Consider the following 40,383-nt stretch of genomic DNA (forward strand, 5'->3'; position numbering starts at 1 on the left):
ATCCACTTTCTTCTCGCAAAATCATTTCACCGATAATGTCAGGCGCTTTTAATTGTTCCAAAGAGAGGCACTGAGATGTAATTAAACGTAAAACTACTGAAAACCCAGATTGCTGGCGAAAAAAGTTTCCTCTCAATCGTTGGCCATTTTCTGTCTCCAGCACAAAATCCACCTGTCCACTAGTTAATAGCTGTTGTCGCTGATTTTCTGATAAAAACTGCCGGCTCCACTCTTCCAGCAATGCATTATTTATAGATGGCAGTTGAGTTTGTGGATAAAGCACACCATCTATACGTAATACAGGAACCTGCCCAACACAAAGATGCAGATCTGAAGCATTATGCTTTACACTAAGGGCCACTAACTTATCCATATTCATTTTTTAATCTCCTGAGTCACCATGAACAATATTGAACAAAATTTACAAGATGTCAGGACCCACATAGTCATTGCCGCACAGAAATGCGAACGCGCTCCAGAAGAAATTACTCTGCTTGCAGTCAGTAAAACTAAACCTGTGGAAGATATCGAAAAAGCAATCATTGCCGGGCAACGCCAATTCGGCGAAAATTATGTGCAAGAAGGGGTAGAAAAAATTACTCATTTTGCAAATCGTGATGATCTGATATGGCACTTTATCGGACCATTGCAATCTAATAAAAGCCGGTTGGTAGCAGAAAATTTTGACTGGTGCCATACCATTGACCGCTTAAAAATAGCACAACGACTGAGCGAACAACGCCCAGAAGGAATGAAACCGCTGAATATTCTTATTCAAATTAATATCAGTGATGAACAAAGCAAATCAGGTATTCAACTTGATGAATTGCCAATGCTAGCAACTGAAGTGAATAAACTTCCCCATGTGAAGCTACGCGGTTTAATGGCAATCCCAGCACCGGAACCTGACTATGAACGTCAATTGATGGTTTTCAGGAGAATGAAACAAGTTTTCCTTAATCTGAAAACTAAATATCCTCAAATAGATACCCTTTCAATGGGGATGACTGACGATATGGCTGCCGCTATTCATTGTGGTTCCACATTAGTACGAATTGGAACAGCAATTTTCGGTGCACGTCAGTATCACAACTAACCATTTCAACGCTACGAGGTATTTAATGGAAAAACGTAAAATTACCTTTATTGGTGCAGGAAATATGGCTCACGCCATCATTGCTGGATTGGTAAAAGGAGGTTATCCCGCTGATCTGATTAATGTTTGTACCCCAGGTAATACTCGCCGTGATGTACTGGCAAAAGAATATGGCGTCAACAGCAGCAGTGATAATATTCGCTACGCACAGGAAGCTGATGTTATTGTTCTGGCCGTAAAACCGCAAGTGATGGCAGATGTTTGCCAACCTCTAAAAAATCACGTGGATTTCAGTAACAAACTGATTCTATCTATCGCCTCAGGTATTTCCGTTGCACGCTTTGATGCTTTATTACAAGACAAACTTAATATCGTCCGCGTCATGCCAAACACGCCAGCATTAGTTGGTCAAGGTTTAAGTGGATTATTTGCATCTGCACAAGTCAGTCAGTCTGATCGTGATTTCACTCAAGCATTAATGAACAGTGTCGGTAAGACCTATTGGGTAAAAGATGAAAACGGCATCAATGATATTATCGCCGTAGCAGGCAGTGCGCCCGCTTATTTCTTCCTATTTATGGAATCAATGCAACAAGAAGCAGAACGTTTAGGTTTTGATAGCAAAGCAGCCCATGAAATTGTTTTGCAAACGGCAATAGGTTCTGCGGCACTGGCCGCATCAAATGCCGATCTCCCTTTTGCAACCCTGCGTGAACAGGTAACATCTAAAGGCGGTACTACTGCGGAAGCATTACGTATCTTTTATGAAGGCAAATTGCCGGAAACCGTATCCAACGCTATGCAAGCGGCTATTCGCCGGGCACAGGAAATGGAAAAACTATTTTAATTTTATCAAGGCTGCTAAATGCAATTTTTAACCTTTATTCTATTCACAGTTCTGGATCTATACATCGCTGTTTTATTACTTCGTGTATGGATGCAATGGGCGCGTTGTGATTTTTATAACCCATTTGCCCAATTTATTGTGAAAATAACTCAACCGATCGTTCGGCCATTACGCCGAGTTATACCAGCTATTGGCTCGCTCGATACTGCCTCCATTGTTGTCGCCTACATTCTGGTATTGTTTAAATTAGTCATGCAACTTTGGTTCAGTACCGGTACGGTTACCTTCCTCACACTTTTTATCCCTATCGGATTAATCGAATTGCTAACAGCAGCAGGTAAACTGGTATTTTGGTTAGTGCTGGCCCGTGCTTTACTAAGCTGGATAAGCCAGGGACGCAATCCAATTGACTATGTTCTGATGCAACTGACAGAACCATTGATGGCACCTATCCGCCGTATTATCCCAACAATGGGCGGCCTCGATTTCTCCGCTATGATCGTTATTTTGATTCTTTACGCATTGAACTATCTTCGTGCGGATGTTATCTCATGGCTAATACAGTAAAGTAAGAATTTAAATTAGGTTCAAAATGATGCAAAAAGTTGTTCTGGCAACCGGCAATCCCGGAAAAGTTCGTGAACTGGCGCAATTACTGGCTGATTTTGGTCTGGATATTGTCGCTCAAACTGAGCTAAACGTAGATTCAGCCGAAGAAACCGGGCTAACATTTATTGAAAATGCCATTCTTAAAGCCCGCCACGCCGCACAAGTTACTGGCCTACCGGCGATTGCAGATGACTCTGGTCTATCCGTAGACATCCTTGGCGGTGCTCCAGGTATCTATTCAGCTCGTTATGCAGGCGAAAATGCCTCTGATCAGCAGAATCTGGAAAAACTGTTAGATACGATGAAAGATGTTCCTGATGATCAACGCCAAGCTCAGTTTAACTGTGTGCTGGTTTATATCCGCCACGCACAAGATCCAACACCACTGGTATTTCATGGCCGCTGGCCGGGGATTATCGCACGTAAACCTACCGGTAATGGTGGATTCGGCTATGATCCCATCTTTTACATACCGGAATTAGGTTGTACCGCAGCTGAATTAACTGGTGAACAAAAAAATGCCGTTTCGCACCGTGGTCAGGCACTAAAGATGATGTTGGATACACTAAGTAATGCTTAAGCTCCCACCACTTAGTCTTTATATCCATATTCCGTGGTGTGTACAAAAGTGTCCTTACTGTGATTTCAACTCTCATGCATTGAAAGGTGATGTTCCACATCAAGAATATGTTGACCATTTATTGGCAGATCTGAAAACAGATCTGCCAATGGTTAAAGGACGAGAAGTTACCACTATCTTTATTGGTGGTGGAACCCCCAGCCTACTCAGTTCACAAGGGATGCAACAATTACTGGATGGTGTTCGTACTCTCCTACCGGTATCGACACAAGCTGAAATTACGATGGAGGCCAATCCGGGTACGGTGGAAGCCGACCGTTTCAGCGGTTATCAGCGAGCAGGTATTAACCGAATATCCATTGGCGTGCAGAGTTTCAGTCCGGATAAACTGGTACGCCTTGGTCGGATTCACGGGCCAGATGAAGCCAAACGAGCAGCACGTTTAGCTGCCAGTCTGGGGCTACGCAGTTTTAATCTGGATTTGATGCATGGTTTGCCAAACCAAAGCCTGAATGAAGCACTGGATGATTTACGTCAGGCTATCGCATTATCACCACCACACCTTTCATGGTATCAGTTGACTATTGAGCCCAATACCCGCTTTGGTTCCCGCCCCCCGGTTCTGCCTGATGATGATGCGTTGTGGGATATTTTTTCACAAGGTCACCAATTACTGACAGCAGCGGGTTATCAGCAATACGAAACTTCTGCTTATGCCAAACCAGGTTACCAATGCCAGCATAATCTCAACTACTGGCGCTTTGGGGATTACCTTGGTATTGGCTGCGGTGCTCATGGAAAAATCACATTTGAAGATGGTCGTATTCTGCGTACAGTAAAAACCAAGCATCCTCGTGGATATATGCAGGGGCGCTATTTGGATAAACAAAATCAGGTAGAAAATGAAGATCGGCCATTTGAATTTTTTATGAACCGATTCCGTTTACTAGAAGCAATGCCAAAACAAGATTTCAGTAATTTCACTGGATTATCTGAAGCTTCAATCCGCAACCCAATAGATCAAGCTTTAGCCGCAAACTATCTTTCTGAAACAGCAACACATTGGCAAATTACCCAGAAAGGTAAATTATTCCTGAATTCATTATTGGAGCTATTTCTTTAACACAAAATTATCCCCGAAGAATTCAGCTTCACAACTATCATCTGGTACATGAAAGGGTTTCGAGTCTACTCATCATATACCCGTCATCTTTCAAATTGCCTCTTTGTTGGCTGCACTCACTCACCCCGGTCACATAGTTCTCTATGCTCCCGGGGATTCGCTCCCTTGCCGTCGCGATGCATCTTGAAATCCATAGGGTATACACTTATCCCTACTGAGCTTCAGTGGGGATTCCCGGGCAGTAAGACTAATTGCTCAATATCAGATTATGCTTCAGCAAGGCTAATTGTCCCGCTGAAATTCCTCTCCTTCCTGATATCAGAAGAAGTACTTTTGGCGAATTGATAACTCTCCCAAGATTAAAATACATGATGTCTCAATGAATAAAGATAGTAGAGTAATGCCCTAAAAATCCCTGTTCCCAACAGTTGGGCAAACTAATAACCGAAGAATGGCTTAAATATTTAGTCAAAACAGATATATCCATATAGAAAGTCATGATATTTTATATATCATTACTGTAATCAAAAATAAAATAATATATAAGTTACAATTCAATTAAAAACAATAAAATGCCAATATATTTAAAAAATAATTATCCAACAGCAATAACATCAATATTTTTAATTCTTCCTGATAATATATTTATCCACGTGGACAATAGTTAAAAACGATCATCAACAAACGTATTAATCCCAATAAAATAAAATTAAAAAATATATTTACCGCAAGATTACAGCAATAAATTTTAATATATGTGAATTGCGACACAATAATATCATTTAAATTATCTCAGATACGACTATATTTAATTTGTGCTTGGTTACATTTCTATTTATAAGCACGAATATTTTAAAAAATAATTTTTAATTTCACTTTGCTTGGGGTAAAAAATGAATATTGAAAATAAAGAAATGTTATATACCTTGTCCAAAGAAGACCTTGCCGCAGAACTCACTCCATATTATCAAGATTTTTATGACCAACTTTCCGATCATCAAAAGGAAAATATTAGCTTTGACATGGTTGTAAATGATGCTTACAAGAGATTGCATTTTAATAATTCAGCTCCAACTGACACTGATGGAGGATTAAAATTAATAGAGTACGCAGGTGTATCTCCATGTACTCTTGCCATTGGTACAGTTGTCGCAGGTGCTTTTAAACTTGCATTTAAATTCATGGGCATACATGAATCCGAAAGAGAATCAGCCACACAGATATTATTGAAAAAATTAGGTCATGATGCTATACATGAGTTATTTAATATAGTTCATAGCCTTAAGAATTCGAATTCTATTACTGATAAATCAAAGAATACCTGGTCATTAATTTCCGCAGTTGAGGGTAATATAGGTATTTCTGGAATAACTAATTGCTTAAAAGAGTCAATGCATTGGTACAACTGGGTTATTACTGGAATAACTGCAATAGCACAATTAACCATATGGTTTGCTACAGGTGGAGCTGCATTTATTGCAGAAATAGCACTGGCTGGTCCTGCTATAGCCAGATTAGTACTTGACTCTGTAAACGCAGTTAATACTTGCTCATAAAATCTTTATCTATAATTTCATTTAATTATCAAGGAACTTATTATTTATTATAAGTTCCTTTCAATATAAATATCCTATTTTATATCACAAATGTAAATAGGTTAAATACTAAACATATATACCCAATGGATTTCAAGATGCATCGCGACGGCAAGGGAGCGAATCCCCGGGAGCATAGATAACTATGTGACCGGGGTGAGTGAGTGCAGCCAACAAAGAGGCAACTTGAAAGATAACGGGTATAAAATCAATAATGATTACTAGCCATCTATTGAATATGAAAATTATGACATTTCGCCCGGTTATTATTTTTATATTTCACCAAGTGGAATAACCCAGAATTTAACAAAGACCTTCGTATTAATTTTCATTGCTGAAAACAAGAAGATAAATAAAACTTCATAATAATATACTTTCTTTATTTGAATAACCAATTTGATTGTATATAAAAAAACATCCATAACAGATTTATTATTTAAACTAACTCAATTCTTTATTTCGCAAGTACTGAAATAAACCACAACAAAATGAAGTAGTTAAAAACACCTCATAACAACTTATATACTGATTTAAAAGAAAGAGATTCTGATAATATCTGACAGTAAATTATCTCAACCGGAATTCATCCTGACAGTTATCAGTATAATAACCGATAACTGTCAGACCAGATCTGAACAAATATATTGCAGAACTTTAATCACTACCACAAATTTAACATGATCAAAGCCACCTAATTAAAGAGCATCCTCAACAGCATTGATTTGTGCCGTCAAGCTTTCCAAACCACCACCAGACAAGTACCACAGATCAGATTTTAGATAAGTAATTTTGCCATTCTTATAAGCTGAAGTGGATTTTACTTTATCATCTTCAAACTGTACTTTGTCCAGCTTACCTGCATGAATTGCTTCACTGCGATCAATAATTAAAATCACATCCGGATTAGCCTGAGCAATCATGTCAGAAGTAACTACACGGCGTTTAGTTTTATCCTCATCAGCAGCTGCGGGTAATTCCGCTCTGTGTGCCTTAACCACGTCATATACTACGCTCTGGTCACTCAGAATTAATTTACCTGCGTTATGCAGCAATACTAAAACCTTAGCACCAGAAGCCTGAGCTTTATTCTGAGCTTTAGCAATTATTTTTTCCAGAGCAACAATCTGTCCTTTTACTTCAGTTTGTTTACCAAACAATTCACCTAATAATGTTAGGTTACTTTCAACTGAAGCCAAATAATTTTTGCTATCTGTTCCCAGATTAATTGTTGGTGCTATTTTTGACAGTCTTTCGTAGAAAGGCCCTTGACGGCCAGTGATAACTATCAGATCCGGTTTAAGCTGAACCAATTTTTCCAGATTTGGCTCTTTTATTCCACCCGCACTTTCTACCCCTTTAGGCAGACTATTACGGAGATATTCAGGTGTATTACCAGTAGGTAATGCAACAACCCGATCTGATAGACCTAATTTAGCCAATGAATCATAAGTACCGAAATCAAATAAAACGACTTTCTGAGGATTCCTCTTGACCTCGGTTTCTCCAGACAGATGTTTAACTGTAATCTTATCATCAACCTGAGCTGTTACAGCATTTGGGGTGAATACAGCAGACGTCTGACTAACTGCGGAATGGCTTGCAACAACAAATAATGAAGCCAGAAAGACAGGGATTATCTTTTTCATATATCGCGCTCCAAGAAAGAATATTAGTAAGAATTTGCATTCTAGGTGGAGAGAAAAATATGTCAATCTAAATAAGAATCAATTTGAAATTGATTCTTATTTGTAATCATTGAGAATTACTTAATAGAATTCATTAATTCAATTCTTTGTTGTTCAAGAGTACTGACTTTACCGCAAACCTTTTTACCAAAACGCTGAAAATCTTCTTCTTGTACTTTCCATTCAGCTTTCAAATTATTCTGCAATCCCCCTAAACTACCCAGCAAAGATTGTAGCGCCTGATTATTATCACCATTCAGACTAAATTGTTTATTGCCAATTTCATTAATGCTGTCCTGTAATACTCCACCAAGGCTCTGTTCAATTAAGCTACGACTCTCTTTTTCAACTTGCTTAATCGCCTGATGATGAAATGCCATACCATCCGAGCGGGTTTCAATAATCTGGTTTATCTGTTTATTCAGCCCTGATTCAAGTTCGGACAATCGGTTACGCACATTACTATCCTTACCCATAGTATCAATAACGACTTTGTCCAAGGATTTACGAGCAGTTATCAAATGCTTGCTAGTCTCTTGTTTAATCCAAGGCAAATCCTGCCGCAAAGCCTGCTGATAATGTCGTGCTTTCTGACGCTGTTCAGTATTTAAGTTCAGGTTTTTACCGTCACGGATAATCGAGCCATCAGGTGAAATCTGGAGATTGCCACTTGCCCCCACAACCTGAACTGATTTAGGTGTGATAATAATGTCATTCTGTGGGTTTACCTGACATTCATAACCTGCCTGAGCCTGAGCAACAAATAGCAAAGATACTGCAATAATAGTCTTGCGTAACATATTTTCTCCTAAGAAAACCACCTGAGAGTTAAAAAACAGATCGACCTATACGATCGGCTAATAATTCTAAGGCAGCACAACCGGCTAAAGAGTTCCCCGAACGATCCAACTCTGGTGACCAAACGGCAACAGTAAACTCTCCCGGCACGACACACACAATCCCACCACCAACGCCTGATTTTCCCGGCATACCAATTCTGAATGCAAATTCACCTGAACCATCATACATACCACAGGTCATCATCAATGCATTAATCTGCCGGGTCTGGCGGGGGCTTAAAATCTGCTGTTCAGCACCTATCGTACTCCCCTGATTCGCTAAGTAAACGAAACATCTGGCAAGTTCAATACAATTCATTTTTAAAGCACAATAATGGAAATAAGTTTGCAACACAGCGAGCACATCATTATCGAAATTACCGAAGGATTTCATCAAATAGGCAATCGCCGCATTCCGGTGAGAATGTTCCATTTCAGAACGAGCAACTTTGTTGTCGTAACAAATATCAGAACAACCGGCAAGCTTGCGTACAACTTCTAGCATACGCTGTTTAGGTGCACTCAACCGCGACTGCAACATGTCACATACAACTAATGCACCCGCATTAATAAAAGGGTTACGGGGTTTACCTTTTTCCAGTTCCAACTGAACTAATGAGTTAAATGGCTGACCGGAAGGTTCCTGCCCGACTCGCTGCCAAATTTCCTGTTCCTGATAACGTGTCATCGCTAAAGTCAGGCTAAAGATCTTAGAAATAGATTGAATCGAAAAACGCTTCTCAGCATCTCCAGCATGAAATATCTGCCCATCAATGGTGCAGATAGCTATTGCCAGGTTATCAGCGGGAACTTCCGCCAGTGCAGGAATATAATTTGCCACTTTCCCTTGGCCAATCAGGGGGCGAATTTGTCGCAAAATATCCGACAATAACGTGTTAGAGAACGTTGTACTACTCACTGATTTTACTCCAGACAAGGGCACCCGATTAAAACTAATAGGTACCCCTGTTGTTATTCAGGCTATTTTACAGCGATATGTTAATCAATCCCACCAAACGTCAAACAATTCCGAAGTCATGACGTCTTCCATACCACGATCCTTCAGCCATTTCTCAACCAATTGGCGATGCTCTTCTGTACACATACCAATTTTTTGCAGGCAGATTAAACCTTCCCAATGCAAATAACCACTGGCATCCAATGCTAAGCCATTAGATTCAATTAATTCATCAATAAATGCATCAACAGTACTGTCGATAACATCAACAGGCGTGTCAGACGGAAAGCTCCACTTAACAGAAAAGCCTAACTCTTTGAATTCATCAATGTGCATCTTTTTACGCAAACGACGACTGCGGTTTTTAGCCATTATTTAATCCTCTTATACATGATATCCCACACGCCATGCCCCAACCGCTGACCGCGCAATTCAAATTTCGTTATCGGGCGTGAAGATGGACGCGGTACATAATCACCATTTTCAGACAAATTAAGGTAATTATCCACGCTATTCATCACTTCCAACATATGTTCAGCATATGGCTGCCAGTCAGTCGCCATGTGGAATATACCCCCCACCTTTAACTTGCTTTTTATCAGCTCAGCAAATGGTGGCTGTACAATCCTGCGTTTGTTATGACGTGCTTTATGCCACGGATCTGGGAAGAAAAGCTGTACCATTTCCAGACTGTTATCCGGGATCATATTCTCCAGCACTTCAATAGCATCATGACACATCACCCGCAAATTGCTGATTGCTTCATTTTCAGCAGAAGCCAAGCAAGCACCGACACCAGGCATATGTACTTCAATCCCGAGAAAGTTTTTTTCAGGATTTTGGCTTGCCATTGTGACCAGAGAAGCTCCCATACCAAAGCCAATTTCCAACACAATAGCGGCTTCACGTCCAAAAAGTGCCCCCATATCCAGCTTTTCTGCCTGATATTCAACGCCCATTTTTGGCCAAAGATTATCAAGCGCTTGTTGCTGACGATTAGTTAACCGACCCTGACGGCGAACAAAACTCCGGACACGACGCAGTGCCCTGCCATTCTCATCAAATTCCGGCGAAATTACGTTATTTATCATAGTATTTCTGTCAGTTTTAGCGGCATTTATTCAAGAATTCATGGCTGCTTTACTGGCAAACCACCTAAAGAGAGCGCATTATCCAAAGATGGGCGATTTTAGCAAGCCCGGAAGTTACAAGTACAATTTTAATCCTAAATTGCGCAATACCACGGAAATAAAGTTCCGGTTTACAGCGAGGTTACACTATGTTGCAATCTTGTTCACGAAACACTGATTTTCCCTGAAGATAATTATCCTAATGATAGAAGCAAAGCAATTCTCCAAAGTGGTACTGGATTGGTACCACCTTTACGGTCGTAAAACCCTGCCCTGGCAACTGGAAAAGACGTCTTATCACGTCTGGCTTTCAGAAGTGATGTTACAACAAACTCAAGTTGCAACAGTCATTCCCTATTTTCAGCGCTTTATTTCACGTTTCCCTGATGTGGTTTCACTTGCCGCAGCACCACTTGATGAGGTCCTTCATTTATGGACTGGCCTTGGTTACTACGCCCGTGCCCGCAACCTACATAAAGCAGCACAACAGATCGCAGAGCGGTATCATGGAGAATTCCCGACAACATTTGATGATGTCGTTGCCTTACCTGGTGTCGGTCGTTCAACAGCAGGTGCAATCCTTTCACTTTCTCAGGGTAAACATTTCCCTATCCTTGATGGCAATGTTAAACGCGTATTGGCTCGCTGTTACGCAATGGAAGGTTGGCCGGGTAAAAAAGAGGTTGAAAACAGCCTTTGGCAAATCAGTACCAACGTAACACCGGCAAAAGAAGTGGAATACTTTAATCAGGCAATGATGGATTTAGGCGCAATGGTTTGTACCCGCAGCAAACCAAAATGCGAAATTTGCCCGTTGAATCAAGGATGTATTGCTTATGCAAACCATAGCTGGACAAAATACCCGGGCAAAAAACCTAAACAGAGCATTCCTGAGAAAACAGCTTATTTCCTACTGATGCAAAATAACGACTCTGTCTGGCTGGAACAGCGCCCGCCAACTGGGATCTGGGGTGGTTTATTCGCGTTTCCTCAATTCGAAAGTATAGATTCATTGAATGATTGGCTGGAACAATCCGGTATTTCTCATAGCAAACATGAGCAACTCACCGCATTCCGCCATACATTCAGCCATTTTCATCTGGATATTGTACCGATAAAAATAAATATTTTATCTTTTGCTGCCTGCATGGATGAAAATAAAGGACTTTGGTATAACTTACAGCAACCCGCGACTGTTGGGTTGGCAGCACCAGTTGAATATCTGTTACAACAACTGAGTTGAATCCCATACCCGCTATATTTGAGGATAGATTATGAGCAGAACTGTTTTTTGTACTTTCTTACAACGCGAAACCGAGGGACTGGATTTTCAGCTTTATCCGGGAGAGTTGGGCAAACGCATTTTCAATGAAATTTCCAAAGAAGCATGGGGGCAGTGGATGAGCAAGCAAACCATGCTAATCAATGAGAAAAAGCTTAACACCATGAACCCGGAAGATCGTAAATTGCTTGAACAGGAAATGACTAAATTTCTGTTTGAAGGTCATGATATTCAAATTGATGGATATACCCCACCGGAAAAATAATATATACCCAATAGATTTCAAGTTGCAGCGCGGCGGCAAGTGAACGCATCCCCAGGAGCATAAATAACGATGTGACTGGGGTAAGTGAAAACAGCCAACAAAGTAGCAATTTGAAGGATAAAGGGTAATATTAGCTTTCATCAGAGCCGCTGGCTCTGATGTTGTATTCAACACCAGATGGCAATGTAAGATGAAAAAATTGTTAGCTCTGTTTGTTATTGCCCCACTTCTCGTTTCCTGTACCAATACCAAAAATATCAAATACAACGAAGAATATATAAAAGATACCAATGGCTTTGATATTTTGATGGGCCAGTTCGCTCACAACATCGAGAACATTTGGGGGTTGCACGAAGTATTAATTGCAGGCCCAAAAGATTACGTTAAATATACCGATCAATATCAAACCCGCAGCCATATCAATTTTGAGGCAGGGACAATCACGATTGAAACAATTTCTCCGACTGAACCGACAGCACATTTACGCCAAGCCATCATTGCTACCTTATTAATGGGTGATGATCCAGGTTCAGTTGATCTCTATTCTGATACTAACGATATTCAGATCAGTAAAGAACCATTCCTTTACGGGCAGGTTATGGACAATAACGGCCAGCCAATCCGTTGGGAATGGCGAGCAACACATTTTGCAGATTACCTGATTACCAATAAATTACAGAAACGCCAGTCCGGTTTACATATCATCTGGTCTGTCACTATGCAATTGGTACCAAACCATCTGGATAAACGTGCACATAAATATCTGCCATTGGTTCGTCAAGCCTCCATCAAATATGGAGTGGATGAATCTCTGATTTTGGCAATTATGCAAATAGAATCTAGTTTTAACCCGTATGCTGTCAGCCGTTCTGACGCACTTGGGCTAATGCAAGTTATGCAATATACCGCTGGCCGTGATGTCTTTAAGATGAAAGGCAAATCAGGACAACCAAGCCGCAGTTATCTGTTTGATCCAGAAAATAATATTGATGCTGGTACTGCATATTTATCGATATTACAAAACAGTTATCTGGGAGGCATCACTAACACAACATCCCGCCGTTACGCAGTAATAACCGCTTATAATGGCGGTGCAGGCAGTGTATTACGAGTATTCTCCAACGATAAGAAAAAAGCGGCTCAAATCATTAATAGCATGGCACCGGGTGATGTTTATGAAACTTTGACGACCAAACATCCATCGGCAGAATCACGCCATTATCTGATGAAAGTAAATACTGCCCAGAAAAGTTATCATCATTAGAATATTAAAATGTTAAAACAATAAAGTAATAACGGAGAGCAGTTTTTCTACTCTCCGTTATTTTTACTTATATTTTTAGCCAACAGACTAATTTTAGAGCATACATTACTATTTCAGAAGAAATCTATTGACGAGTTCTACCAAATACGGTTTAATGCGCCCCGTTGCCCGGATAGCTCAGTCGGTAGAGCAGAGGATTGAAAATCCTCGTGTCGGTGGTTCGATTCCGCCTCCGGGCACCAATTCAAAGTGCGTTGGTTGAGAGATTAAAAAACTCGACGGGCGTTCAATACAGGAACCTAAATGCATCGTTTCAGTTGACTTGATCTTGCATCGCTTCGATATAAAGTATAAAGGTTCTAGATTCAGGATATCTGAGAAATCAGATGTCCTTTTTTCGTTCGAGCGCAATATTTACAAGTTCTATTGCAACTGTCAAGCCATCCAAACTAAAATCAACGAATTAATTAACACGATGTTGTATATCGGTTGTTAAGATTTCCCAATTGATCAGAAGAAGGTGAGTTATGGAAGATTGTATCGGTTCAAAAAAATTCCCCATCTTGCAACAGGGAATTATTTATGTAGAAAAAGGCAAATTCAGACAACAGCGAGAATATTCTGTTTTATCCGATTAGCATTTCGCCTCTTTCTGGCTCAACATCAATATACAGCATCAACTCACGCTCCAGCGCGCGCCCGGCAATATCCAGATTGATATCAATATATTCCATCGTTGTGGCAATACTGCGATGGCCCAGTAATCCGCGCACCATTTGCAAATTACGATCAGGCGCTTTCATCAGTTCAGTTACCAAAGTATGCCGGAAACTGTGGGGGCCCACATCAAATCCACACTCCTTTGACAAACGCCGAAAGAATGATTTTATTGTCTGTAATTGATCAGTTTCATTTCCTCTGTCTGTTTTGGCGGTAAAATAGTTCACACAGAACTAGGGGATCACTGAGTTTTGCCCCAGCGGCTTGCGCACGTTCCAGCAAAATCTCCAGCCTCGGATACAACCATTTCACCACCAGCACCTGGTGTTCATAATGGTTCTTACTCCCCTCAGAGCAAAGAATAATCCGGCGTTCTTTCAGGTCAATATCCCCGAGTCGGATATGTAATAACTGATTTTGCCGCATCCCGGTATAACGCAACGTATCCAGTACCGTCAGCCAGTACCAGGTCGGATATAATGCACAGAGACCTTGATGACTATTCCCTGCCTGCCGCTCCTGCTCTTCAAATTTCCCCATCGTGAGATACAACGCTGTCAGTTGTTTTTTGGTTAATGTTTTCTTTTTCTTCTTGTTCGCATTAACCACAACCCCATTGAATGGGTTTTCCTCCTGGGGCAGTATTTTTTCTTTTATCGCGAAATTAAACAACGCCCGCATATGCGCAATCTTACTATTCCAGGTCACACCTTTATACTGCTGACGATTTTTCCTGAGACGACAAGGCCAGTTTCCCAGCCAATGTACAGGAGTATACATGACCCGATGACGTTCATTCGTCAGTGCATCACCTATCACCACCTCCCCAGGTATCCCCAATAGAGAAAGCTGGATATAGGCCATCGAAGCCGCCACAACATCAATATCCACACAGGATACCCACATATGCTGAGCAGGATTATAACCTGACATTTTCAACACTTCCGCTGCCGCAATAACCATACAACCCGCACCACAAGCTGGCTCATATAAGGTGAAAAAGGGCTGCCTCGTTAAGCGTTGCCCGACGTCACTCAACTGCATTTTCGCCATTGCCAAGCTGATGGGCCAGGGAGTAAAGAATTGCTTCAGGTGTTTGTTGCCCAGATTCAATTGCATAAAAACACCGCCAAGAAAATCATGGGGTTCAAATTCCAATCCCATCATGACATGTTCAAGCAGTTGAGAAAACCGGCTAACATCTTCCGGCTTATAGTGTTTGATGATTTGCCGATATCCTTGCTCCAGCTTACTGTCCGGGCAGACTGCATTATGCAGACTAATTGCCGCACATTGTACAAAATCATCGAATACTCGGTTACGATAATAATAACGGGCAGTTTCATTAAACAAGGTAATAAACGCTTTTTTATGATCAATCAAGACAGACAAAACATGCTCCTGGAAAATGGGGAACATGTCCCACCAAGGGATATATTCCCCCTTGTGGGTAAATCGCCGGCGTAATACCCGCCGGCAGTCGCGTTATCAGACGCTCAGGCAAACCTGAACTTTTTTATGTCAATTCACCCCAGGGAATTTCCCTGCGAGATAACACTGTCAGCGCACTAACAGCCGTCATGTGAAATATTGCCGAGAATGTAGGCCGGCCCTATCACCTTACGGATACCGTCTTCCTCACCAAATTCCAGCTCATCAACGCTACCTTCTTCCCACTGCCCATTCCGGTATTTGTCGTAACCACAAAAGCCACAGACATCTTCAAAATAATGGGTGATATGGCAGTGATATTGTTTGGATAAAGGAACCATGATTTTTTCATACCACGGCTCCCAAGGTGCTGCGTCAAAACTCCCGGTTAAACTGCCATCATCATTGTGCTTCCAGGCTATTTCATAACCTCGCGGCCGTACCATATCGTACAATCGGAAATACAACTCATGAGTTGTCTCGTAACCCCTTAACAATCCGCCGCAAAATCCATTGATTTCACTCGCAAGATGGGTCGGTATCAGCAGAAACAAGTCACAAGGCACCGTCTCTGTCAGCCGATCATCAAGATGAGACCACAGCATTTCCGTGTCACGTTCTCCGTTCCAATCAACCAGACCGAACCAGTCACAGGACTTTTGGTTAAATAAAGCCATGATGGTTTTCTGCGCTGCCGGGAGCAACGTCTCCCATTTTCGCTCGGCCAGACCACTTTGTTGGTATAGCCTGTCAATTTGTTGGCTGGTGACTTCATCAAGCGCAACATTCTCTTTTAACAAGGCCAGCCATTGCTCAAATGCCCAATTTTCCGGTGACATTTCACCCACTCCACTCGCTACCAGCGCTGGATAAAGTGGGTAATCTATTGTTTCAGTCGGTTGCAGAAGACCAGCACAGCCCGCGACAAACAGCTTAATACTTTGATGGATCGCCTGCCCGTAATAGGGAATTTTGTCTCCCAATCCCCATTGTTGCAGGGCATCCAGTTGGTCAGGTTGGCCAATGATATTCAAACGATTGGCGTACCACTTCGACATAGTAAAACATCCTCTTTTTTTACCGGAAAAAGGGCACACCTTGTGAAGGCAATGCCCCCACAGGCAAGTGATAAGTTCAACAATGTGAAAAAAGGCTATCCGGCTTTCGGATAGACCCATTCAAGTTATTTATAACCGGACAGCCGGTCTCCACAATTTTGTGGCCTGTACATCAGAGCGCCTTCTCTTTCCAAACGCCGCGATAATCCTGCCCGTCATCACTCGGTACAAATCAGGCCGGAAACGCCTGCCGTGGCGACGGGCAGTTTTATTCTTACGAACGATTTTTAGGTAAGTTTTGGTATGAATCTTTTTCATCAATAATGCTCCGAAATAAAAACGGGCATTATCCCCTGAGGGGAAATAACGCCCGTCAGGGTGAAAACAACTGCCGGCAGCCCGGCAATCAGGGGTAAAATTGTGTGATAATTTGTGTGGCTGTCAGCGTCACCTTCAGATCACATTTGTCATTCAGTAACCGGTTGAGTGTAGATATGGAGAAACCCAGCTTTTCCGCAAAATCATCGCCGCCCGCTTCCTCCCAGGCACGTTCATACCAGCCTTCGTCCTTCTCCGGATGATAACCGCAAGCATAAGCGACAAGATATTTGCCGTTTTGCATCGAACCGATATCAGACATGATATAAATGCTCTGATCCTTGACCAGCAACACGTCACACTGATGGGCTATCGCTTCCTGCAACACAGGTTTCAGATCTTTAGCCTTAAAAAGTAACATCGTCATTCTCCTGAGGAGAAACGTTCCCATTGAGGGAACATGTCCCCCAATGGGTTAAAGTTTCGTTATGCTGCCAGCCTCTGTACTGGCGAAGACAAGCTCACCGAACGGGTTTTCAGCACAAACTGCTCATCTACCCATGTGATTGCCTCATCCACCACATCCCGATAATCCTTGAGTGCTGGGTTATTAACATTTTCAATGTCTACATCTGATCGAAAACTCTCTATCACACGACCATTTTTGTATACCACATCAACCTGGAACTGGACTGGCGTCATGAGTCCATCAGAGACCTTATCGATATAGTCTTCGAGATACCATGACTCAAATTCCTCTGCGTCAATATTGTGTAAATCCTGTGGCCCCATGAAGACATCGATGTAACCGACAGAGAAGGAAAAACGCCGTATTAAACGGGGTTCAACCTGTAAATGACGAAGAAATTGACCCAGACGTTCAAAACAATACAGACACGTTTCTGTCAACTGCTTATCCAAATAGTCCATAAAACGTGTCCAGTACTTTTGTGTTTTGCTGAACTGTTCCAGCCCAATTTGTTCATCTTCCGGTAGATTATCCTGCGCCGTCAGACGCAAAAACTGCTCTGCCGTTAGATTCAGTAACACGGCTGTATCCGGCCGGATAAGGGTATCCACACGACCACTGCTTTCCGGATGGGTATAAGGCATCAGCAACGGATCCTGATAAACATGAGATATCGCATCCATCCCCCGTATCCATAACGTCAGGATACGTTCACTATTTCTGCATCTAGCCCGGTTTGCCGGATCCTCAGACAAGCTGTCCAAAAGATGAGTCATGACAGGCAAAAGTAACGCTTTGGTAAACTTTATATGGGTATTGACGTAGTCTCCCTGGCTTTCATTAAACAGACAGAAAATAGCGTCGTCATCCAGCTCCAGCCCCATTCGTTCTACGAATTGATGCCGGATATAAAAACGTAATAAAGACATAAGGGAAATCTCGTGATTGACGGGGTTCCCCCTGTAGGGGATATCCCCTATCGGGTTAATGTGATGCCACCCAATGGTGACTTGAATTAAAAATGTGTGTCAGCTGGCCTTGCGCATCGCTATTTCATCTTCAGCTTCCTGACGCTGACGTTTAAATTGCCAGAATCCTAAATGGTACATTGGCGTCACCATTTGCTGAGACATGACATTAGTGAGTGAATTGCCCACCGTGACCACGGCCGGGACACCCAGCAACGACAGTTGGATATAAGTCATCATCGCGGCAACCGGGTCAATATCGACACAAAACGCCAACATCTGTTGCTGAGGATTAAACCCCGCTTCCAGCATGGTCTGATACATCGCAATAATCATCCCGCCGGCACCACAATCCGGATCAGACACCGTGATATATTCATGCTCTCCGGATCCCAGCCTCGCCAAGCCCTCAGCGAGCTTCATTCTGGCCATCATATGATTGACCGGAAACGGCGTAAAATACTGACCAGTCTGGTCATTACCTAATTCCAGCGCCATGAAAATAGCACCAAGAAAATCACCGACTTCATACTCCAGCCCCATAATAACTTCACTCAGCAAACGACTCAGCCGGAATGCATCTTCACGGGAATAACGTTTAACCCGCTGCATATAGTCCGCTTCAAATTCATCATTTTGCAACAGCGCGTTGTACAGTGAACAAGCTGCCATATGCACAAAATCACAGAACACCTGCCAGCGATTTTCATGCGGCGCAATCTGGTTAAACAGTCTGATAAAAGCCTGTTTATGTGGATTCGGTTCCCGGTAAGTGGCCGCCAACGGCAATTCCACAACGTTATCGTCAGACGGATCATTATCTTCATCTTCACGGCTACGGTCAGACGCCACCGGCGGTAACAGCAACCGTTCAGATTGTGATGATCTGTCCGGTTCACAGGTATCAGCCGGTTCTGTCGCCGGGATCCGAGAATAGTTCAGACACGATGGCTGGCTGGAAAATAACGCCAATGCCTCACTGGCCTGCCCCAATTCTTCCGGAAACAACCTGCCTTCTGGCTGGTCACGCCGTTCCCAGTGATATATTCGGGCTAAAGCACTGACAGCCATCAGCGGTGTGATACCCTCATCAATATGGCGCTGAACCACCTCATCATATTCCAGCATGGTGTCATTCAGCGGCAGACCATAGTGCTCACTGAGCAATACGGTAGCCATCTGCTGCCACAATTCCACCTGGCTTGGTAACTGCTGTCGCCGGTCTTGCAAATAATCCATTGCACGGCGGGCATCATTAGCAGCCTGAAATAACCACCACGGATCTGAGTCCAAAGCGTGTTCCCAGAGTATCGTATTATCAGGATATACCAGGTTACCCCGGACACCCGTCAATGCAGCCAAAAACGCGGCGCCTAGTGCTGTCACCCATTGTTCCCGACTTTCATCCCACTCACTTCGGGTTGTCAGGCCAAAACGGTTTAACCGGGACGGATGGCCAGAGGCATGAACCAGTTGATGCAATAAATCATGCCAGTATTGTCTACTTTCGGCATAGTCCTGACAGCCAGGCAGTTCAATACGGTCATGCAACGACCGGTAAACGGGCACAATGCCTGACCGATGAACCACCGGGATCCCACTGGCCGTCACCAGTTGCTGAACAGCGGCAAAACCGGGAGCCGGACGGGGTGGTAAAGGGCAACCTGGTTGGAGTTCTGCCGGCAGTCCTTCACATTGTTCCAGATTAATCACACGCATCAGCGACATTGAAGGCCGGTAACGGACGATGGTTGTCGGTTTTTCACCTTTGACCACACATCCGCCTAACGCTCTTAAATCATCACCGGTTAACCAGCGGTTAGATATCAGCTGCCGCTGCAACATAGTTTGCCAGAGCAACAGCACATTGATACCGCTAAACGGTTGTCCGGTCAGTGCATGCTGCGGCAAACCGTACTCACTGGCCGCTTACCAAGGCTGCTGCCAGAGCACCCTTCCACTTTCCAGGCTGTCTGTAAGACGTCGGGTTATTAACCGGCAGATATCGTCCGGTAGGTAAGAAATGGTCATCATCTTTCCTGTCTAAAATTAAGGAAGAGACCATTCCACAGGGAGTCGTCTCTCCCCTGGAGATAAATAATTAGCGCATGAAATAATTAGCTATTCTGGCCGGTAACGCGGTCAGCCCGTGATAAACCGCTGACAAATCAACCTCATAAGCGTGAAGAATCAAATATACTCCCGTCACCAGCGACGTCAATGCTATCCCGGTCAACAGCCAACGACGACGCTGCCTGAGTTTCTTCTCCTTTAGCTGAATCTGTTGATACAGGAACAGCCCCAGAGTCTGCAACTCACTGAACCGGTGAAATTCCTCACGCCGTAAGGCTTCACATGCCTCATCGTAACGCTCAAGCTCTGTCGGATGATGACGAGCAAGAAAACAGCGGTAACCGTGATTTCTCAGGGTGTGATAGTGATTGTCGAATTGCGCCTGCAACCACTGATTAAACCGGCTACGGGTTTTTTTGAATATCTCCGGCTCAGCCAGCGCCTGCACGGACAGGGACTGGGACGGTGACCGAATGTGTTCTTTAGTCGTCATTGTACTCATAGGGTTAACTCCTTTTGTAAAAAAATGACTGACGGAGTTAACCCTCACGGGTTTCCCCGTCAGGGTAATCAATAAAATTAGGCGTCCAACGCAATCAACAACCGATCAGATTCATGTTTAAGCCGCAGCGCTTGCCATAAGGGAGCCTTCATGTCGCCGTCATACGGCAAACAGAAAAAACCAAACGTCACCTCACACATTCCCGGCTTTGTTGCCGACCAGGCTTTGAATGCCTGGTAAATCAGTTGATGAAACCGTTCTGTTTCATATTCCGGCGCAGACGGATAACTCACCATTCGCCGCCAGACTGGCTCTTCAATCGCTACAGCCGGCATCACCCACCGGGTAACGGCAGTCAACGTCTCATTGACCATTATGCGGCCTCATCATAAGCATGCGATAAACTACGCTGTCTCAACAGGCGCGTTAGCATCTGTTGTGCCGAATCCACCGCTTCCGTTTCGTCGATAAGGTACCGTTCGCCATAAAACGGCTCCGGACTCTCCTCACCGAAATACAGCAACTCCACACCCGGTTTGTAGCTGTGTCTATCTCTGACCACAACCGGTCTCCCGCATGACTTCGCGTCATCAGAAAGTTGCCATTTACCCGCATACACCGTTTGTCTCCGAGCCTGGGTCATATGAGTCACCGGCAGTCTCACCTGTCTTCGGCGTAACAACCAGGACATCACATGGTAAAACGACAGAGAAATCCAACGAATAACGCCCAAAAGTACTGTCGCAAAGATCATTAACATCGTTCGTCTCCTTTATCCCCATAACAACTGGAAAACCAGCAACAGCACACCTAACGTCAGGATCCCCGCAACTTTGAACAGCGTTATCATGCCCAAAAGTTTAAGGAGTGCGTCACGATCCCGATAATCACACTCATCACGGATCAAATCGCGGATAAGTGAGCATTGTTTCGGCGTTAACATCTCTGAAGCCGACAAGGTTGTCGTATCAGTGGGGGGATGAAAAGCAGGCATTAACCACTCCTGTTACCGGGAGCCTGCCCTTGACGGGGACAAGCCCCGGGAAATGTAAGGAAGATGTTCATCACGAACATCATACAAAGTAAATAAATCCGTCAGGTCAATCCCTGTCAGGATGCCTGATAAGTATCGCCAGCCGAGGCAATCTCCCCGGCTTAACTTTGCGCCCAATCAGTGCTTCAGACCGGACAGATTTCATCAATATTTCAGTTAATCACGATAAAGTTTGCATAATATTTCCTCAAATGTAAAAAAATGAGGAATAACCTCATCCCTCAGGGAAAGGCATTCCCCATCAGGAGGTGGTTGTATGACAGAGACAACAGAGAACTAACCCTGTCCCTCGGAGGTGAAATCATCAAATGGCAAGCCTGCCACCGTGTGTTACTAAAAATGCACCTTCATCACTGTAATCAGTGATACCCGTTTTCAAAGGATAAACGGGTGTACCGCCCAAAGGCACCATCTCTCAGGTTACAATGGTTTTATGACGAGTCACCCAAAGGCGTCAGTCTCAGACTCGTCTGACATTGGCCGTTGTCCGAAAACAACAAGTTAACCCGTTGATATTAAGCCCAGGGCTATTTCGATTCAAGCCAAATTCAAAAGCCAATTAATCATCACTGCACTGTTTATTGTAGACACGGGCAACATAATGTCCTCGTCCATCTCCATGTCCCAAATCCATTGAAACCATCGCTTCCGCTTCTTTTCGACTTAATCCTTCCGACAAATGATAATTTATTGCCTCAACAGCATAAGCATAACGCAAACTGTGTGGTGAAGACTTTCCGGTTAACCCTGCTTCCCTAGCTATATTCCGGTAACGATCAATGGCCGAATGTAAATTCGGCTTATCAATCAAACGCCCCTTATTTTTATTGGTATACTTTATTGCCGTCCTGACTGCCTGGAGCACTTTATCCCGATCAACAACTGTCGTATCACGAGGACGTCCTCCTTTTGTACCAAACACCACCCTCACTCTTTCATCCCCACGCAATAAAGCTTTTTCCCACGTTCTTAATGATTTTGCCGCCTGAACAGCTTCCTCCGTTCGTAGGCCTAGATAACGAGAAAGTTGCATAGCAGCAGCCACACCTTCATCTTTCCCACGAACCAAAACAAGCGTCGTGTGATAACGCTCATCCGAAATCGCCATTTTAGTTCCCTCCCGGCTGGCGCCAGATAATCCGAGCGCACGATTACTTAACCGCTCGTGATGAGGGTTAGCTAATTGAGATCTTCCCGCCATAGCGAATATCGCCCGAACAGCCGCCATCTCATTTTGTAACGTTCGCTTTGAAATATTCTCTGACTTTCGGCTATCAATATATTTTTCGATATGACTAGTTTTCATATTCTTAATATCACGGATTTGAATATTTAATATCGCCATGCTTTCCGCCAGACGTTTGGCTATTTTCATTCTGTCTGAAACGGTTTTAAAACTGCCGCCAGCCTGACGGGCCAAGGTTACTAACTGTTTACTCAATTTTGACATTCAAACGATTCCCTTTTTAACACACACGACACCACCGCTTGCAACCTGACGGACGCAAGCAATACTAAACGGCATTCTGAATGTCATATCTCAACCCCAACGGCACGGTTTGGTTTGCGCTTCCTGCGGCTCGACTGATATCTGTGCATCGGGGCGGTGAGATTGTTGAGTTCTTACGAGGCACCCCAGCTCTCTGAGCTGTTCGCGGTTTACACCGTCCTGACCGTTGTCAGACTACCTCCAACGCCAGTTTTCACTGACGTCGCCATCAATACCGAGTCGATTGTTCTCCTTCTTCTGAATATAAAACGTCAACATGATTATTTTTCACTCAAGACGTTAAGGTGAATTGCGATCTTCAAACCCTCCGACCGGTGTACTACGTATTGATCAGAAGGTAGAAGATGCAAGGAAAGCTTGTATTACGTGGTTTGGGATGTTGTACGCTGGCAGCGTCACTTGGTTTTCGTTATCACGCCAACAAGTGACGCTGCCCGTTTCCTCCGCGCCCAATGCGTTAGAAGATATCCAATAATATATCGAACCTGGCAACGGTCTGCCGAAACGCTGAACAAAACCGCCAAAACAAGCAAATCGCAGGTTATTGTCTGATGATACTGACAAGTCAGAAAATTATATGTGAAATTGCACCTTCATCACTGTTGTTAGTGATACCCGTTTTCAAAGGATAAACGGATTTACCGTCCGAAGACGCCATCTCTCAGGTTATGATGGCATTGAGATTCAGTCACCCGAAGGCGTTCCTCTCAGACTGCGGGAACATTAACGATCGCTTACGCGACTAAGAAATGCTCCTTTAAGTTACTCAAGGTTTATCTCAACGTCAAGAAAAAGGCTTTTCATGCTGTGATGGGAGAATAATTTATACTCTTCAAAAAGATGAACAAAATGACAAGTTTAACAGTTGACAAAAACCAGGATTGGCATAGACAAACCCTCACTGAAGCTCTTTAAGCTCCTTAGGATTCATGATTTTTTCCAATCTGTGAGTTAATTGCGGCGTGATAGCACTGGGTTTATTTTTACTTGATATAGTTTGTTTAACCAAAGATCGATATGGACAGTCCAACTAAGCATCAAGTCCGGTAATAGAAAAATCGGGTGCATACTTACTACCCCCACTACCAATACCTGCTGTTTGATGGTTACCTCCCTACTGCTTTTAATCCGCAATAACATAGCCTGTTCTGCCAACTTAGCTAATATAATCAGAAAAGAAAACCTATTACTACGCGGTAACGAAAATCCTCTTTATTGCAAGTGACTTTTTCCGGTAATGAGACCTATTTTTGTGACGCACATCACAAAATAAAACAAAACAATGAAATTAATTTGAAATTATTACTATTGATTATTAAATAACTAATATTAATGTATTTTTTATATGATTTGTAACACAATAATAACATGAGTCTATTTTTTGACTAAAATATAACCCCTTGTTTTTGCTGATATCTTAACCACCCCCCGCTTTTAGTTGCCTGCGTGACAATAAACTTCAAACATTGATCGCTAAGTTAAATTTATGGTTAATACCGCTTCGTAATTGTGGAATAGACGTACAATGAAAAGCAGTATCTTGGTATTAACGGTTTTTTGTCGCCTGGCTTCAGGCAGTCAGGCCGCCGACCTCTCAGAGCAACAACTCATTCATCAACAGGCCCGTCAGCAAGCACTGGAGGCCCAATTAGCTCCATCGCCTGAAGCAGTTCGCCTGTCTGTACTGGAAAAAACCTCGCCCGCCGCCTTTCCGACGGCAGCACACGGCTTTCCCCTTGCCCGGGTCCCGCCATTCGGTACTGGCCGTATTCATTCAAATAACCCGGCTGCCCGTGTGTAGTCTGTGCGTGGAGACCCCCCATGAACAAACAGTTATATCGTCTTATCTTTAACCGATCCCGAAACAGGCTGATGGTGGTGGCGGAGATTGCCCGGGCCGGGCAAGGCAGCACCGCGCGCCGTCGGGGGCGGTCATCGGCTCAACGGTTGTGTCGCCTTACCGCGTTCCAGTTCGGTTTATTGCTGGCCCTGGGCGGGATTTCACTCACCGCCCAGGCGGCGATTGTGGCCGATGGACAGGCACCGGGCCAGCAACAGCCGACCATTATCCCCAGTGCCAACGGCACGCCGCAGGTGAATATCCAGACCCCCAGCGCTGCCGGCGTGTCCCACAACACTTACCGCCAGTTTGATGTCGATAAACGCGGGGTTATCCTCAACAACAGCGCAAAGGCGACCGAGACCCAGCTGGGCGGCATGGTCGCCGGCAATCCCTGGCTGGCTAAAGGGGAAGCCAAAGTGATCCTCAATGAAGTCAACAGCCGTGACCCCAGCCACCTCAATGGCTGGATTGAAGTCGCCGGACGCAAGGCTGAGGTGGTGATTGCCAATCCGTCCGGGATTACCTGTAATGGCTGTGGTTTTATCAATGCCCATCGCACCACCCTGACCACCGGTGAAGCCCTGATGGAGCGGGGGCATCTGACCGGTTTTGACGTGAATCAGGGCGAAGTGCGTATTGAGGGGCAAGGGATGGACAGCCGGCAGCAAAATTACACGGACATCATTGCCCGCGCCGTTGCCCTCAACGCCAAATTACACGCCCAGAACCTGAAAGTGACCACCGGGCGCAATCGCGTGGATGCCGCACACCAGACCATCACGAAAAAATCCGCCGCTGAAGATGAGGCCCACCCACTGTTCGCGCTGGACAGTACGGCACTCGGCGGGATGTATGCTCATAAGATTCTGCTGATAGGCACCGAAGCCGGTGTCGGGGTGCGGAATGCCGGCGATATCGGCGTGCCCGCGGGGGAAGTCTTCGTCACCGCCGATGGCCGGATTGAGAACCGGGGCACAATCAGCAGCCGGGACGCGCTGCAATTAACCAGTACCGCCGGGATAGATAATCAGGGCAAACTGCTGTCGCAATCGACGGTCACTTTGCAGGCTGGGGGCCCACTGCACAACCGGGGCCGGATTGAGGCGCGGGGGGATATCACCGCCACCGCCCAGACGATACAGAGTGACCGCCACAGTGTCTGGGCCGCCGGACTGGATGATAACGGGAACACCACCCGCCCCGGCTCACTGACCCTGACCGCCCAGCAGGTTCAGGCTGGCGGGAAAAATCTGGCGACCCATACGCTGAATATTCACGGTCAACAGATTGACCTCAGCGGCAGTCAAACTGTAGCGGGCGACATTCAGCTGACGGCCAGTCAACCGGGCATCAGCACGGCACACGCCAGCGTTAACGCAGACCGTTTTACTGCCCATACCCCGGGCCAGTTTAATAATACCGGGGGGCAATTAACAGCGCGGGAAATCCATTTAACCACGCCCGATATCGCGAACCAGCAAGGAAAAATGACCCAGACCGGTCCCGGTGAACTGACCCTCCACACCCGGACCCTGAATAACCGGGGTGGCACCCTGTTTAATGCCGGATCACAGCTGACGATCACCACCGACCAGCTCGATAACCGTCAGGGCAACCTCGTCAATCAGGGGGATAACTTCCACCTGACCGCGCAAACCGCAGACAACACTCAGGGGCAAGTGCAACTGGCCGGCAACGGTCAGCTGTCCCTGACAGCCCAACACTGGCTGGGCCATCAGGGCAAACTGCTGACCAACGGCACGCTGGCTATTCAGGCCGGTGACCTGCAACTGAATCAGGCCGAGACCCGCGCTCATCGCATTACTCTCAACGCCGATACGCTGAATCATCAGCAGGGTGTGATGCAACAATCGGGCACCGATACCCTGGCCCTGACGGTCAACACGCTGAATAATCAGGGCGGCAAGATTGCCGGTAACGGAAACCTGAATGTTGAGGCAACCACAGTCGATAATCGCCATGGCAACATCGTGGCGGCTGAAAACGGCTCGTTGACATTGACGGTTAACGACACGCTGGATAACCAGAATGGCCGACTGGAAGCCGGTAACGATATCCAACTCACCGCGACCCAACTGGATAATCGCCGGGGAACCCTGGCGGCCTCTGGGGGCAGTGCCACGCTGACTATCGGGCAACAGATTCAGAACACCCACGGCCATATCGAAGCCAAAACCCGACTCACTACGACCAGTCAGGCTTTGGATAACACCCAGGGGACATTACTGGCGCAACACATCACCAGCCAGACGACCGGGCACCGCTTCACCAATACCGCCGGACAAGTGATCGCGCAAGATACCCTGACCTTACACAGTGGTGAGCTGGAAAACACCGCCGGACTATTACAGTCCGGGGGCGACATGACGGTGAAAACTCACGGTCACTGGCTCGCCAACACCGCCACGACGGACCAAAAAGGCGGCCAGTTATTGAGCGGCGGACACTTAACGCTGCATACCGGCGATATCGACAACACCGGCGGGATCATCGCCGCAGACGGCCACACTACCCTGACCAGCACCGCGCTTAACAATACCCGGGGACAGATAGCCGGCAATGGCGGACTGGACATTCACAGTCAGCGGCTTACCAACCGTCAGGGCACCTTACAATCCGCCGATGCGCTGAATCTCGATACCGATGGACAGGGACTGGATAACCAGCAGGGCCGTATTCTCGGCGATGGCATCACCACCGTCACCAGCGGCCCGCTGGACAATCGCCACGGTCATCTGCAAGGCGGACAGTTGGTTATTGGCACCCGACAGGCGCAGACAGATAACCGGGACGGCAAATTGTTGTCGGCAGGTACGTTCAACCTGAAAACCCAGCAGCTCGACAATCGTCATGGGCAGGTGCAGGCGGTGGGCGACACCGTATTGAATGTTAAAACCCAAACCGATAACACCGGCGGCCTGATTCGTGGCGGTGCGCAATTGACCTTGAGCACCGCTCACCTGATTAATCGCGACACGGCGCAGACGGATAAAGGACTGGAAGCCCAAAACCTAACGGTTAGCACCCAACAGGCGGACAACAGTCAGGGCACTTTACGGGCCGCCGACCACCTGCAAGCGAATATCAGCCAGACCTTGAATAATACTCAGGGGCGGGTCTCCGCAGGCAAACAGCTCACTATCAACCGCGAGGCTCAGCAACCGCCTCTGAGGATTAACAACCAACAAGGCACCTTGATTGCCGGGAAACAGGTCGATATTCAGGCTAATACGCTCAGCGGTGACGGCCAACTGTTATCGCAGGGCGATATGGCGGTGACCTTAACCGAGGATTTTCACCATACCGGCAACACGGCGGCCAATGGCAATCTGACCCTGAAAACCACCGGCAATCTCCTCAATGACCGCCCGATAAAAGCCGGTCAGGCGCTGCATCTTGGGGCGCAAAATCTTACTAACAGCGCCACCGGTGAAATCAGCGCCGAACAAACGCAAATCAAGGTCCACGATACGCTGACCAATACCGGACTGATTGACGGCAACCTGACCCATCTTACGGCTCACACGTTGACCAACACCGGCACCGGACGGATTTACGGGGACCATCTCGCCCTCCAGACGGGGACCCTGAATAACACCGCGCACGCCGGCAACGCGGCGGTGATTGCCGCCCGTGACCGGCTGGCTATCGGCACTGACACCCTGAACAACCAGCATCATGCGCAAATTTACAGTGTGGGCGAGACGCATATCGGCGGCCAGCTGGATAACACCTTATCCGCCACCGGTCAGGCGCGTGAACTCACTAACCACGCCGCCACCCTCGAAGCCGGCGGTAATCTGACGATTGACGCCAACCAGCTCCACAACACCAACGCCGGGCTGGTGACTCAGGTCGCCGAAACCGAACACGCCCGGCATCACGATGCGGCGCTCAGCGGCCAGACTGCCCGCTATGACTGGTCGCAGGTAGACACCGCCCGGCGGGACAAATACGGCGTGCATACCGCCCGGATGCCGGACGGCAGCCGCAGCGATAACTTCTATGAGTATCAGTACACCCGTACCGTGACGGAAACGCAGGTCAAACACAGCGACCCGGGTAAAATTCTGGCCGGCGGCCATCTCACCCTTAACAGTGCAAACGTGACTAACCACGACAGCCAAATTATTGCCGGTGGCGCGCTGACGGGCACGATTGGCGAACTGCACAATCTCGCCACGCAGGGCGAACGTATCACCACCGAGACCGGCAGCCAGACCCACTGGTACGCCAAGAAAAAACGGAACAAACTCGGCATCGGCGGCACCAAAACTTCGCAGGGAAAAAGTCGCAGTGGTTATAACCCTGCGCCGGTGGTAGAAACGATTGACCTGAAAACGCTGGCCTGGCAGGACCATGCCCGTCCACAGAACACCGATATCACGATTACGGACCGACAGACCGGCCAAATTCACGCGGCTCCCACGGCGGTGAAACCGGTGAGCGGGATAAACGACCAGCCGCGGGTCTTGCCACCTGGTCAACCGTTTGAACTGAGTTTGCCCCCAGAAACGGTGAAAGGGCAACCCATCGACCCGGTGATACGTGTCGTGACCCCCAATACCCGCCTGCCGGATAACAGCCTGTATACGGTGCAACCGGCCAGTGACAGCCACTATCTGGTCGAGACCGACCCGAAATTTACCCAGTATAAACAGTGGCTGGGCTCGGATTATATGCGGCAACAGTTAACGCACGACCCGGCGCTGGTGCACAAACGCCTGGGCGATGGGTTCTATGAACAGCGACTGGTGCGGGAGCAGATTACCCAGCTGACCGGCCAGCGCTACCTGCCCGGTTACCATAACGATGAAGCGCAGTTTAAGGCGCTGATGGATGCCGGAGTGGCTTTCGGTAAGGAACAACAACTCACCCCCGGCATTGCCCTGAGTCCGGCCCAGATGGCGCTGCTGACCGCCGACATTATCTGGCTGACCAACCAGACGGTGACTCTGCCGGACGGCAGCACGCAGGTGGTGACGGTGCCCCAGGTTTACGCCCGGGTGAGACCCGGCGACCTGAGCGGAGACGGCGCTTTACTGGCCGGTAATACCGTGGCCCTTAACAGTCAGGGCGATATCACCAACAGCGGCACGATTAGCGGGCGTGACGTTACCCAATTGACGGCCAACAACCTGACCAACAGCGGCTTTATTCGCGGCGGTAAAGTGGATGTGACGGCCCGGCAGGACATCACCAACCGGGGCGGCCAGATTCAGGGGGCGGATAAAGTTGTGCTGCAAGCCGGTCGGGATATCACCAGCGCTGCGACCCTGCGCGGAGATGCCGCGAACCGCTGGCGGGACCGTCCGGCGGGGATTTATGTGCAGAACGACCAGGGCACCCTGTCGCTGAGTGCCATCAACAATGTGCAATTAACCGCCAGTGAGGTGAAGAACGCCGGTAAAGACGGTCGCACCGAGATAACCGCCGGCCATAACCTGACGCTGGATACCCTAAGCACGCACCGTACAGAACAGGGCGACTGGGGGAAAGATAACTATCGCCATCTGACCCAACAACAGGATATCGGCAGCCAGATAACCGGCGCCGGTGAGGTGACCCTGCAAGCCGGGCAGGATTTGACCGCTACCGCCGCCCACGTCAATGCCGGTCAACAATTGACGGCGCAGGCCGGAAATAACCTGACATTGACAACCGGTACCGCCTCATCCGACTTAGTGGAGCACAGTAAGCAAACCAGCAAAGGCTGGCTGTCAACCTCGTCCGTGGAAACCCACGACGAAGTGCATGACCGGCAGGCGCTCAGTACCACCTTCAGCGGCGATAAAGTGACTTTACAGGCCGGTAAAGACCTGCATATCCGCGGCAGCAATGTGGCGGGCACACAGGATGTCCGCCTGAACGCCGGTCATCAGCTGACCGTCACCACCGCCGCAGAATCTCACGGTGAAACCCATTTGCGGCAGGAGAAAAAATCGGGCTTGATGGGCACGGGCGGTATTGGTTTCACATTAGGCCAGGCCAGCCAGAAAGTCACCACGGACAGCGACAGCCAGCGGAATAAAGGCAGCACCGTGGGCAGCAGCCAGGGCCATGTCACCCTCAATGCCGGTACCCAGCTCAACCTTCACGGCAGTGACCTGGTGGCCAGCAAGGACATCACCCTGACCGGCCAGAACGTGAATATCACCAGTGCGGCAAACCATCACACTACCCTGACCAAAACCGAACAGAAACAAAGTGGCCTAACGGTGGCGCTGAGTGGCACGGCAGGCGGCGCCCTCAACAGTGCGGTGCAGACGGCCCGGGCCGCGCAGCAAACCGAAGACCCGCGCCTCAAAGCCCTGCAACACACTCAGGCCGCCCTCAGTGGGGTACAGGCGACACAGGCTGCCCGGCTGGCCGAAGCCCAGGGCAGTGATAAAGGCAATAACACCCTGGCCGGGGTGAGCCTGTCCTACGGTCGTCAGTCTTCCCGTTCAGAACAGCAGCACCAGCAGACTACCCAACAGGGCAGCCACCTGACCGCCGGGGATAACCTCACGATAACGGCGCACGGTGACGATAAAGGGGCATCCGGTCCGAACGGCGATATCCGCATTCAGGGCAGCCAGTTACAGGCGGGCAAAGACCTACAACTCAATGCCAGTCGGGATATTCAGCTCTCCGCCAGCCAGAACACCGAACAGACCACCGGCAAGAGCCGCAGTCACGGCAGCGCAATGGGCATGGGCGTCACCGCCGGCCCGGGCGGCACTGGCTTTACGGTGTCGGCCAATGTCAGTCGGGGCAACGGCCATGAAACCGGTCACGGTGTCAGCCACAATAACACCACGTTACAGGCGGGACAGACCGTTGAGCTGAACAGTGGCCGGGATACGACGCTGAAAGGGGCACAAGTCAGCGGCGAACAGATGACCGCCGAGGTAAAACGCCATCTGTCATTGAGTAGTGAACAAGACAACCAGCGCTATGACAGCCGACAACAGAATGCCAGCGCCGGCGCCAGTGCCACCGTAGGCCCGCTCACCAACGGCAACGGCACCCTGAGCCTCAATGCCAGCCGCAGCAAACTGCACAGCAATTACGATTCGGTGCAGGAGCAGACCGGGCTGTTTGCCGGTAAAGGCGGCTATCAGGTTAATGTGGGGGACCACACCCAACTGGACGGGGCCGTGATAGCGAGTCAGGCCGACAACGCGAAAAACACCCTCAACACCGGAACACTGGGCTTTAAAGATATTCAAAATAAAGCGGACTTTAGCGTTGAGCAGCAAAGTGCCGGCGTCAGCCTTGGTCAGCCAACCACCGGTCAGGTGCTGAATAATCTGGCGGTCAATGCGCTGACCGGCTCAAATAATCAGGGCCATGACCGCAGTACCACGCACGCTGCGGTCAGTGACGGCACCCTGATTATTCGGGATAAGGACCACCAGACGCAGGATATCGCGAACTTAAGCCGTGATACCGATAATGCGGCCAATGTCCTGAGGCCGATATTTGATAAGGAGAAAGCGCAACAACGGCTGAAACAGGCGCAACTGATGGGCGAACTCAGCGCCCAGATGACCGAGATAGCCGGCACGGAAGGGAAAATTATCGCCACTAAGGCGGCGAAAGCGAAACTCAATCATATCAGTGAACAGGATAAAGCCGATGCCAGAGAAAAGTTGATCAACGCAGGTAATAAAGCCCCCTCGCCAGCGGATATCAATAAGCAAGTTTATGACACCGCTTACACGCAGGCGTTGAATGACTCCGGCCTGGGGACCGGCGGCAAATACCAGCAAGCGTTACAGGCGGCCACGGCAGCCATTCAGGGGCTGGCCGGAAACCATTTGGGGCAAGCACTGGCCGGTGGTGCTTCGCCTTATCTGGCGGGCGTGATAAAAGAGCTGACCACCGACCCGCAAACCCATCAGGTGGATATCGCCACCAACACGCTGGCCCATGCGATTTTAGGGGCGGTAGCAGCGGAAGTCAGCGGTAACAACGCTGTGGCAGGAGCTGCCGGGGCCGCGTCGGGCGAGCTGGCGGCTCAGGTGCTGATAAAGCAGCTTTACGGCGACGCGGCTAAAGTCAGCGAGTTAACGGAGGAGCAGAAACAGACTATCAGTACCCTCTCCACCCTGGCAGCGGGACTGGCCGGCGGCATTGCCGGTGACTCCACCGCCAGCGCGCTCACTGGGGCACAGGCTGGGAAGAACGCAGTTGAGAATAACTCGTTGTCCGGTGATAAGGCCAGAGAGTCAGTCAAACAAAGTACCGAATGGTGGAAAAATCAGGTTAGGGAAAAATTGGGTGAAGGTAAAACTTCAACGGCTGTGAATAGTGTGTTAGGCGCCCTCAATGATGCCGGTGACTTTGCTCTTGCGGGCGCTGATTACCTTTTTGACGGTGCAGCCGCTATTACATCTTGTGCTATTGGGGATAATTATTGTCAGCGTGCGCTGAATGATCTGGAGGGTAAAAATCAGGCTGTCGCGGGTAGTGTGAAATCACTGATGACGGGTGAAAGTTGGCAGGCCATCAAGGAAACTGCTAAAAAAGCGGGGGAAGGTGATCAGTTAGCTTCAGAAAAACTGGGTGCAGCTATTGCTGGCGCCTTGATCCCTGGTAAGAAAGTTCCCACTGTGTCATCAGCTGTTTCTGGCACTAATAAACTTGAGTCAACGGTAGCCAGTGCAAACAAAACGACAAGTGGTGCCGAGAATATCGCCATTTATCCGAAGTTAAAATCAGATCTAGTTCAGCAAAATCTGGATAATATTGCAAAACAGGACTCAAGGTTGGCGGCTGTAGTTAAAGGTGATAATGGTAAGCTCAATTATAGCATTGGTACCGGAACTCGAGCAGAAGCGGATAGATTAGGCAAAATCTGGGTAGGAGATGGAGCCAAGAAGACTACTGGAGATGGCTGGGTTAGTGCAGATGGTACGAGAGGTTATAGACCGCCATCAGAGAAACCTAATAGTGCCCATGCCACTACTGGAGTGCAAGCCAATTTTGAAACATATTCTATTGATTATAAAGGAAAATCAAGTAAAACTGGGAACGGTCATTTAAATATTCTGGATTAAAGGAGGATGCATTAGTGAAAGCAGTACTAAAAGGCATAGATTGTATGCATAAAGATCCAGTTATGTACTCCGGTGAAGATGACGGCACTATTAATATAACCTTATCCTTATTAATCGGGCCTGAGTCGGAAAGTGGGAGTGAATATTTTGATCTTTTTATCTGTACACCTGAATGGCTTTGTAATCATCATTGGCAGCCGGAATTGATACGTCATACGCTTCTGGTACGTAAATATGATCTGGCTGAAATCCAAAAGACCATCACGGATTATATTGAACAGTGTGAAGGTAATGACTGGATGGAGATAGCCCAAAAGCTTTCCCGTGTCTTTGCCTGGGAATATGAGGATTATCAACCTTAACCTGTTGTTATCCAAAGAGTCCAGCTAAAGAACTGGACTCTTCCTTTAGCCGTCAGTCATTCTCAGCCAGTTGAATGATTAACTGCCCGGCTTCGCTGGTAATAGTGATCGGCTTCCCTGTGGTAAAGCCCAACGCAGCCAACCAGCGCCCCTTAATGGTGAGCTGCGGGTACGGATTGGGCTTGCCCCGGTTAGGCCGGTAGCCCACGGTGTAATGCCGTGGCTTCACAGCCTGCCCTTTAGTTGTAATGGTTTTTGCTTTAGAATCGCATTTAGCCATGATGAACTACCTCTGATAGTTGGTGATGGTAAGCAGCGTTATCCGGGTAGCCGCCCGGTAATGCTGCGTTAATAAAATCGCCTTTTCTGTAGCAAATCTTTTCTACGATGTCAGTAACTGCGTCATCTTTGAACGTTTAAGCAAACTGTCCATTAACACAATCAGCGCCTGCTGATCTTCATCTGACAACGAATCCATCTGAGTCACGAGCGCCTGTAAACGGGGATTATGTATCTGTGGCGGTGCCATCGGTTCCAGCCCCACGAGTGCATCCAGGCTACTCTGTAATACCTGAGCAATCCTGACCACAGCATCCAGTTGAGGAACAGAAGCGCCACGCTCCCAACGGTTATAGACCCGGCGATCCACATTGAGCAGTTCAGCGAGTCTGGCCTGTGTCATTTTACGGGCTTCTCTGGCTTCCTTTAGCCGCTTGGCAAACAGTTGCATATCTTCCTCACAAATCCAATGCGGTAATGCGATGTGCATTGTAAGCCCTCCTTTTTAATTGCTTGACTCAATGGCTATATTATAGTCTCATATTAATGCTACTACAATGTCTATTGACAGGTTTTTACAGGAGGTAACCGATGACCCGCGTTCCCGATACCGATTTGGCTCACTTAAAGCAGTCCGTCTCATTGCTGGGGCTGGCGCGTAAGCAAGGCCGTCCGATGAAAAAACGCGGTGAGGATTATGTGCTGCGTTGTCCGTTCCATAACGAGAAAACTCCCTCAATGGTCATCTCACCGGCCAAAAACCTCTATCACTGCTTTGGCTGTGGCGCCGCGGGGTCGGTGCTGGACTGGGTGATACAAACGGAAGGGGTGACGCTGAAAATTGCTATCCGCCGGCTGCGGGAACTGGCCGGGTTACCGGACATGGACAATGCCGTGGTGGCCGCTTCTTCTTTAGCCGCCCAGCCGGAATCACAGGCGGCCCCCCTGCCGCGCCCGAAACTGGCCGATCTGGACGATGACGGGCAGGCGCTGTTGCGCCAGGTGATTGATTTTTATCATCAGAATTTACTGGCGTCACCGGAAGCGAAAGAATGGCTGGAACGACGCGGACTCAATCATCCTGAACTGGTCAGTCACTTTAAGCTGGGGTACGCGGGCCATCACGGGATCGGCGGTTCAGCGGGGTTATTGCCGTCCAAAAGCAGTCAGGAAGGCCAGCAACTGCGTGACAAGCTATCGGGTCTGGGCGTGTTGCGTACGACCACCCGGCAGGATCACTTCCGGGGCTGCGTCGTGGTGCCGGTGATCGGCTGGGCCGAATCGGCCAGTGTAGCCAGCCGCGGGCGGGTGCTGCAACTGTATGGCCGCCGAACCCAGCCGGATTACAAGGTGCTGAAAGACAGCCCGAAGCATCTGTACCTGCCGTCGCCACTGGCCGGGGTCTGGAACGAGGAAGCGATGAAAGCGGCTTCGGAAATCATCCTGTGCGAAGCACTGATCGATGCGATGACCTTCTGGTGCGCCGGGTTCCGCAACGTGATCGCCGCCTACGGCGTGAACGGTTTTAACCGCGATCACCTCGACGCCTTGCAGTATCACGGCGTGAAACGGGTGCTGATTGCCTTTGACCGGGACGAGGCCGGAGACCGTGGCGCGGCCAGTGTGGCGGCTGACTTACTGGAATCCGGCATTGAGGCGTGGCGGGTGCAGTTCCCGCCGGGCATGGATGTCAATGACTATGCCGTCAAAAGTGGCAACGCCGAACATGCGCTGGGGCTGGCCCTGCAACAGGCGGTCTGGTTGGGACAGGGAACGGCACCAGGTGCGGTGTTCAGTCATGAGCGGCCCGTCTCGTCAGATATGACGGAAAAGCCTCACAATGCAGATGTGGCTAAACCGGCTGCCTTAGCCGCCCCACCAGAGCTGACTGTTGCCCCCGTGCCTTGTGAGCGCACGGCCTGCGGTGAACTGCTGATGAAAAGCGGGCCCCGGGTCTGGCGGATACGGGGGATGAAAAAATCGCCGGTGCCCGATGTGATGAAAGTCAATGTGCAGGTGCGGGATGAAACGTCCGGCCTGTTCCATGTGGATACACTGGACATGTATCACGCGCGGCATCGTCAGAACTACATCAGCACGGCGGCGCAAGAGCTGGAATGCGAGCTGTCGGTCATCAAACGCGAAGCCGGGCGGGTCTTGCTGATGCTGGAGCAGCAACAGGACGCGCAACAGCAGGCCGACGCCGAAGCCTCAGGGACAACCGTAGTCACGGTCAGCGCAGAAGATGAAGCCGCCGCGCTGGCGTTGCTGACATCGCCAAACCTGACAGAACAGATTATCAACGACATGGCCGCCTGTGGCGTGGTCGGCGAATCGACCAATCTGCTGACCGGGTATCTGGCGGCAGTCTCGCGCAAACTGGATAAACCGCTGGCCGTGTTAATCCAGAGCAGCAGCGCGGCAGGCAAGAGCAGCCTGATGGAGGCGGTGCTGAACCTGATGCCGGAAGAGGAGCGTATCCAGTACTCGGCGATGACCGGGCAGAGCCTCTACTATCTGGGAGAAACCAGCCTGCAACACAAAATACTGGCTATCGCCGAAGAGGAAGGCGTGCGGCAGGCGGCCTATGCCCTGAAACTGTTGCAGTCGGACGGCGAGCTGAAAATCGCCAGCACCGGCAAGAACGAACAAAGCGGCGAACTGGTGACGCGGGAATACAAGGTACAGGGGCCGGTCATGCTGATGTTAACGACCACGGCCATTGATGTGGATGAAGAGCTGCTGAACCGCTGTCTGGTGCTGACGGTCAACGAATCGCGCGAGCAGACGCAGGCCATCCACGCCATGCAGCGGCACCGTCAGACGCTAGAAGGGTTGCTGGCTGACTCGGAGAAAGGCTATCTGACGCAGTTACACCAGAACGCCCAGCGCCTGTTAAGGCCGCTGAGAGTGGTCAACCCTTACGCCCATCAACTGACGTTCCTGTCAGACAAAACCCGGATGCGGCGCGACCACATGAAATACCTGACGCTGATACAGGCCATTGCGTTGCTGCACCAGTACCAGCGGGAGGTGAAGAAAACGACCCACCGCGGACAGGTCATCGAATATATCGAAGTCACGAAAGCGGACATTGCTCTGGCCAACCGGCTGGCGCATGAGGTGCTGGGGCGCACGCTGGACGAAATGCCGCCGCAGACCCGCAAGTTGCTGTTGCTGATACAGGAGATGGTCGGCCACATCGCGCAGCGCCAGCACTGCCAGCCAAACGAGGTGCGCTTTACCCGGCGGGATATCCGCGCCTTTACCCACTGGAGCGACAGCCAGCTGAAGAACCACTGTCAACGCCTGACGGAAATGGAATACCTGCTGTTGCACGGCGGCAGCCGGGGGCACCTGCTGCATTATGAACTGCTGTGGGACGGGGAAGACAACGGCGCCGCCCATCTGTGCGGCCTGCTGGAGGTGGGGGAACCGGACGCAGAAACCGCCGGCAGTGAACGCAAGTCTGACGTGGAAGCAGATAAGTCTGCCCCAAGTCTGGGGCAAGTCCGGCCTAAGTCTGAGGAAGAAAAACCCGCGTCAACCCGGACAGTACAAGGGTTAGACAGTGCGCAAGTCCGGTCAGATGAAAACGCAGTTATTAAAGAAAATCATCACGGAAACGCATTGCCTGTGCCCGACAGGGATAAAACGCCGGCAGCCATCCCGACAGGTCATGAGAGCAAGTCTGACTTAACTAAACGCCAGTCTGCCTCAAGTCTGGGCCAGGTCCGGGTTAAGTCTGGGATGAAAAAATCCCCATCAAGGCAGGCAGAACACGGGGTCAGCGTGCCGCAAGCCGGGGTAACGGAAAACACAGTGATAAAAGGAAAAAAGAAAACGCGCCCCTTGTCTGCACCCGCCCCTCAATCTCAACCGGAGGTCAATCATGGCAAACCGTAAACCCCGCAAGGGGAGTCTCCTGACCGTTAATGACGTCTACCGTCAGCCTGTGGGGCCGGCGCACGACCCGAAGAGTCTGTATGCGTTGTTGCTGCGCTTTGTGGTGTGGCGGCAGGAGCGGAACTGGTCGGAGACGACATTGAAAGTGCAGACCCATCACACCTATCGTTTTATCCTGTGGGCCACCGAACGGGGCCTGTACTATGCCGCGGATATCACCCGGCCGATACTGGAACGTTACCAGCGTTATCTGTATCAGTACCGCAAGACCAACGGGGAGCCGTTAAGCACCCGAACGCAACGTACCCAGCTGGAGCCCTTGAAGGTCTGGTTCAAATGGCTGACGAAACAGAACCTGATACTGGCGAACCCGGCGGCGGACCTTGAGCTCCCCAGACTGGAAAAGCACCTGCCGCGCTATATCCTGACCATCGATGAAACCGAACAGATACTGGCGCAGCCTGACCTGACGACGTTGCAGGGGGTACGCGACCGGGCGTTGATGGAGTTGCTCTGGTCAACCGGGATGCGTCGGGGCGAATTAACCCGGCTGGATGTGTACAGCGTTGACGGGTCACGCAAAACGGTGACCATCCGGCAGGGCAAGGGGAATAAAGACCGGGTGTTGCCCCTCGGCGAACGGGCCTTAAGCTGGCTACAGCGCTATCAGCAACAGGTGCGGCCACAACTTATCGTCAATCCTGACGTCAAGGCATTATTCGTCGCGATGGATGGGCTGGATGGCTTACAGGCCAACGGTATCAGCAATCTGGTGACAGCTTATATCAACGCGGTGGGTATTGAGAAAAAAGGGGCCTGTCACCTGTTCCGGCACGCGATGGCGACCCAGATGCTGGAGAACGGGGCAGACCTGCGCTGGATACAGGCGATGCTGGGGCATGCGAGCGTGGAATCAACCCAGGTGTATACGCAGGTCTCCATCCGGGCCTTGCAGGCGGTGCACGCCAGTACGCATCCTGCGGAGCAGATGGCAGACGAAAAAGCCGGCGACGCCGATGAGGTGGGTTTACTGGCCGACCTGTACGCCGAAGCTGACGCCGGCACAGACACGCCGCCGGACGGTTCGGCGCCGACCTCAACTCCCGATACCCGCTGACTGTCCGCCCGCCCCCGTTGAGTCAGGCGGGTACGGTGTGGGGGCAGACCGTGGCCGGACTGCCCGTTGGCCTCGGCGCACGCGGGGGTAAATAGTCGTCAGGCGGCCCAACCGCTGGCGTCCCCGCTAAGCCGGAACAGGCCGCCCAACGCCTATTGAACATAATGCGGGGGAATTATACGCACTGCGCCGATAAGCAAAGGTAACCACCTGAGCATCCATGAGCGGCTTAATGCGTATAATTGGCATTATGTCTGGCGCCCCCGCGGGTTAGCATCGGAGGGTGCGGCGCACAAGGCTGACGCCTTCTGCTGTAAGCCGCTGAGCCGGCCATCGGCAACCCCAAGTTCTTCTTTAGCTGCCGCGTTATCGTCCGGTTAACACCCCTGAAGGCAGGTCGGCCTGCGGCCTCCGCTAATTTACTGCCCCCGC

At 48.7% G+C, this 40,383-nt stretch carries 35 protein-coding genes and 1 tRNA gene (1 of these 36 running past the window's edge); 16 read left to right on the forward strand and 20 right to left on the reverse strand.

The annotated features are described in order from the left end of the window. A protein-coding gene (locus BDD30_RS15640) for a type IV pilus twitching motility protein PilT (RefSeq protein WP_015835399.1) crosses the window boundary here: on the reverse strand, nucleotides 1-379 show its beginning. The gene continues 623 nt to the left of window position 1, outside the view; the window shows 379 of its 1,002 coding nt (coding positions 1-379); it begins with the start codon at nucleotides 377-379; its stop codon lies beyond the left edge, outside the window. 21 nt (nucleotides 380-400) lie between these two features. Here BDD30_RS15640 and BDD30_RS15645 point away from each other — a divergent pair, with 21 nt between their 5' ends. The 6 genes from BDD30_RS15645 (at nucleotide 401) to BDD30_RS15670 (ending at nucleotide 5,811) form a co-directional block, all read left to right on the forward strand. Next, nucleotides 401-1,096 carry a YggS family pyridoxal phosphate-dependent enzyme gene (locus BDD30_RS15645; protein WP_015835400.1) on the forward strand — a complete coding sequence of 232 codons (696 nt, stop codon included), beginning with the start codon at nucleotides 401-403 and terminating at the stop codon, nucleotides 1,094-1,096. Between the two features lie 25 nt (nucleotides 1,097-1,121). Then, entirely contained in the window at nucleotides 1,122-1,943 is an 822-nt protein-coding gene (gene proC / locus BDD30_RS15650) for a pyrroline-5-carboxylate reductase (RefSeq protein ID WP_015835401.1), read from the forward strand. An 18-nt stretch (nucleotides 1,944-1,961) separates the two neighbouring features. Continuing rightward, nucleotides 1,962-2,510, forward strand: a complete 549-nt coding sequence (locus tag BDD30_RS15655; protein WP_015835402.1) for a YggT family protein — start codon at nucleotides 1,962-1,964, stop codon at nucleotides 2,508-2,510. 28 nt (nucleotides 2,511-2,538) lie between these two features. After that, a complete protein-coding gene (locus tag BDD30_RS15660) occupies nucleotides 2,539-3,132 on the forward strand; it encodes an XTP/dITP diphosphatase (RefSeq protein ID WP_041382310.1) in 594 nt (197 codons plus the stop codon). Then, on the forward strand, nucleotides 3,125-4,255 hold the full coding sequence (hemW, locus tag BDD30_RS15665; protein WP_015835404.1) for a radical SAM family heme chaperone HemW: 1,131 nt from the start codon (nucleotides 3,125-3,127) through the stop codon (nucleotides 4,253-4,255). Before BDD30_RS15660 ends, hemW begins: the two co-directional genes overlap by 8 nt. A gap of 893 nt (nucleotides 4,256-5,148) precedes the next feature. Further along, nucleotides 5,149-5,811 (forward strand): hypothetical protein, encoded by a 663-nt coding sequence (locus tag BDD30_RS15670; RefSeq protein WP_015835405.1) that lies wholly within the window; start codon nucleotides 5,149-5,151, stop codon nucleotides 5,809-5,811. 734 nt (nucleotides 5,812-6,545) lie between these two features. On the opposite strand, the gene BDD30_RS15675 is transcribed toward BDD30_RS15670, so the two are convergent. The 5 genes from BDD30_RS15675 to trmB all read right to left on the reverse strand — a co-directional run bounded on the left by BDD30_RS15675 (nucleotide 6,546) and on the right by trmB (nucleotide 10,423). Next, nucleotides 6,546-7,496, reverse strand: coding sequence for a siderophore ABC transporter substrate-binding protein (locus BDD30_RS15675; RefSeq protein ID WP_015835406.1), 951 nt, complete (start codon nucleotides 7,494-7,496; stop codon nucleotides 6,546-6,548). Between the two features lie 116 nt (nucleotides 7,497-7,612). Continuing rightward, nucleotides 7,613-8,335: a YggN family protein gene (locus BDD30_RS15680; protein ID WP_015835407.1), complete on the reverse strand. Its 723-nt coding sequence runs from the start codon at nucleotides 8,333-8,335 to the stop codon at nucleotides 7,613-7,615. 28 nt (nucleotides 8,336-8,363) lie between these two features. Then, nucleotides 8,364-9,293, reverse strand: coding sequence for a glutaminase B (glsB, locus tag BDD30_RS15685; RefSeq protein ID WP_121302698.1), 930 nt, complete (start codon nucleotides 9,291-9,293; stop codon nucleotides 8,364-8,366). 84 nt (nucleotides 9,294-9,377) lie between these two features. Continuing rightward, nucleotides 9,378-9,704, reverse strand: a complete 327-nt coding sequence (locus BDD30_RS15690; RefSeq protein ID WP_015835409.1) for a YggL family protein — start codon at nucleotides 9,702-9,704, stop codon at nucleotides 9,378-9,380. Further along, a complete protein-coding gene (gene trmB / locus BDD30_RS15695; protein WP_015835410.1) occupies nucleotides 9,704-10,423 on the reverse strand; it encodes a tRNA (guanosine(46)-N7)-methyltransferase TrmB in 720 nt (239 codons plus the stop codon). The genes BDD30_RS15690 and trmB overlap by 1 nt, the downstream gene beginning before the upstream one ends. 241 nt (nucleotides 10,424-10,664) lie before the next feature. Here trmB and mutY point away from each other — a divergent pair, with 241 nt between their 5' ends. The 4 genes from mutY (at nucleotide 10,665) to BDD30_RS15715 (ending at nucleotide 13,515) form a co-directional block, all read left to right on the forward strand. Further along, nucleotides 10,665-11,705: an A/G-specific adenine glycosylase gene (gene mutY / locus BDD30_RS15700; RefSeq protein WP_015835411.1), complete on the forward strand. Its 1,041-nt coding sequence runs from the start codon at nucleotides 10,665-10,667 to the stop codon at nucleotides 11,703-11,705. 31 nt (nucleotides 11,706-11,736) lie between these two features. After that, nucleotides 11,737-12,009, forward strand: coding sequence for an oxidative damage protection protein (locus BDD30_RS15705; protein ID WP_015835412.1), 273 nt, complete (start codon nucleotides 11,737-11,739; stop codon nucleotides 12,007-12,009). Nucleotides 12,010-12,199: 190 nt separating this feature from the next. Continuing rightward, nucleotides 12,200-13,273 (forward strand): membrane-bound lytic murein transglycosylase MltC, encoded by a 1,074-nt coding sequence (gene mltC, locus BDD30_RS15710; protein WP_015835413.1) that lies wholly within the window; start codon nucleotides 12,200-12,202, stop codon nucleotides 13,271-13,273. A 166-nt stretch (nucleotides 13,274-13,439) separates the two neighbouring features. Further along, nucleotides 13,440-13,515 (forward strand) — tRNA-Phe (locus BDD30_RS15715). A 384-nt stretch (nucleotides 13,516-13,899) separates the two neighbouring features. On the opposite strand, the gene BDD30_RS24295 is transcribed toward BDD30_RS15715, so the two are convergent. The 12 genes from BDD30_RS24295 to BDD30_RS15770 all read right to left on the reverse strand — a co-directional run bounded on the left by BDD30_RS24295 (nucleotide 13,900) and on the right by BDD30_RS15770 (nucleotide 23,316). Next, a complete protein-coding gene (locus BDD30_RS24295) occupies nucleotides 13,900-14,118 on the reverse strand; it encodes a tyrosine-type recombinase/integrase (RefSeq protein ID WP_167319318.1) in 219 nt (72 codons plus the stop codon). A 64-nt stretch (nucleotides 14,119-14,182) separates the two neighbouring features. Next, nucleotides 14,183-15,385 (reverse strand): N-6 DNA methylase, encoded by a 1,203-nt coding sequence (locus tag BDD30_RS24885; protein WP_015835415.1) that lies wholly within the window; start codon nucleotides 15,383-15,385, stop codon nucleotides 14,183-14,185. A 176-nt stretch (nucleotides 15,386-15,561) separates the two neighbouring features. Then, nucleotides 15,562-16,482: a DUF1281 domain-containing protein gene (locus BDD30_RS15725; protein ID WP_041382315.1), complete on the reverse strand. Its 921-nt coding sequence runs from the start codon at nucleotides 16,480-16,482 to the stop codon at nucleotides 15,562-15,564. Nucleotides 16,483-16,611: 129 nt separating this feature from the next. Next, nucleotides 16,612-16,800 carry a hypothetical protein gene (locus BDD30_RS15730; protein ID WP_081461607.1) on the reverse strand — a complete coding sequence of 63 codons (189 nt, stop codon included), beginning with the start codon at nucleotides 16,798-16,800 and terminating at the stop codon, nucleotides 16,612-16,614. An 88-nt stretch (nucleotides 16,801-16,888) separates the two neighbouring features. Beyond that, nucleotides 16,889-17,221, reverse strand: coding sequence for a DUF3085 domain-containing protein (locus BDD30_RS15735; RefSeq protein ID WP_015835417.1), 333 nt, complete (start codon nucleotides 17,219-17,221; stop codon nucleotides 16,889-16,891). A gap of 65 nt (nucleotides 17,222-17,286) precedes the next feature. After that, nucleotides 17,287-18,198 (reverse strand): hypothetical protein, encoded by a 912-nt coding sequence (locus BDD30_RS15740; RefSeq protein ID WP_015835418.1) that lies wholly within the window; start codon nucleotides 18,196-18,198, stop codon nucleotides 17,287-17,289. A 99-nt stretch (nucleotides 18,199-18,297) separates the two neighbouring features. Continuing rightward, nucleotides 18,298-20,148, reverse strand: a complete 1,851-nt coding sequence (locus BDD30_RS15745) for a TA system toxin CbtA family protein (RefSeq protein ID WP_015835419.1) — start codon at nucleotides 20,146-20,148, stop codon at nucleotides 18,298-18,300. 190 nt (nucleotides 20,149-20,338) lie between these two features. Continuing rightward, on the reverse strand, nucleotides 20,339-20,812 hold the full coding sequence (locus BDD30_RS15750; RefSeq protein WP_015835420.1) for a hypothetical protein: 474 nt from the start codon (nucleotides 20,810-20,812) through the stop codon (nucleotides 20,339-20,341). 77 nt (nucleotides 20,813-20,889) lie between these two features. Further along, entirely contained in the window at nucleotides 20,890-21,186 is a 297-nt protein-coding gene (locus tag BDD30_RS15755; RefSeq protein WP_015835421.1) for a hypothetical protein, read from the reverse strand. Next, the gene (locus BDD30_RS15760) at nucleotides 21,186-21,494 is read right to left on the reverse strand and encodes a hypothetical protein (protein ID WP_249039936.1); all 309 of its coding nucleotides are present in this window, start codon (nucleotides 21,492-21,494) and stop codon (nucleotides 21,186-21,188) included. Before BDD30_RS15760 ends, BDD30_RS15755 begins: the two co-directional genes overlap by 1 nt. A 90-nt stretch (nucleotides 21,495-21,584) precedes the next feature. After that, complete coding sequence (locus BDD30_RS15765) at nucleotides 21,585-21,806, reverse strand: hypothetical protein (protein ID WP_015835423.1); 222 nt, start codon at nucleotides 21,804-21,806, stop codon at nucleotides 21,585-21,587. Between the two features lie 619 nt (nucleotides 21,807-22,425). Beyond that, the gene (locus BDD30_RS15770; protein ID WP_015835424.1) at nucleotides 22,426-23,316 is read right to left on the reverse strand and encodes an integrase domain-containing protein; all 891 of its coding nucleotides are present in this window, start codon (nucleotides 23,314-23,316) and stop codon (nucleotides 22,426-22,428) included. Between the two features lie 349 nt (nucleotides 23,317-23,665). On the opposite strand from BDD30_RS15770, the gene BDD30_RS23210 reads away from it, so the two are divergent. The 4 genes from BDD30_RS23210 (at nucleotide 23,666) to BDD30_RS15785 (ending at nucleotide 34,649) form a co-directional block, all read left to right on the forward strand. After that, nucleotides 23,666-23,851, forward strand: coding sequence for a hypothetical protein (locus BDD30_RS23210; RefSeq protein ID WP_147408137.1), 186 nt, complete (start codon nucleotides 23,666-23,668; stop codon nucleotides 23,849-23,851). 1,050 nt (nucleotides 23,852-24,901) lie between these two features. After that, nucleotides 24,902-25,177: a hypothetical protein gene (locus BDD30_RS15775; RefSeq protein WP_015835425.1), complete on the forward strand. Its 276-nt coding sequence runs from the start codon at nucleotides 24,902-24,904 to the stop codon at nucleotides 25,175-25,177. Between the two features lie 20 nt (nucleotides 25,178-25,197). Further along, nucleotides 25,198-34,287 (forward strand): two-partner secretion domain-containing protein, encoded by a 9,090-nt coding sequence (locus tag BDD30_RS15780; protein ID WP_015835426.1) that lies wholly within the window; start codon nucleotides 25,198-25,200, stop codon nucleotides 34,285-34,287. Between the two features lie 14 nt (nucleotides 34,288-34,301). Then, nucleotides 34,302-34,649 carry an immunity 8 family protein gene (locus BDD30_RS15785; protein WP_041382318.1) on the forward strand — a complete coding sequence of 116 codons (348 nt, stop codon included), beginning with the start codon at nucleotides 34,302-34,304 and terminating at the stop codon, nucleotides 34,647-34,649. Nucleotides 34,650-34,701: 52 nt separating this feature from the next. Here the strand turns inward: BDD30_RS15785 and BDD30_RS15790 are convergent, their stop codons facing one another. After that, nucleotides 34,702-34,929, reverse strand: a complete 228-nt coding sequence (locus BDD30_RS15790; protein WP_041382320.1) for a SymE family type I addiction module toxin — start codon at nucleotides 34,927-34,929, stop codon at nucleotides 34,702-34,704. A 102-nt stretch (nucleotides 34,930-35,031) separates the two neighbouring features. Beyond that, nucleotides 35,032-35,418, reverse strand: a complete 387-nt coding sequence (locus tag BDD30_RS15795; RefSeq protein ID WP_049795215.1) for a helix-turn-helix transcriptional regulator — start codon at nucleotides 35,416-35,418, stop codon at nucleotides 35,032-35,034. 101 nt (nucleotides 35,419-35,519) lie between these two features. Between BDD30_RS15795 and BDD30_RS15800 the strand changes: the two genes are divergently transcribed. Beyond that, nucleotides 35,520-38,834 (forward strand): CHC2 zinc finger domain-containing protein, encoded by a 3,315-nt coding sequence (locus BDD30_RS15800; protein ID WP_015835431.1) that lies wholly within the window; start codon nucleotides 35,520-35,522, stop codon nucleotides 38,832-38,834. Beyond that, entirely contained in the window at nucleotides 38,821-39,951 is a 1,131-nt protein-coding gene (xerC, locus tag BDD30_RS15805; protein ID WP_015835428.1) for a site-specific tyrosine recombinase XerC, read from the forward strand. The genes BDD30_RS15800 and xerC overlap by 14 nt, the downstream gene beginning before the upstream one ends. Nucleotides 39,952-40,383 lie beyond the last annotated feature (432 nt).

Origin of the sequence: Photorhabdus asymbiotica (assembly GCF_003634575.1) — a bacterium.
GTDB classification, from domain to species: Bacteria; Pseudomonadota; Gammaproteobacteria; order Enterobacterales; family Enterobacteriaceae; genus Photorhabdus; species Photorhabdus asymbiotica.

Coding starts and splice junctions, on each gene's coding strand:
- BDD30_RS15655 (WP_015835402.1), top strand. CDS start 1,962: ATGCAATTTTTAACCTTTATTCTATTCACAGTTCTGGATCTATACATC.
- BDD30_RS15740 (WP_015835418.1), bottom strand. CDS start 18,198: ATGTCTTTATTACGTTTTTATATCCGGCATCAATTCGTAGAACGAATG.
- BDD30_RS15755 (WP_015835421.1), bottom strand. CDS start 21,186: ATGGTCAATGAGACGTTGACTGCCGTTACCCGGTGGGTGATGCCGGCT.
- BDD30_RS15660 (WP_041382310.1), top strand. CDS start 2,539: ATGCAAAAAGTTGTTCTGGCAACCGGCAATCCCGGAAAAGTTCGTGAA.
- BDD30_RS15690 (WP_015835409.1), bottom strand. CDS start 9,704: ATGGCTAAAAACCGCAGTCGTCGTTTGCGTAAAAAGATGCACATTGAT.
- proC (WP_015835401.1), top strand. CDS start 1,122: ATGGAAAAACGTAAAATTACCTTTATTGGTGCAGGAAATATGGCTCAC.
- BDD30_RS15765 (WP_015835423.1), bottom strand. CDS start 21,806: ATGCCTGCTTTTCATCCCCCCACTGATACGACAACCTTGTCGGCTTCA.
- BDD30_RS15735 (WP_015835417.1), bottom strand. CDS start 17,221: ATGTTACTTTTTAAGGCTAAAGATCTGAAACCTGTGTTGCAGGAAGCG.
- BDD30_RS15645 (WP_015835400.1), top strand. CDS start 401: ATGAACAATATTGAACAAAATTTACAAGATGTCAGGACCCACATAGTC.
- BDD30_RS15670 (WP_015835405.1), top strand. CDS start 5,149: ATGAATATTGAAAATAAAGAAATGTTATATACCTTGTCCAAAGAAGAC.
- xerC (WP_015835428.1), top strand. CDS start 38,821: ATGGCAAACCGTAAACCCCGCAAGGGGAGTCTCCTGACCGTTAATGAC.
- BDD30_RS15780 (WP_015835426.1), top strand. CDS start 25,198: ATGAACAAACAGTTATATCGTCTTATCTTTAACCGATCCCGAAACAGG.
- BDD30_RS15795 (WP_049795215.1), bottom strand. CDS start 35,418: ATGCACATCGCATTACCGCATTGGATTTGTGAGGAAGATATGCAACTG.
- BDD30_RS15725 (WP_041382315.1), bottom strand. CDS start 16,482: ATGTCGAAGTGGTACGCCAATCGTTTGAATATCATTGGCCAACCTGAC.
- mltC (WP_015835413.1), top strand. CDS start 12,200: ATGAAAAAATTGTTAGCTCTGTTTGTTATTGCCCCACTTCTCGTTTCC.
- hemW (WP_015835404.1), top strand. CDS start 3,125: ATGCTTAAGCTCCCACCACTTAGTCTTTATATCCATATTCCGTGGTGT.
- BDD30_RS15675 (WP_015835406.1), bottom strand. CDS start 7,496: ATGAAAAAGATAATCCCTGTCTTTCTGGCTTCATTATTTGTTGTTGCA.
- BDD30_RS15680 (WP_015835407.1), bottom strand. CDS start 8,335: ATGTTACGCAAGACTATTATTGCAGTATCTTTGCTATTTGTTGCTCAG.
- BDD30_RS15705 (WP_015835412.1), top strand. CDS start 11,737: ATGAGCAGAACTGTTTTTTGTACTTTCTTACAACGCGAAACCGAGGGA.
- mutY (WP_015835411.1), top strand. CDS start 10,665: ATGATAGAAGCAAAGCAATTCTCCAAAGTGGTACTGGATTGGTACCAC.
- BDD30_RS15790 (WP_041382320.1), bottom strand. CDS start 34,929: ATGGCTAAATGCGATTCTAAAGCAAAAACCATTACAACTAAAGGGCAG.
- BDD30_RS15775 (WP_015835425.1), top strand. CDS start 24,902: ATGAAAAGCAGTATCTTGGTATTAACGGTTTTTTGTCGCCTGGCTTCA.
- BDD30_RS15750 (WP_015835420.1), bottom strand. CDS start 20,812: ATGAGTACAATGACGACTAAAGAACACATTCGGTCACCGTCCCAGTCC.
- BDD30_RS15800 (WP_015835431.1), top strand. CDS start 35,520: ATGACCCGCGTTCCCGATACCGATTTGGCTCACTTAAAGCAGTCCGTC.
- BDD30_RS15770 (WP_015835424.1), bottom strand. CDS start 23,316: ATGTCAAAATTGAGTAAACAGTTAGTAACCTTGGCCCGTCAGGCTGGC.
- trmB (WP_015835410.1), bottom strand. CDS start 10,423: ATGATAAATAACGTAATTTCGCCGGAATTTGATGAGAATGGCAGGGCA.
- BDD30_RS15730 (WP_081461607.1), bottom strand. CDS start 16,800: ATGAAAAAGATTCATACCAAAACTTACCTAAAAATCGTTCGTAAGAAT.